This is a genomic window from Shewanella mangrovi (genome assembly GCF_000753795.1).
GTDB classification, from domain to species: Bacteria; Pseudomonadota; Gammaproteobacteria; order Enterobacterales; family Shewanellaceae; genus Shewanella; species Shewanella mangrovi.
Map to the genome: position 1 here is coordinate 403,699 of NZ_JPEO01000002.1, position 57,671 is coordinate 461,369.

The following is a 57,671-nucleotide window of genomic DNA, read 5'->3' on the forward strand; positions in this document are numbered from 1 at the left end:
AAAGATAGCCTCGCAAAGCTGTTAGAACGCGCTGATGCACAACTTTACGAGGCTAAACGTTTGGGTCGCAATCGCGTGATGCCGATTAGTGGATAGCGGCAGCTTCGGTTAACTGCAGCTGATCGTCAACATCGTCGGTGGCGCTGTCGTTGTTCAATAGCTCATGGCGTTGATTAGCGACCGGCCGTGCATACATCTGTAACAGCAAAGCGGCTTCTTGCGCGCTTAGGTGTTGCATACGTGTATTCAACATCTGTTGCGCCTGCTGCTCGTCAGCGGTTGCAGGTTTAGCGTTATCGTCTTGCAGTTTTTTGTACGCAAACTGATTGCTGGCTTGCACGCGATACAACTGCCAAATCTGTTCATTAATCGCATTTGCGACCGCTTCGGCAGATTCATATTCGCCTTGCAGCGGCTGCCCGAAGGCCAAATGAATATGCCCTTTTTGGCCAGTAAAACCTGCAACAATGCTATCAATATCTTCGCTGTGTTGCTTTTCGTAACAACCTGATTCGGCGATGCAGTGCAACTCTTTGGCTTTCGCCACGTCACATGGATCCCATTCATAAGAAATAGCGACAGGCACGATATTGAGTGATTTCACATAGTCGGCGAACGGCTCTGCTTTCGGGCGGTTCAGTCCCAACATAGAGATCACCGCCGGATTAGTACGATCGTCGCCATTTTTGGCACGTCCTTCCCGCTGCGCAATCCAAATATGTTCATTATCGACCGTCAACGATTGGTGGATAAACGCAGATAGCTGTTTGGAAGCTTTAAGCTTTTCTCGCGGGCTTTTTGCGGAGCGTTTCACCACAAAACTTTTATTTACCCGGATTAAGTCTTCAACGTACTTCTGCGTCATCAAGTTATCGCCCACGGCGATACGAATAGTGCGTTGGCCGTTTTCGTGCAACGCATAGTTGACGAGGGCTGGATCTAACACAATATCGCGATGATTACTGATAAACAGACAAGCACGATCCTGCGGCAGATACTCAACACCGGAAACCGTCATATCGGAGACCGTACGCGCCTTCATCTGCTGCAGATACTGCAACACCATCAATTGCACGTCATGCACAGTGTTAAGCTTGGCCGCTTTTTTGGTTAAGCCCCAGCGCACCAGCGGATAGGCAATCCAAGGCACAATCCGCGCCAAGGTGGGAAAACGTAAATGCGCCATCGCGCGAATAAAATCTGGCGTTGCTAAAACCCGCGCCAGCACTTCATTGACTTCAGAGTCAAAATAGGGACGAATATCGTCAAAATTACTGTTATTCATTCTGTCCGTTTGTGATTACTGCCAACAGCAGCAACTGATTAATTAGGCATACAAAAAAACACAGGCAATATTACCACTGCCTATGTTTATCGCACAACGCGGACAAGTAAACCTGTTATCAGTCAATCTGTTATCTCATGCAGAATGTTGCATTAACGGCATAACTTGTTCATCTGCCTGCACTAAAAAGCGTAATTCAGCGCCACCAGTCAACGCATTGAACGGATAGCAGGTCAACAAGGTGAGCATCGGTGCCCCTTGGTCTTGTAGCCACTGCGTTTGTGATTGATGCACTATCATGGTCGAGCGAATACGATAGTAATGCTGCTCACCATCCATGGCTTGCAAACGTATTTGTTGGCCCTTTTTCGCATGCGCCAAGATGGCAAAATGGGTATCACGGTGCCCAGCAATCACAGTGTTCCCAGCCTCACCTGCCGGTGAACTCGACAACAACTGCGCTGGGCCAAATGCCAAATTGCGGCCACTGGCACCGGCCAGTACGTAAAGAGGTGGATTGTCGCCAATCCACAACTTACCAATAGGATGGGTATCCGCCCAAAACCAAGGTTTATGGGGCGCTCCGTCATTCAGGGTTTTATCCCAGGCTTCTTCAATCAGATATTGAGCAAACATCGCCTTGGCTTGCATATAACCTCCTTTTACCAATGCGGCGGCACCGACTAACAACAGCAGTAGCGCGAGCCAACGTACACTGATATGCCCCGTCATAACGGCAATTCGCTTTTACGCGGACGATTAACGACCACAAGCACTGAACCTAAAGCGGCGCACAGCAACCCTAACAGCAGCCAGAGACGGCTATTGGTCCCCGTTTGCGGCATAGTACCCACGGGACGCTGCCAACCAGCAGGTATTCTATTGGCGATGTCTGTCTCGATATTCTGATCTGCCGCCGGATTAACTGGCGTCACGTCCACTGCCACTAAGCTGGTATAAGCGCTCACTAGGTGATACTTCATGGCTAACGCGGTGACTTGGCGCTCAGTGCGGTCGCGATTACTGCTATCTTGCGCGAGTTCCAAGGCTCCAATCTGGGCCCGCGCCCATAACAGATCCAGGCCAGTTGCTTGCTGACGCGGTGCCAGCGTTAATTGCTGCTGCCAAAATTGGCCATCGACATAACCGGAGACAATCAATGCTTGATGGCGCCCTTGCGCTTGCTTCAAGCTCACAACCACGGGCTCGCCTAAATAAAGATCGGGTATTTGAGCGGGCCAATAATCAGGGACAGTGCCATCTTCATTACGTAACTGAACATCCGTTACCACTGGCGCGGATATCTTGTTAAGTAACGCGACGGTTTTGCTGGCAACCTCTTGGGAACTTCCGATATAGGTAAAAGTCCCCCGCCCAGCCTGCGCGGCACGCTGCATAAAATAGCTATTGGGGGCACTTCCTATGCCGACAGTAAATAGCCGACTATCCCCCAAACGCTGGCGAATAAAGTCAAACAACTGTCGTTCATTACCCACAGCGCCATCGGTCATAAAGATCACCTGTCGCAACACGCCAGGCGCAAGCTGCTGGTCTAATGGCAGCGCTTGCGCTAATGCGGGGGCCATGTCGGTGCCGCCATCCGCCTGCAGCGAGAGCACAAATTGCTGCGCGCGGCCGATATTCGTCGCGGTTGCCGCTAAGCTTTGCGGCGCGAGCGCAACCACGTCAGAGCTAAACGCTAAAATATTAAAGCTGTCCTGAGGACGTAAACTGGTGAGCGCATAACGCACCGCATCTTTGGCTTGTTGCATCGAGGCGCCACTCATCGAGCCCGACTTATCCACCACGAGCACTAACTCACGGCGAACCTCCCCTGCCGGCTTTGCTTGTGGCGGCATCAACATCAGTAGACTGTAATCTTGTGGCGTAGCAGCGCGCTGCGGCGAGGTCGCGCCTTGGTTGTCTGGAGCACTGACGTTATGCGTTTGCCCCTGTTGACTGAATAACACCGCTTGCGGCGCAGTACCATTGGCGGGTTGCCACTCAAACACAAAGTCACGTTCAGCCACGGCAGGTTGTGCTAAAGCGAGTTGCTCGCGATTACCATCACTGGTGACTAACTTCATATGATGAGTCGATGAACCCGCACTTTGCAGCGTAAGCCCCGCATCGAGTAACACTTGAATGTCGACCTTGCCAGCGGTTCGCGCCTCATCCTCAATAGTATGCTGCGTGCCGTTAATTGCCGGCATTAATATCGGCCCCATGATGTCAGCCGCTGCTGCACTATCTTGAACCTCAATTGCGGCGGGTAAATAACGTGGGGTGTAAGTCATCGGAAAACGTACCGATAGTGCGCCCTCGCGATAGTCCACCTGTTGTTGATAGCTAAAGCGCACCACAATTGTTTGTCCTGGCCCCAGATTGGCGACTTCCGCGGTAAACAGATTTGGCCGCTGCTGGCTTAATAAGGATGCCTGCTTACCCTGCTTTTTCGCTTGTTCAAAGATCTGTTTGGCTTGCTGCTTTGGCTGAATTTGTCCTTCAATCACCCGCTCGCCAATTTGCATGTGCAGTGAGTCGACCGCTGCATTTTGCGGTAGCGGAAACAGATATCGACCGTTTAACCAATCTTCACCATGGTTAGTGTAGGTCTGGGTTACCGTCACGCGGTTAGTCCAACCGGTAATGCGCATATCCACCTTAGTGGTTAACTCAGGTGGCAGCACTTCACCATTAGCGCTATACAGCTGCAAGCTGCCGCTACCGGGCCAATCGGGATTAATCTGGCGCTGAACTGTCGATTCTGACGCCATAGCGCTGACCGAGTTGAGTAGGTTAAACAGCATCAGTGCCAGCAGCATTAATCCTGCGCTAAGAAAGCCATTGATAAACCACTGTGGTGCTTGTTCAACCTCTGCCAGCGCGCTGTCGCGCTGGCGGTTGGCGTGTTCCATCTGCATTGCATTATCCATGGATAAGCTTCTCCATTCGCCTAGTGGTTGCGATTTGCGGCCATAGCGGCTTCTGGGCTTTGTAGACGCAGTGATACGCGACGGTCAAAGAAATTCGACTCAGCCGATTGCTCTGCCATCAACGGCGCAGTATCACCAAAGGCTTTGGTATTTAGACGTGCGGCTGCAACACCATGCTGCACCAGATAGTCTTTTACCGCTGCCACACGCTGTTCCGACAAGGCTTGGTTCTTGTCTGAATCGCCGCGACGGTCTGCATAGCCAGCTAAATCAAGCGTTAGCTCAGGTGCCATGCTCATGGCGAAGGCAATATCATCCAGTTGCTTAGCAAAATGCGGTTCAATTTCATAAGTACCGGTACGGAATTGCACATCCATACCAATCGTCAGTTCTTCTAACTTGGCAGCGCGAGCGGTTTGAATCGATTTTAACTGGCGCTGCGCATCAGCATATTGTGCTTGCAGGTTTTCCAGTGACAGCTGACGCTCATTCAATGCCACAATCTGTTGTTCCTGCTCCGCCACGGTTTGTGCCTGTTGTTTGATGTAGTCGTCATCACCAACAGACTTACCCATCAAGGCGCCGGCGAAGCCACCGATGACCGCACCGATAGGACCACCAACCAAAGCGCCTGCAGCTAGGCCGCTACCTAAACCTATTGCGGTCTCTTTTTCTGCGTGCGGCGCGCCCTGTTCGGCCGCCATGGCGGGCGCAGTTGCTGATAACATCAGAGTTGAAACGATCAATGTGGCGACGATGTGCTTTTTCATAATCAAATTCCTTGTTGTTTAATGTTCATGTTCCGCAGCGGCGGCGTTGTTTCGATGGAGTCATTAAACAGCAGGCAAATGGCAATAGCGGGGAGCAAAAGTGGCACTTCGCCGATGAATTGTGGCAACAAAATGGCAATGCATTGTCAGCACTTTTTTCAGCGTCAAATTGTTGTATAGTCAGCCCTAATTGAAAATTAGGGATTTGACGCAGCAATGAAACGTATCGCCATCGTCGAGGATGAAGCGGCTATTCGCGAAAACTATAAAGACGTATTACAAAATCAGGGCTACAGCGTGCAGGCCTATGCGAATCGTCAGCAAGCCATGCAAGCGTTTAGTACGCGGCTGCCCGATTTGGCCATTATTGATATTGGTCTTGAAGATGAAATCGACGGCGGTTTTACCTTGTGCCAAGCGTTGCGCGCCATGTCCAATAGTTTGCCGATTATCTTCCTCACCGCGCGTGACAGCGACTTTGATACTGTGTGTGGTCTGCGTCTTGGAGCCGATGACTATCTCAGCAAAGATGTCAGCTTTCCGCATCTGTTAGCACGTTTAGCCGCGCTGTTCCGTCGCAGTGAGCTCGCTGCCGAGGCGGAGCAATCAGCCGAGCAATTGATGGAGCGCGGGCCACTAACCATAGATGCTAATCGCATGCAGGTGAGTTGGGATCAGCACCCTATCGAATTGACGGTGACAGAATTTTGGATGGTGCATGCCATGGCCAAACATCCCGGCCATGTGCGCAGCCGCGGCGATTTAATGCAAGAAGCCAAAATCTATGTCGACGACAGTACAATTACCTCGCACATCAAACGGATTCGGAAAAAATTCATCGCGATAGATGCTAATTTTGATTGCATCGACACTGTGTATGGCATGGGCTATCGCTGGGATAGCCACGGGTGAAATTCATTATGTATCATCCGCCGATTGGCCTGCGCACTAAAACCTTAGTGTTATCGTTGTTTCTGCTAGGACTGCCGTGGCTTGGCTATAAGTACGTGTGGGAGATGGAGAAATACCTGCGCTACGGTCAAGAAAAAACCCTGGAAGGCACAACGCAGGCGGTCGCTACTGCGCTGCACGAACGGCCAAAACTGTTTGATAAGCAAGCCAGCTTTCTCAAGCAGGTCGAGAAAGGCCGCGATCTTTATGCCTATCCACTTAATGGCCCGATCCAGCTCGATGGCAAACTGAGCGACTGGGATGAGTACCGTCATAAAGCCATGGATTACGGCAGTGACAATCGACTTTTCCTCGCCGAAAACAGCGATTCCACACTGCATTTTCGCCATATGGTAGGCAAATATGCCGGCTATCTGTACGGCTTTTTTGAAGTGACCGATGCGCATGTGGTGTATCGCGGCCGCAATAGTTTAGCGGTTGATCGCAACGACATGTTGGCGATTGCCACCTTAGCGCCCGATGGAAAATTCCGCCGCTATGTCGTGGCCAATATGCAAGATGGCTGGCTCAGTGCTTTTGAACTGCCGGAAGACCCGAGCCTTGATGTGCCAGTATCGCCGGAAAATCGGATTCAGGGACAATGGCGAAAAACCGCCACTGGCTACAACATCGAATTACGAATGCCACTGGAAATGGTCGGTTCCAAGCTTGGTTTTGCCATCCATGATGTTAACAACCCCAGAACGCGAGATATCGCCGCAATTGTCGGCACTTCGGCCACTGACAGCGCCGATAAGCTGGGTACTGTGCTGGTGCCATCACCCGAAATTGAAAGCATTATCAAAGGGATGGGTCATAACAACTCACGTATTTGGGTCGTGGATATTCACGGTCGAGTGCTGGCAAAATCGGGCAACCTGCACGATGGTGGCGGCGTTTGGGCGGAAGCTGAAAATGAACCACAAACCTTCTGGACTCAGTTCCAGCAGAAATATCTCAACCCCCTCTATTACAAGATATTGACCCGTCCGCCGGACGATTTTGTCGATACGTTAAAAGACTCCACCGAGCTTAAAGGCAGCCATATTCAACAAGCACTTGCTGGCAAGATGGCATCCACATGGCGCTTAACACAAGATAACAAAGCGGTGGTTTTGGCCGCAGCCAGTCCGATTTGGATTGACGACAAAGTCATGGGCGCGGTGATCGCCGAAGAAACCACTCATGGCATTCGCACCCTGCGTAACCGCGCGTTGGAGAAACTGTTTAATATCATCCTGATTGTAATGAGCATCGGCACTCTGAGTCTGTTCTTCTTCGCCTCAAGTATTTCTGCGCGGGTGCGCAAGCTACGCGATCAGGCTGAAAAATCTATCGACAGCCAAGGGCGTATCCGCAATGCGATTGTGCCATCACCGGTGCGCGACGAAATTGGCGATCTCTCACGAAGTTTTGCCAATGTGGTTGGCCGCTTAAGTCAATACACGCACTATCTGGAAAATATGTCATCAAGACTGTCACACGAGCTGCGTACGCCGGTGGCCGTGGTGCGCAGCTCGCTAGAACACTTAAGTTTGCAGCCCATCGATAGTGACGCGATGAAATATGTTGACCGGGCACAGGAAGGCGTAAAACGCTTGTCGCTGATCCTCTCCAACATGAGTGAAGCCACACGTTTGGAAGAATCGCTGTCGAATGCCGAAGCAGATCAATTCCCGCTCAATAAAGTGATCAGTGGTTGCGTGGCGGGTTATCAGATGACCTACCCTAATGAGCAATTTGCGTTTACTGCCACCAGCGAACCTATGATGATGCTTGGCGTACCGGAATATATCGCGCAATTGATGGATAAGCTGATCAGCAACGCCATTGAGTTCCACACTCCGGGCACAATTGTGCAAGTTAAGCTAATGCAGCAGGCTAAACATGCCATTCTGACCGTGGAAAACTTGGGCCCATTATTACCAGAAAATATGGCGGAAGAGATTTTCGAGTCGATGGTGTCAGTGCGCAGCCAAAGCGCTCAGCAAAAGCCCCATTTAGGCTTAGGCTTGTACATCGCAAGACTGATTGCCGCTTTCCACGGCGGGAGTATTCGTGCCACCAACTTAGCGGACGGCACTGGTGTTGTATTCACGGTGACCTTACCGTTGCAACCCAGTTAATGGTTCAGCGGACAGCATGAAACATACTAAAAAGGCGCTCAGTAAGCGCCTTTTTAGTTGTGAATGCCACAATTAACCGAGTGTCGTATCGAGGATCATCATTAACGCAAAGCCCACCATCAATCCTTGCGTTGCCAACATTTGGTGACCGTTTCGATGGGTTTCAGGAATCACTTCATGGGACACAACAAACAGCATGGCTCCGCCCGCCAATCCGAGTCCGATAGGATATGCCAACATAAAGCCGCCAGCTAAGCCCACCCCTAACAATGCGCCTAATGGCTCCAGTAGACCCGTTGCACACGCGACCAGTACCGAAAATAGCGGCGCAAAACCTACCGCCCGCAGCGTTAACGCTACCGCGAGGCCCTCGGGAATATCTTGCAGCGCAATGGCCGTGGTGAGCGGTAAGCCAATCGACACATCCCCCTGAGCAAACCCTACGCCTACCGCCATACCTTCAGGCAGATTATGCAGTGCGATAGCAAACACAAATAACCACGCACGGCCGCAGCGTTCATTACCCGGTCCACAAGGCCCGGTTTGTACGTGCTCGTGAGGCGTAAAATGATCTAACCCCATCATCAAGGCGACACCAATCGCCATGCCAAAGATCACCAATCCACCACCGGCAATATTACTGCCAGTGATCTCAGTCCCCGCTTCAATGCCTGGCAATAGCAACGAAAAAGCAGCGGCAGCTAACATCATGCCCGCGGCAAACCCGAGCATTGAATCTTCCAGCTTTTGCGGAATTGATTTCAGTAACAATGCAGGAATGGCCCCGGCACTCGTTCCCAAGAAACACGCCAAGCCACCTAATAAGGCGTACTGCACAAACTGATGCTGCTCGGGTGACTCGAGCAATACACTGCTCTGCAGCAACAAGGCAACAATCAATAACAGCGACCCGAGCAGTCCACTCGCCATTAATGGATGTGTCCGCGCGTGCGCTTTTAGTACCGACCACCATGACGCATTTTTTTGAACACCAACTTCCATACTTTTCCTCGCATCACATGCGTTAAATTTATTTGGGGATACGACACAGGAGCTTCACACAACGGCATGCATTCGACTAACGAGATTACGTTATAACATCGCGGATTTTTTATTGTTTGATACAACTAAACGAACGGCATGGCCTCATTCCACTCTAGCGGTGACGGCGCACGCTGTCATATTGAATCGTTCGATTAGTGCAAACGATCATAACTATACAACGGGCGTAATGTCAGCGTTTGCATTAACTGTTAAGGCGTGCTTGAGAATTTTTCATTAGCGAATTTCACTATTCCCCGCCGACAAACCAATAAATAAGGTGTTAAGATGCCAATCCTTAAATGATTTCATCGTGTTTTGCCCCAATTGCTGACAAAACATCATTAGCACTACGCAGTTAGAGTCCTACATGAAAAAAGCCACAAAGATCGTCTCGCTCGGACGCGATAAAAAATGGAGTAAAGGTGTTGTTAACCCGCCGGTAGTACGCGCATCTACGGTGATTTTTGACAGTCTGGAACAGATGAGCAAAGCAGCGGCTGGCAGAGGCAAAGGCGAACTATTTTATGGTCGTCGTGGCACCGATACCCATTTTGCCCTGCAAGCGGCCATTGCCGAACTAGAAGGTGGCGCAGGTACTGCGTTATATCCATCTGGCGCCGCCGCCATCAGCGGCACATTATTGTCGTTTCTCAAAAGTGGCGACCATCTGCTGATGGTCGATAGCGTCTACGAACCCACTCGCGATTTGTGCGACAAAGTACTGAAAGGTTTTGGTATTGAAACCACCTATTATGATCCGATGATTGGTGCGGGTATCGCCGAGTTGATTAAGCCCAACACCAAGGTGCTGTTTCTGGAATCTCCCGGTTCTATCACGATGGAAGTGCAGGATGTACCCACCTTGTGCCGCATCGCTCACGAACACGGTTTGATGACCATGCTGGATAACACTTGGTCATCACCGATCAACTGCCGTCCATTTGAACTGGGTATCGATATCTCAATCCAAGCCGCCACCAAATATATTGTCGGTCACTCAGATGTGATGATGGGGACTGCCACGGCGACCGAGCAATATTGGGAGCAGCTGCGAGAAAATAGCTATCTGCTGGGCCAATGTGTTTCTGCCGATGATGCATATCTGGCGCTGCGCGGTCTGCGCACCCTCGGCGTGCGTATGGCGCAACAGGAAAAAAATGCACTGGAAATCGCCCACTGGCTCGATGCCCGAGATGATGTGGACCATATCCGTCATCCGGCATTTGCCAGTTGCCCCGGCCACGAGTTTTTCAAGCGTGATTATCAAGGCAGTAACGGTCTGTTCTCGTTTGTACTGAAACAAGGCGGCAATAAAAAGGCGATGCAAGCCTTTGTTGAAGGGATGGAACATTTCAAAATGGGCTTCTCTTGGGGCGGCTATGAAAGCTTGATTCTGGCGGAGTTTGGCATCGAGAAAATCCGTACCGCTACCCAATGGGACAGCACTAAGCCTATGTTCCGTGTTCACATTGGCCTTGAAGATACCGAAGATCTGATTGCTGATTTAGAGGCTGCCTTTGCGCGCTATCACGCCGCGCTAGCCAACTAAATCCTGCGTCAACGCTGCACAGTGTTAATAGTGCGCTATTGTCACCGTGCAGCGTTTTTAATATCACAAAACCTCTCTCTGCTTTTTCCCTATCGCTCGCAATTTCGTCCTTTTCTGCGCACAAATTAAGCCAAAGTCTTTGCAGCACTAGTCGCGACTGATACTCTAAAATCAATTGCTTATCAGGAGATCGCGCCATGAACTGCCACCGCATTAATGAACTACTGGAAATGCTCAATCCCGCTTGGCAAAAAGACCCCAACCTTAATCTGGTACAGTTTTTACAAAAGCTGGCTGATGAAGCAGGTTTTAAAGGTGAGTTAAGTGAGTTGTCAGATGACGTGTTGATCTACCAACTCAAAATGCGGGATACCGCCAGCGACGCCCCTATTCCCGGCATCCAGAAAGATTACGTCGAGGATTTCAAAACTGAAATCCTCCGCGCGCGCGGTATGTTGGATGAATAATCACAAATTCAACCAAGAGCAATATCATCAACCAATTAAGACTGATGTCTAACATACTCTAGATACGAAAAAGGCGCTTGTAACATGCATATTAACGCAACACTCTTAGGTCAGGTCATTATTGTACTGGCGATTATTATGGCAGTTCTTGGCTACTACTTGGGTAAACGCAAAACTCAAATGCCGGTGCTGACCTCTGTAATCGGCTTCTTCAGTGCTTTGTTACCTCCGCTTGCACTCATTTTTTTAATTGTGCTGTTAGTTAAAAATGATGTCCAAGCCAGTGCCGACAGTTAATGTGGTTGCCACCAATATTTCTGCTGTAAGCCACTTACGCTGGCAGTGAAGGTTTATTGTTAAACTTACCAAGAGCTAATTAAATGAAGGGAATTTGTAACTGTGGTGCAGTGGCATTTAAGGTAGAAACAAAGGTAACCGGCTTATATCAATGCCATTGTCAGTTGTGTCAAAAGCAATCGGGCTCAACCTCTAATACTGCCGTTATTGTCCCAGCATCGAGTTTTAGGTGGGTACATGGTCTGCAATCCATTACTCACTGGAAAAAAGATACCGGTTTCACTTCTGATTTTTGCAAAATATGCGGCAGCCCGGTGCCAAACAAATTAAGAGATACTGATTTTTACTGGATTCCTATGGGATTAGTCAGTGACTGTGATGTAGCCATTATTTCGCATATCTGCTGCAGTTCAAAAGCGAGCTGGGATGTGATTGCTCAGGACGGATTACACTTTGATGATATGCCAGAAGATTTAGACAGGTTTATCAGTCGCCACACCCAAACAGAACCATCAGGGACATAACAATCGAGTTGACGCCTCACGGCATCAACAGTAATAAACTATGGAAAGGAAAAGTGACATGGGGAATAAGGACAATCAATCAGTCATCAATACATCACGTAAATTTATTGGTTGGTCATTAGCGACGATTGGCGCTTTAGCTGTCATCACCATATGTGCTGTAACGGCTTATCAAGCTTTTTGGATGCCATCTGAATTCAGCATCTCTGGCGCTGGTGACATCACTACAACAACACATGGCCAAGGCATACAGACGTTATTTTCAGCCCAGCTTCCACTTGCCGTCTTTCTTATCATTTCTGCAATTGGGCTAAGGTTCGTTTCTCAGTCAAAGAAGCCTCATTAGCTATTTGATGTTGAAGACAATGGTGCAGTACGCGCCCTGAATGAGCTAAGCACTGCGATACTTTACCCTGTTCAATGGCAAGGATAGCGTTATGCAAAAATTCTATCTGTTGGCGACAATTCTCGGCGCACTAGTTCCCTATGCAGCCTTTGTTCCCTGGTTGACGACACATGGCGCAGACCTTCCATTATTCCTCGCGGACGCTATCGCCAACCCGATTAGTATCTTTGCGTGGCTTGATGTGTTGTTTGCCGCATTGACTCTGCTGGCGTTTATCGTGTCGAACGCCATAAGCGAGAAGATTACGCATTGGTACTGGGCGCTATTTGCAACGCTGCTGATCGGTGTATCTTGCGGATTACCTTTATATCTGTATTTGAAAGAACGACACAGAGCAAGCTTGTGTAGCTAAATCACATACTGAATAGATTGAACAACTGAGGTGCTATGCCAATTAAAAAATGGATGATTCAATACAGCGTGGCATTACCTGTTATCGCTATATTGCTAGCGACCATACAGTACCTTAAAGGCCGAGATCTGGGATATTCAATCATCTTTGGAGTGCTTTGGTCATGTATCACGGTTGCTATATTTGCCGCCAGACGCGCTTATAACTACCGTAAGAATATCGACTGCATTGTGTGCAATGATTTATCCCATAAAACTCATAAAAATAATGACAAAAATTAACAATGCCGATATTTGTAACGCCAAAAAGCCACAGTAAAAAGAATAGCTATTTTCTTGTTCAGCCGGGTAACACGCTTTTGGGACAATTTCGTGTTAGAACTTTTACACTAATGAAAGCATTTCAGATTACCAAAAGTATGGAAAAGCTTTAAACCTGTGGCCAGTTTTACTTGACCACTACACTACAATGCAATCTCTCATATGAGAGATTATATTGGAGACAAGATTAGCTGCGAGCGAGAGGAAAACCAGCACCAGCCCATTCATTGAGGCCATTTCGATACATTTTTACGCCGTATTTCTTTCTCACCAAAAGCTTCATCGCATCAATGGCTTCAATGCAATAATGCCCTTCGCAGTAGACGATAATCTGCCGATTTTTCTCACTAAAGGTTTCACTCCAACTGTAGAGCGCTGAAACCGGAATAGAAATCGCTGCGGGAATATGCGCCAAGCGATATTCATCTTCGGCTCTAACATCTATCAGTAGGGTGTTGTCATTCTCGAGTGCTTCTAATAAGCCTTTTAAGGTAATACAGACACTTGCATCGGTGAGGGGAGATATTTCACGTTCAATTCGCGAAACATCCATAATATTTTGGGCGAGCTTCAATACCTCGTTATTACTTAAGCGATAGAAAATCCGCTTTCCTTCTCGACGCGTTGTCACTAGTCCTTGAGTTCTCATGACTCGCAAGTGTGCAGAAACAGACTTCAAGCCAATGTTCAAAGCATTTGTCAGATCTTCAACACAGCGCTCTTGATTGGTTAATAAATCAATCAATTGAAGTCGACTTTCATGGCTCATCGCCTTGATAAATTCGGCTGCATCTTGGTAACTGCTTTGATTAAACACTGAGATTTCCGATTACATTGGAGGTCAATATCTCGCTAGTTTAACAGCTACGTACCTTTGTGTGTATAAGCGCCCCATGCCACGTATATTCACGGGGCGCGCAATATCACCAGCGATTAGTGGTTATACATCTTGTAGATTGCATTGCCAAAGACGTCTTCAGCAGCTTCCAATATACCTTCCGCAATGGTGGGATGACCGTGGATGGTATCCACAATGTCATCGATTGTGGCATTTAAGTTCAACGCTAGCGCGGCCTCATGGATCATGTCGCTCGCTCTTGGGCCCAAGATGTGCAGCCCAAGTACTCGATTGGTTGTCGTATCAACAACAAATTTAACCGTGCCGCGCTGCTGAACAATCATCGTTTTCGCATTAACAGCCAAATCGGCTTTACCAATTTTGATATGAGAGAAACGCTTACTGGCAGCGCTTTCAGTCAGTCCGACTGTAGCGAATTCTGGGCTCGTATAAACACAGGCAGGGACAGCTAAATCGTTAAAGGGCTCTAGTATGTCGCCCGTAATGTTTTTAGCGGCAATCATGGCATGTTTAAAGGCAACATGTGCCAGCATATAACCGCCGGTGCAGTCACCAATGGCATAAATATGAGGCACATTGGTTTGCATATAGCGGTTAACCGCAATCGCACCATTTTCGATTTGCACGCGAGTATGCTCTAAGCCAAATCCGTGGACTAATGGTTTTCGCCCGACGGCCATCAATACCTTTTCGGCCTTGATTGACTTAAGTTCACCTGCAATATCAAAGCCTACGTTTAATTGCCCAGAGCTTTGTTCAATTTGAGCAACACGTGCAGAGGTGTAGATATCAATCCCTTCTTCAACAAGCTCTGCAGCAAGTTGACTCGAAAGCTCTGCATCCATATGCGGTAAAATATTATCGCAAGCTTCAATGATCGAAACTTTTGCACCTAAGCGACTCATTAACTGACCAAATTCGACACCGATAACACCACCACCAATAACAACAAGAGCCTCTGGCACCTGGGAGAGTGATAGCGCATCGTCACTGGTGATCACATTCGGAAGATTGGCGCCAGTGATAGGAATCGATGAAGGAATAGAACCTGTAGCAAGAATCAGCTTATCAAAATCGATAAGTATCGTTTCACCGTTGTTCAATACTACAGAGGCTTGTTTTTCTGAGACTAACTCAGCAGTTCCATAAACAACCTCAACCCCTTTACTACTGACAATGGCATTAACACCTTCAGTAATGGTGTTGATGATCTCATTTTTGCGTCGCTGCAATGCTTCGATGTCGACTGAAGCGTTATCGACTTTCAATCCTATTGCCGCGGCATGTTGCAACTCATAATAAACATCCGTGGTATGCAATAGTGTTTTTGTGGGAATGCAGCCTTGATGCAAACAGGTTCCACCCAATTTGTACTTCTCGACCACAATTGCGCTCGCACCATATTCTACAGCCTTGATTGCTGCGACATGCCCTCCGGGACCACCACCAATAACAAGAACGTCAGTTTTCATAATGACTCCTAAGTTACAATACAATATTCTATAAATCTGTAGATTATTAGAGCATTGGAAATACAACTTAGTAAGTCGTTTTATGCAGATTAGCGTAAGGGGTCACAATCAATGTGCTGAATGGTACGTATATCTACATGATTTATTTGAACTTAATCAATTAAGTCAGCTTGAATTAAAACATCATCAGCAATGATGTCATTCAACATCGGTTAGCAGCGAGCACGGTTAGCTAAACTCAAATATTTAAAATATAAATCATAAAGTTAGAAGGTTTACACATGGAAAATATCATACTGTTTTGTTTGTTAGTGGGGATTGGTTCAACAGTGATCCTCGATATTTGGGTCACTGTCGTTGAAAAAGTGCTAGGGATCCCACCGACCAATTGGGGCATTGTGGGTCGTTGGCTATTGGGAATTCCGAAGGGCAAATTAGTCGTCGATGCAAGCGATACTTCCGCCCCAACATTTATCGAAAAAGCATTAGGCTGGATTTTCCATTACGCTATCGGTATCGGATATGCGGTGCTGATCATTTTGTTTTTTGGAGCGGGCTTTATTGATAATCCAACCGTTCTACCAATTTTCGTGGTTGGCTTAGTACTGAGTACCTTAGCCGGGCTGGCGATTTTAATGCCGGGATTAGGTGCCGGATTTATGGGGCGCTTGCTGCCGGAATGGACCCCAATGTTTATCTATCTAGTCGTCGCGCATACCGTATTTAGCATTGGGCAATATGGCTTCGCCATGCTGTTTGTCTATCTTAATTAAGAGCTTAATGAGAGTGTGGTAGACATTCATTACCACACTCTCAACACACGTTACTTGGACACAAACTTCCTGATAGTGACAATAATAACGGTGAGCACAATCGACGTCACAATCAGCCCGATGGCTAATGACACACTTTGTAAGGCGGTTGGGTTAAAGGCCAGCATCCCCCCTAATCCCAGCATCATAATCCCAGACATAAGCTTCAGCGCCTGCCCTTCTTTTTCGGTCAATTTACGTTTACCCAGCGTCATACTAAATGCAATCACGATGGCCAATAACGGAATAACATAGACCACGTTATAGAACACCAGATACATGATCCGCTCAAGCGATGGCAGGTTATGCATCGATAAAACGCTGGTGTAGATCATCGGGAAACCAGCGGTACATAACAGCTCATAGGCATTGGCCAATATCGCAAGGATAGTGGTACTTGCAATCATGGTCGCAAGGCTGGACGCACTCGATAGCTTGCCCATCCGCTTAATGAGACTGGTGCGATGCTCCGCCGTCATCGACAAGCTCACATCGCCCTTGGTGAGGAAGTACTCTTTAACGTTTATCACACCCGCGACTAATGCCAAGATACCGGCAACTAAAATGATAGTGCCGCCGTCACTATCCGCACCCAATAATTGGAATATATTCAGCCACGCCGTCATGAATAAGAAATAGATAAACCCGGAAAAGAACACAAAAATCCCCCCGACCAGCAGCATGCGACGTTTACTTTTGGCATTCACCATTATCGAGAGTAAGAAGAGTAATACGAAGAAAGCACAAGGATTAAAAGCATCGACCCCTGCGAGTACCAGCGTCAAAAGCGGTAACGACACTTCATCAGGTGATATAACCCCAACCATCGGCAAGTCAACAGGTTGTACGTCATTGCTGCTCGAATCTGCATTATTGGTGTCAGTGCTACCACAATCACTTTCGCTATCAGCTGAACATGTCGCGAAGATATTGTCGCCATCATCTAACGCTGCTGAAGCTACTGCTGATGAAGTATCAGCATCATTTAACGTACCACCATAGTTTTCGTAGCAGCTTTTGAGTTTATCAGTCAGGTACTTACCTGTTACTTCATCACTGGAATAACCAATAATAGCCTTGCCGCATAAAGCGATAAACGGCACCGCGTTATTGGGGGAGTGCGTCATTTGCGCTAACTGGCGCCATGTATCTTCAGTACCTGGGTCGCCAATCTTGAAAGTATGCAATTCAATCCACGGATACTGTTTTACTAATCCATCTAAAAAAGGATGCGCTTCTTTGCAGTGAGGACATTTTTGCGACCACACAAAATAGACCGGAATTTTAATGCTGCCATCCACATCTACTTTTTTCCACTCGATCGTATTCGCACCAAAAGCGTTAAATACAAAACAGTTCACAAGCACAAAGCCTGTTACCAACCACTTAAGCATCCATGACCTCACAATTGTGTTAACCAAATGAAATTTATATAAAACAGAGGGAGTAACTCCGCCCGACTAGTGCTTTTGCATCAAAATAAAATGCCCATGTAAACACTGCCCAAGGGCTCGTTTACACCATAAGCGATAGACCGGATAAGAGATGACCGAGCCGATAACTGAAAATAGAAACCCAATAAATCCATACATCATCGAGTAGAACCAAAACATTGCGACACCAGAATCGTCATTGCTCCCGACGTGACTGATAACCAGATGAAGACCAATAGCAAATGCAACACCGACACCAAGGGATATCCAAATCGCTACTGTCATGAATGAAAGAAAAGACAACTGTACCTTCGCTATATCACTGTATCTTTCTCGTATATCCATACTGATGCACTTCCAACAGAATCGTTAATAAAATCTGAGTAAAATTTCTCTCTTTTTCGCAATACATTCTATTTATTATTAGAATGTATAAAGGGGGATTCTGGGTGAGATAAGTCCAATTTTCCGTGAGATTCGTCGAGAAGTTTCATATTAACCAATGCTAATATCGGAGTGACTGGAGAGGAGAACGAGCAACTTGAGCACTAAGATAGATCTTGGTGTTTACGCAACAACGTCAACCTTCATACTGAACAACACACCTTACTGGTATTGTGTTCATCAACACTTATTAGGGAGCGTAAATGAGTAGAAGCTACTCAACCCAAGATGTGCGAGCACAAGAAAGTTTCGACTATTGGCAAGACTTAGTCGAAAACACCTACGTGTCATCAACCAACAATAAGAACCTTACCGAGGGCAAGTTCTCAGGGGAGTTAAAGGTCAAAAGCTTGGGTGCTAGAGCTTTGATTACTCGTATAAAATCCACGCCGATGGAATACCGTGAAACTCTTGAAGGTAAAAGAACAGACGATTATTTCATATGCTTATCACTGTGCCCTAAAGCACACCTTTCACAAAATGACCAAACTTCGACGCAGCTAGCGGGGGACATAGTACTCTATGATAATCGCTTGCCTTTTTGCTACTCATTTCCTGAGGGCGATAACCAGATTGTGATTTCGTTACCACACGCTGTATTAACTGAACAGTTACCAGACGTAGAGTTATATCTGAATAAAACCCTGAGCAGTTGTTCGCCGTTAGGGAGATTTGTTGGCACCATGATTCAGCAAGCGTGGGAAAATGACGAGCTAGAAGAGATATTTGGTGACCAAATATTGAATGCGATCTTGGCACTATTGAAAGCGGCCTACCACGCTGCTACACCATCGACGTTAGGGGAAGTGCAACAATATCGTCGTGACACCCTTACACTCGCAAAGCAGTACATCCAAAACCACTTAGGTGAGACTTCATTATCTGTTGAGACAATTTCTCTTCAGTTACATATGTCCGCTAGAACGCTGAGTCGTTTGTTTTCTCGTGATAATACCTCTGTGATGCGTTGGGTATGGCAGCAAAGACTACAGGCATGCCATCGCGTTCTATTGAGTCAGCAAGATACGCCGATTAGTGATATCGCTTACCAGTTTGGATTTTCGAATCTTTCACACTTCAACAAGCTATTTAAGGACAAATACGGCATAACGCCAACAGAATTACGCCAACAATAGCGTGTTACAGTCAATCTGTCCTTTTTAGCAAAGAATTTGACCACCACAGAATAACGGTGCAAGCAACGCTCACTGCATTATGTATTGCATGACATTGCCATAATTGGCAATACGTTAGCTCTAAATCAACAGCGGTGGATAGATACAATGCAAGCACTAGTCGTAACACAATTTGGCGAAACGCCTGCCATGCAGATTGAAACTCGTGTAATCCCGCAAGCTAAACCGGGGTACTCCTTGCTCAAAATGCATGCAGCCACGGTAAACCCATTATCCAATCAAATTCGTTTAGGTGCTGTTCCTACTGCCCAAGCCCCTCTCGTACTCAGTAATGATGGCTCAGGTACAGTTGTCAGCAGCGAAAAATTTACAGATGGTCAGCAGGTCGCGGTCTATGGTGGCGGCTCATTAGGCATCACTGAAGATGGCTTGCAGCAAGAATATGCCTTGGTTGCAAACAAATGGATTGTACCGTTGCCAGAGGGAGTCAGCCTAGATGATGCCGCAGCACTCCCCATTAACTATGTTTCGGCTTATCAAGCCATCCATCGCGTTGGACAGTTACAACCGGGTCAAGTTGCTCTCGTATCTGGGGCAACAGGCTCTCTAGGGCATGCGCTTATTCAACTTATCAATGTGATGGGCGCCGTGCCAATTGCTATTGTTTCGACTTCAGCCAAAGTTGCAAATGCTGCTCGCTCGGGAGCTCATGCCGTTATTGATTTGTCGGCCCATAACCTAATTGAACAGGCACATGAATTGACTAATGGTAAAGGTGCCGACTTTGCGTTTGATACGGTAGCTGGGGAACTACTTGGCCCCATGCTGAAGTCGCTAAAAACGAGAGGTACATTGGTAGCGATAGGTTTTGCAGGAGGTGTAACCCCTGCCATCGACATCGTTGATGTTGTTGTTCACGAGAAAAAACTACTAGGATTTGATGCGCACCTCGAAACTGATGCAGATGTCGCTACCACATTTGATGAACTTAATCGTTTATTAGTCCTTAACAAAATTAAGCCGCGTATAGACAGCAAATTTCCATTGGCAGAATACCATCAAGCATACAGCCATCTGATGTCACGTAAGGCTCAAGGCACCATTCTTCTCACATTCAATAGTTCGCAGGAGTAGCAATATGAGCAGTTCAAATACCTTAAGACTCGTTTTCCCTCAATGGCAGGGAGGTAACAATGCTCCCTATTATTTTGGTGCGCAACTCCTAAACTGGCTAGCGCCAGCTCCTCAAGGCGTTGTTGAACACGTTGACGTCGAACAGCCTACCGAACAGCCATTGAAAAATGAAAATGGACTAATGGGACGTCAAGCGTTGCTCAATCAACTCAAGGATGCTCGTGCGAAAATTGATAAGCATGCACCTGACAGTATTGTAATTCTTGGTGGTGATTGCCTTGTTGATTTGGCACCGTTTGCGTACCTCAATGAAAAATACGATGGTGAACTTGCCGTACTCTGGGTTGATGCACATCCAGACATTCTGACTCCAGAGCAATTTGAGCATGCTCATGCGCAAGTCTTGGGTAACTTATTAGGTCACGGTGACAGTGATTTTACCGCACATGTTAAGCAACCGCTCAAGCCTGAGAACGTATGCTATTTAGGTGTCAATGATGCGACAGAGTGGGAACAACAACGGATGCAGACGCTTGGTCTGAAAAACATTAGTCCAACACAGCTTGCTGAAGAAGGTAGTGAGCCTCTATTAGCTTGGTTTAAAGCCACAGGTGCTAAACATTTGGCCATTCACTTGGATCTAGATGTATTAGACCCAAATCTATTTCGTGGGTTGCTATTTGCCAATACTGATTACGCTGAAGGTGCTTTAGACGGCATAGCACAAGGTAAGTTGAGCATACGTCAGGTTGTTGATGCATTGGCTGATGTTAGCAAAGTGAGCCAAGTCGTTGGTCTAGGTATTACAGAGCATTTACCATGGGATGCATTAGCCCTGAAACAGATGATGGAGCAGTTGCCATTAATTGGTGTGACCCATTAATCATAATTGACAGTTATTCATCTGGTAACCGGTGGGTTGGCAGGATCTTCATTGAATGTCCTGCCAATCAATTTGCTTAGATATAAGCGTTAAGATCAAAGCCTAATCCAGCAGCCCATGTCCTTACAATATGCCTTTAAGAAGTGTGTAACTGAATGGTCTTTCACTGTGGGTGATCTGATCCAGTTATAGTGGACACTTTGTATCATTACTAAAAGTTGGTCAATGTCTTAGAGATCAAGAGCGTGGCAGGACATGGTGCCAACTCTGAATGGGGCAAAACGATGTCATACACACCCAGGCCATAAATCCCTGCCCTATCAGTTTTTCTCTAGCAAACCTATAACGGTGCACATTCTCTGTTAGAGAGTAGATGCTCACATAAATGGCAATAAGCCACATATCACAGTGATTTTTGCTGAAATATCAGTAACACTTGTCCCGTTAGCACTCATTGTTTTGCATTAAATTCACACTAGGAAAAAAGATGGACGTTGTTGATATAGACACATGGAAACGCAAAGAGCACTTTATGTTCTTTAAAGATATGGACTCGCCATTTTTTAATCTTTGTTTTGATCTCGACATTACCCCGCTGTATCAACACATCAAACAGCATAAGTTGCCGTTTTATCACGCCTTAATTTATTACGTGATGGATTGCGTCAATCGCGTTGAAGCGTTCAAATATCGCTACGACAGTGAAAATGTGGTCAAGCATGATGTCCTCCATCCCTCTTTCACCGTGTTGAATAGTGAAGATGAGCTATTCAAAATCATCACTGTCCTTAACACTAACAACTTCCAGCAATTTCTATGTGACTGTCGCGAGCGAACCACCTCACAAAACTCGATGATTGACACTGAACTGCAAAAGCGCAGTGACCTTATCTATATCACCTCGATTCCTTGGATCAGTTTTACCAGTATTTCGCATCCCATTAAGCTAGAGAAGTTTGATGCCGTACCTAGGATCGCCTGGGGAAAATACAAAAAAGAGCAGAACAAGGTGCTGCTACCCTTTTCGGTTCAAGCCCATCACGCGTTTATTGATGGCATTCACATTAGCAAGCTAAAAGATGTCATAGAGCAAAACATGGATAATCTCGATCACATTTTTGGCTAAACGACCGAGCTAAGCAGAGGAGTCTTCACTGTGATTTCACACCTAGATCATTTGGTACTCACCGTGGCCAATATCGACACAACCATTAATTTCTATACCGACGTGTTGGGGATGAAACTGGAGCGCTTTGGTGACGCAAGGGTGGCACTTAAGTTTGGCTCGCAAAAGATAAACCTGCACCAGCGCGGCAAGGAGTTTGAGCCCAAAGCCCACGTCGCCACTCCAGGTTCAGCTGATTTATGCTTTATCAGCAGCGTACCGATTGCTGATGCGTTAAAACAGGTCACAGACAAAGGCGTTAGCATTATCGAAGGCATTGTGCCGCGCACCGGCGCTAATGGGCCAATTCAGTCGTTTTATTTTAGAGATCCTGACAACAATCTTATTGAGCTTTCAAGTTACTCGTAATGCATTTGGCAACGTCAACGCCAGATAAAAGCGCAGCCCCGGCTGCAATGAGCATCCTACTCAAGCTCAGCTGACCACTAACCGCTACGGGCGTATGGCTTGAACTTAGGCTGAGCTTTGGTACATTAGCCAACATTAATTTTGCTGCAATTTACGGCGATAACAAATCTTTTAACAGTCTTATATCTCGCCGATTGTATGCTCGTCTAACACAGGAGTTATTGTGTCTACCTTGACTATTCGCCCAGCCACGATCGCCGATGCCGCCACCATTCACCACTTTATTGTCGAACTGGCAACCTACGAAAAAGCCGCACATGAAGTGTTGGCTTCAGTGTCCGATATCGAATCTTCACTGTTTGGCGAGCACTCTAGCACGCAGGCAGTGATTGCCAGTCTCAATGATGAGCCAGTTGGTTTTGCCGTGTTCTTTTACAATTACTCCACTTGGTTAGGCAAACACGGCCTCTACTTGGAAGACTTATATGTGTCTCCCGAGTATCGTGGTATTGGTGCAGGCAAAACCTTAATTCGCCATCTTGCAAAACTGGCAGTCGAAAAAGGCTGTGGCCGCTTTGAGTGGAATGTGCTGGACTGGAATGAACCCGCGATCAAATTTTATCAGTCTATCGGCGCCAAAGCGTTAGATGAATGGGTGGGTTACCGTCTGACAGGTGACGCATTAAAAGAGTTTGCCATGGGATAATGCCCACGTTACTTAGCTAACAGCAAGGAACCGAAACGATGACAGCAAAGCAATTATGGTACCGCCGGATAGTGCTGATATTACTACTGCTACTAACGCTTGTTGTTTTGGGTTTCTTGGCCAATGAGGCACATAACGAGGTCTATTACCTTTGCGGTAACTTTACCCCGGGTGTGCCTTATGCAAGCGTGATCGAACAGTTGGACACCAGCAATCTATCTGACTATACCATTGAACAACTCGACCATGGGAAACGCATTACGCATAGCAGTGCGCTCAATTTGCACCTGTTCCAATGTAAGATTGAGATTGCAGATAACGGTTTAGTCACATCAGCAACCTACCAATAGTTATTTCGGCTCGAATGACGGATACGCTGGGCATGTAGACAGAACTGAGTATGGTTCGAGAGTAAAACCCGATTAACAGCTGACTGAAAACCACTAACGGTTACCAACACCAGACTTTAAAAGGAGTTAAAGTATGTTTTGGCAAATGTGTTTTTGGCTACTCGCCGCCCTTATCATCCTGCCGCTGCCATTTAAGCTATATGAGTACGCCACAGGCAAAGATGACAGTCCCCGTATTGTCAAAATTGAGGAGATGACCAACGCCCTATTTTTAGGCATTGGCCTCATCGCTTTTTACGGTTTTATCCACCAGCAGTTATTTCTGAGTAAAACCTTCTGGCAAGCTTGGCTTGTTATCGCGGTCGTTTGGTCTATTCTGTCGCTGTTTTGGTCGCCCAAGCTAAACTACGCGACTCAGGTGCTAGGTAAAAAAGGGATGTATATTGGTGCGATCATCGGCGTCATCATCACCTTACCGCTTTTAATCGCGGTCTATCTGTATGCGTTTTAATTCAGACGTTCTGGTGTTGCGCACGCTTTTTCAAACGTCATAATGCGATCGTTTACGCGCTAAGTTAGGACGACTTAGCCATTGATGCGAAGGAAACAACGATGGAACAACCACATCAAGGTTCATGTTTGTGTGGCAGCGTCAGCTACGAACTCAACGGCGAATTTAAGGCGTTCTATTTATGCCACTGTCGCCGCTGCCAAAAAGATACCGGGTCAGCTCATGCTGCCAACCTGTTCGCTCAAAACGCCAGTCTTAATTGGACCCAAGGCGCCCAGTTTGTACAAACCTTTCAGTTGCCCAATAGCCTACATGTGAAAAGTTTTTGCCGACAATGTGGCGCAGCACTGCCAACAGCGACTGGCGATATTGTGGTAGTGCCAGCCAGTAGCCTTGATAGTCCCCTCCCCATGATGCCGACCGCCAAAATTTTCGTTGGCGACGGCGCGGAATGGGCAAAGAACCTGGCGCAGCTACCATGCTTTGACACATTGCCAACGGCGGTAAGTTAGCCTCGCGGATAACACTATATTGAGGGTAAAACGTAATTTTGGCAGCCATATGTAAAGTGGAACAACTCGCTGTTTTAGTTGTGTATAATTACGTTACAGCAAGGAAAATGCTTTCTGTTACCGCGCTTCAGCACACGAGCTCCAGCGCATCAATTTGAGTACGCTACAGTTAGATTTGCGAAAGGGAAATACTATGTCCGAGAATATTCTTCAGTCTTCAAAAGCGACGCTGCAACGAGGTGCTATCCATGCCGATGGTCAACTCACTGTCACTGCGACAGACGTGACGTTTGTGCCTTTTAATCAGCAGTTCGGCCTTGGTCCGTACTCTTTTTCCCGTGGCTCAATTGCAAATGCGTGTGCATCAACTGCCAAAGCCGGTGGCCTGTTACCAATCTCGACTGATGCCATCAAAATCAGCCTCGACGATGGAGAAGTCTACGAGTTTATTCTGGCCAATACGGCGCAGTGGCTGCAGACACTAAATAGTTAATCATCACAACGCACTACGGGAGCTGTTCATGTCAAAGCTCACTCAAGAACTACTGTCGACTGAAATGGCCCCGTGGCGGAAGAAGGCTCTATTTGCACTGATATTACTGCTGAGTGTGCTGCCCTTCGTTATTCTCTACAACACAGTCAAACCCGAGGCTGATTTTGGTTGGTGGCAATTACGCAATTTTATCGGCCTCGCTCTGTTTCAAGCACTCGCTCAAATCGCGCTTGGCTGGTACCTCTTGCGTAATAAAATACCGAACTACGTAATGTTGGCCGTGATATTAATGGCGATGTCATTTCAAATATGTTTTGGCATCAGCGTAGTGCTGCTTGCTAATGCATAAAACGGCATTCACGGTAACGAAAATGATCAAGATACAAAGGTACAGCGCTCACCAAGCCGATGAAATAGCAAGGTTGTTTCACTTGGCTGTGCATGCAATTGATTCATCAATCTACAACCAAGCACAAAAGAACGCATGGGCGCCAACACCGATTGACTATCAACGTTGGCGCGCCAGACTTGCGCAAAAACAGCCACTTGTGGCCATGATTGAAGACCGCATCACGGGATTTATTGAATTGGATGGCGATGGCCATATTGATTGCACTTATACCCATCCCGACTTTCAAAGGCGTGGTGTGGCTGCGGCATTATTTGAGCAGCTCTTGCAGGAAGCCAAACAACGCCAACTCAAGCGTCTCTATGTGGAAGCCTCATTGCTAGCAAAGCCCTTTTTCGAACAGCGTGGGTTTAGCCTGATTAAGCAAAATCAGGTACAACGAAATGGCGTTAGTCTGGTGAATTTCTCTATGGAAAAACAGCTCTAATAGCGTATAGCTTAGCGGTGATTGCTAACCCTCATTTTTATGTTAAACCCCATTTTTACAGGATCTCACTTTGGATAAGGTTGTCATTATCACCGGTGCCAGTCGTGGCATTGGCGCGGCAAGCGCAAAACTACTAGCCCAACAAGACTACAAAGTCTGTATCAACTACTTAAAAAATGACGAGATAGCGCATTGTTTGTGTGACGAAATCAATCAAACTGGCGGCCGAGCTATGGTTTTCAAAGCCGATGTATCGCAAGAAGCTGAAGTCAAAGCGATGTTCAGCGCCGTTAAGGCTGAATTTGGCTCCATCACTCACTTAGTCAACAATGTCGGCGTGTTGTTTACCAAGACGAGTTGCACAGAGATCAGCGCAGAACGCTTTATGCGGGTGATGCAGGCAAATGTGCTGAGCGCTTTTCTTTGCAGCAAAGCCTTTATTGAACAACATCAGGGTTACGGCGCCATCGTCAATGTGTCGTCTGCGGCCGCTAGAACTGGAGCGCCTTTTGAATATGTCGACTATGCGGCATCCAAAGGCGCCATGGATTCGTTAACAAAAGGCTTATCGCTGGAACTTGCGCCGCACAATATTCGCGTCAATGCAGTACGACCTGGTTTTATCGAAACCGATATTCATGCAGATGGTGGTGAGCCCGGCCGGGTCCAACGTCTGAGTTCGCAGATCCCATTACAACGAGGCGGGACAGCCGAAGAAGTGGCACAATCCATTAGCTGGTTGCTGTCGGATGCCGCATCATATGTTACTGGCAGTTTTATTGATGTGGCAGGCGGCAAATAGTGCTTCATTTCAACGCCAAGCATTAGCCATTGCGCCAATCATCAACCTTATTCCGATAGCGTACTTGTTCAATATTTAGTCGCTAATATAGTGATTTTTCCGTATAACAATAGCGTTGCAGCTGAGCAATTGCGGCATCGAACACATTCAGGACAGCGGCGTTTAATCCGCTGACACATTGGCAGGAGCGAAACGATGGAACGAGTCACTGGCATTGGCGGCGTGTTTATCAAGGCGAATAACCCTGAGCTGCTTAGAAAATGGTATCAACAGCATCTCGGTATCAACGTAGAGACATGGGGCGGAACGTCATTTCGCTGGGTTGATAGTAGTGGACAACCCATGGCGGGCAGTACTGTTTGGATGGTGGGTGATGGCGAGTATTTTAAACCCAGTACTGCGCCCTTTATGATTAATTATCGGGTAGCCGATCTTGACGCCCTGCTCGCGGCGCTAAAAGCCGAAGGCTGCAATGTGATGGATCAAACGGAAACGTCAGAATTTGGCAAATTTGGCTGGGTTATCGACCCGGAGGGCAATAAAGTCGAACTGTGGCAACCTCCTGCTGGTCAATAAAATAATCCCCATCGCTTAACATGCAAAAAGGAACGCGCTACGTTCCTTTTTCATTATGCATATCAGCTACCCAGGTTAAGGCTTGCTGGCGAACACTGTAAACGACAATAACTGCTTAGCAAGAAACTCGCGGGTATCGTCATCAACGAGCTTACCCTCTTGCACTTTGTTATGAACCTGACCAATCATGGCTTCCGGCTTATTCAGCACCCGCGCATCGAAAAACACTAAAATCTGCCGCAAGTGATATTGCATACGAGCGCCACCGACGTTGCCGGGAGAGGCACTGGCAATCATCACAGGTTTGCCCGCAATCGGCTGAGGACTGCAACGTGATATCCAATCCAAGGCGTTTTTCAATACGCCCGGCACTGAGTAGTTATATTCGGGAGACACAATAATAAGGCCGTCTGACTTTGCAATGGCGTCCGCCATTTCTGTCACCACTACGGGCATGCCCTGCTCTTGCACATCGGCATTATAGAGAGGAAAGTCACCTATAGAGCCAAGTGCAATGATGTTGGCATTGGCGGGTGCCAACTCAGGTAAGGTCTTGGCGATGGCGGCATTATAAGAGGCTTGTCGCAAACTGCCGGTCAGCACCACAAAATTCAATTTCTGTTCGCTCATGATTATTCCCTATCACTGATTACCTATTGGCTAACATCCAACATGTCGCCTGTGCATGCAAGTTAAATTCCCCTTCACTAAGATGGCTTGCTCGGCCTTAACCACGCAAAACGCCGACATTATTGGCCATTTGGTTAACAAAAATACAATTTCGTGATTGCTGGCGCGTAGATTTAAGTTGTGAGCGCTTATGGCCGCCTGAACAAATACGATACACTGACATTTCAATTTGTTAGCACATTGGAGCTGACGTATTACTTGGTTACCGGCATGACCCGACAACGAATTATTCCTCACCTATTGCCATCACTTGTTTTGCTTACGTTAGCAACAGTCGCCACACTGTTTAACCAGCAACTTCAGCCGCAATGGATAACCCCACTGATCTGGTCGCCCTATATTTTGGTCATTATTGGGGCGGCGCTGGCGCTGCAATTTGCTAAGCGGCAACTGCTCATCAGTGTGTCACTGACGTTGGTGAATTACTGGCTTATTCGCCATTTTCTGCAAGCCCCGATTGATGAGCCACAAGTGCGCTATGTGTATACGCTGTTGGTGATAGGACTGCCAGTATTGATGCTGCTTAACCAAAGCGTTACTGAGCGCGGACTCACCCACCCCAATAGCGTGGTGATTGCTGGGCTGGCATCTATGACAATCGGTATTGCCTCTGCCAGCTACATTCTTAACGGTGCCGCTTTGCTGCAATGGCTCGACCAATACTTTCTGCCTCGCAGCTACGATGGGCTGCTGATCAGCAGCAATGGGTTACTGCTGTCAGTACTGCTACTTACGCTTAGTCTCGCGCTGCTGCTCTGGCATAAAACAACGATTCACGCGGGTTTGTTTTGCGTCATGTTAGCCAATTTGATCCCGCTTTATTGCTTAGATATCGCCTACATCTCCAGTATTTTCTGCACGACGGCAGTGCTTATCGCCTTAGCAACAGGCATCAAAACCTCCCATGATTTAGCCTATCGCGATCCACTTACTGGCCTTAATGGCCGCCGCAAACTGTTTGAACGTTTGGCCAGTCTGTCGCGTCGTTATTCCTTAGCGATGTTGGATATCGACCATTTTAAGAAGTTTAACGATACCTACGGCCACGATGTTGGTGATGATGTACTGGCGATGGTCGCCAGTAAGATCGCTGAAGTACGTGGTGGTGGCGAAGTTTTTCGTTATGGCGGTGAAGAGTTCACCCTGATTTTCAGTTCTAGGAATAAAGAGGACGCCAAAGCTTATCTGGACGAAGTACGAGAATTGATTGCCAATACGCCATTTGTTGTGCGCGACCGTAGCAAGCGTAAAACAGCGTCAGCAGAACAACGTAACAAAGGCAGCCAACGGCATAAGAAAGTACAAATCACCGTAAGTATTGGCGTATCAGAATACAGTGCCGAACAAACTAAGCCGGAACAGATTATTAAGGCTGCGGACAAGGCGCTCTATCGCGCCAAAGAACAGGGCAGAAACTGCGTTATCGTTGGCTAACTTGATGTTAAGCTACTGTCTCTGTAACGATTTCTCACGTTAGCTGTGCTCCACAGCGTAATAGCTAGCGGCTTTAGGTTTCGCCTGCGGCGATGGAGGTGGTTGTGTATTCCGAGCAATTAATGATGCTGCTCGCCGTGCTTGAACGCGCAGCATTAATGCTAATGGCGCTGTTCTTTCTTACCCGCACCAGTCATTTTCAACGCATTTTTCAAAATCAGAACCGCCATCCACTTGAGCTCGCCTTCATTTCGCTACTGTTCGTATTGTTTGCCGTATTCAGTACCTATACCGGCATCAAGGTGGAAGGTTCGCTGGTCAACGTGCGCATTATTGCCATCGTGTCTGGCGGCTTACTGTTTGGGCCAGCAGTCGGCATTCCTGCCGGCATTATCTCTGGCGTGCATCGTTATCTGATTGATATTGATGGCCCCACCTCTATCCCCTGTTTAATTTCCAGCATCACCGCCGGATTGCTGTCGACATGGCTTTTTTATCGTTGTCGTCGTGAACGGCTTTGGAGCTGGGGTATTGCCTGCGGTATGTTGTGCGAAATCCTCACCATGTCGTTGATTGTATTGCTCGCCAATAATCGCCAGCTAGGGTGGGATATTGTGTCCGCAATCGCCTTTCCGATGATTATCGGCACTATCAGCATCGGTTTGATCATCTTGTTGGTGCAGACACTGGATAACGAAAATGAGCGCATCGCGGGTCAGCAAGCCAAGCTCGCGCTCGATATTGCCAATAAGACCCTGCCCTATTTTCGCGAGAATAACCGGAGTTCACTGCGCAGTATATGTCAGATTATTCGTGAACATATCCATGCTGATGCGGTGGCCTTCACCGATACCCAAAACGTGCTGGCGTATGTCGGCCACGCCGAGGAGGACTATTGGCAGCATTATCGCGGTATGAGCAACGTTACACGGCAAGTGGTGGAAACTGGCGATATCATTATCAATAACGGCATTGATTACGCTGACTTCCACTCGCTGCTGATTATTCCACTGCGGGAAAACGATAAGGTCACAGGCACACTCAAAATCTATTACATTCACCAAAACCGCATTACCGACTCCCTGAAAGAGATGGCGATTGGCTTATCACACGTGATTTCTACGCAAATCGAAGTGTCGCGTATGGATAACTTGCGACAGATGGCGGCCAAAGCTGAGTTTTCCGCGCTGCAAAACAAGATTAATCCGCACTTTTTGTTTAATAGCCTCAACGCCATTTCCTCGTTAATTCGTTTACGCCCGGATGAAGCGCGGCAACTTATTTCCAACTTAGCCGACTTTTTGCGGTTTAACTTAAAACGCAACGAAGAGCTGATTGATATTCAAGAAGAATTAACGCAAGTGAGTGACTATGTTGCCATTGAAAAGGCGCGTTTTGGGCGCAAATTAACGGTGAGCTTTGATGTCGATGATGTGCATCCCAAAATCCCCGCGTTGCTATTACAGCCACTGGTAGAAAACGCCATTTTGCATGGCATTCAACCTCTCAAAGGCGCTGGCGAAGTGCATATTGCCATTAAACAGCAAGCTAGCGGTGATATTCAGGTGAGCGTGCTAGATACTGGCAAAGGTATTGATGAAGAAGTGATTGACGGACTTTATAACGACCAAGTGCCGAGTGATCATATCGGCCTAATGAACGTTCACGAGCGCGTTAAGCTAATGTATGGTCATGGCCTCATCGTCACACGTCTTAAGCCCGGCACCTCCGTCTCGTTTGTCATTCCGCAGGATAAGGTATAAGCATGAAAGCGATTATTGTTGAAGATGAACCGCTGGCGCTGGAAGAACTGCAGTACATCATTCAAAAGCATAGCCATATCGATGTGGTGGAGACCTTTGAAGATGGGCTCGACGCCTTTAAATATCTGCAAACCCAGCAGGTCGATGTGGTGTTTCTCGATATCAATGTGCCGTCAATTGACGGCATGTTACTGGCGCGCAATATCCATCAATTTGCCGTAAAGCCGTTTATTGTGTTTACCACAGCACATAAAGATTTTGCCGCAGAGGCGTTTGAAATAGAGGCGTTTGATTACATTCTCAAACCCTTCAATGAACGTCGTATTGAAGGGGTACTCAACAAGCTAGAAAGTACATCAAATACAGGCGCTACTGCGCCTGCTGCGGTAGCAACTGCAACGGCCAGCACTGTGTCTGTCGCGAATACCAAAGTGAACCTTAACAAAGGCGATCGCATCTTTGTAACCGATACAGACGCCATCTACTACATCGAAGCCGATGAGAAGCTCACTCATGTGTTCACCAAAGATGAAGAGTTTGTGCTGACTATGACCATCAGCGAATTTATCGACAAACTCCCCGCGGAGCAGTTCTTTCGTAGCCACCGTTCCTACTGCATAAACCTCAGCAAGGTGCAGGAGATTATCCCGTGGTACAACAGCACCTACATGGTGAAACTGTTTGATATTGAGCCGCAGATCCCGGTCAGTCGTAGCCGTATTAAGGCGTTTCGCGAATTAATGCATCTGTAAAAAAGCCCCGCAGTGGGGTGCGGGGCAAAGGTTGCGGCTTACAAAAAACTTATGCAGCTTGAGTGTGCAGTTGCGGAGTTTTCACGGTGAGCGACATCAGCAAGGACAACACCAACAGCCCTAAAATCACATAGAAGGTCGCGGCAAAGCCACCAAATGCGGCGGCAATCAATGATCCGAGTAAACTGCCAATACCGAAACCGAGATAGATAGCACCATAGTTTTTGGTGAGATTATTAAGTCCGAAGAAATCACTCACCAACGATGGATAGACGGTGATGGTGCCGCCAAAGCTAAAGGCGATACAGCCCAAGGCGATATAGAAATTGGTCATCGTCATCTCAGTAAACAGCAGCAATCCGATACCGGCGATACTGGCTAACAAGGCGATGGAAACAACGCGGATGCGCGCGATTTTATCAGACAGCACGCCTAGCATTAAACGCCCGCCGAGATTCGCCATTGCAATCACCGCCACGGCATTGGCCGCAATGGCAAATGACAGATTGGCATATTGTTCACCGATGTCTTTTGCGACACCAATGACGTACAAACCGCTCATACATACGGTCAGGAAAATGACAGCTAACATCCAAAATTGGGGGCGGCTCATCGCCTGACGTAAGCTGAAATCATTATCACTATTTGTTTGCGTTGAGTTACTGCTTTGCATCGGAGCATCGGTCATCAGCAAGCCGCCGACGATGACTAATGCAGCAGCTATGACACCCCAAAACACGAAGGTTTGGCTTAAGCCAGAGTGCTCAAGCAGCGCTAAGTTAATGTATTTAAAGCCAAGACTGCCTAAACCGTAAGCGCCAATCGCTAACGCTGAAATGGTGCCTTTACGCTCAGGAAACCAACGCACACAGTTAGACATCGTCATCAGATAGCCGGTACCATCAGCAAACCCCAGCAGGAATCCTGCACAGAGGTATAACATCGCGGTATTACTGGTATGCGATGTCAGTAGCAACGCTGCCCCCATCATCACCCCAGCGGCAATGGTCACCCGCGTAACGCCAAAGCGCTCCTGCAGCTTGCCTGAGATAGAAGACGCCACCGCCAACGATAAACTCAAAATACCGAAAGAGAACGCCACGTTGTCGACCGGAATATTCAGCTTGTCTGCTAAACCGGCATTGAACAGGCTCCAGGTATATACAGAGCCCAAGGCAAACTGCGCAATAATGGTCCCCACCAGCGTAAGAATTCTAATACGGTTAACCGAGCTGACTCGCGCAGTTTGGCGGCCATATTGTTCAAGTGAAATAGTTTGATTAACGCTCATGATTTACACCCCCAGACGATAATTCATCAGCCACATTTCTGTGTTCACGAGTCCAATAAACGCCCTTTCAACTTGTCATACAATAGCTGGGCAGGAAGATAAAATGAGTTGCATTGAGAGCGGTATGAAATGCATTTGCCGAGCATGAACAGCACCAGCAAATTTTGCATTGTTGCCGAACGAGAACGCGATCACAGCGGCCTTTGCGCGCAAACGACGAGCGAAAATTACTGCGCTAGGTTGCGCTGCATGGTCGACAAATCAGTGGCAACAACCATGGCGTACTGAGCAAAAGGGATGTTTAAAAATCAAGCAGCTGATGAATGAGTATGGCGCTTTCCCTGTCAATTCCTCACGCAGTAGGTTAACGTGCGGCGACGCTTATTTAGCAGGATAGCAACGACGTTAGGAAGGGAAGCCGATGCAATATAAGCCTTACGCCATTTTATTGTGCAGTATCGCCATCAACAGCAGCTGTTGGGCAACGAACACTAGTCATGACTTAAATGGGCCTTCACATTCCGCCACTCAGCAAGTGCCGGCCACGACTTTGCGCAGTATTCAGCACGATATTCGCAACTGGAAGCTCCAACCTGCGGGCGAAAAGCTGCAACAAGCACTAACCCAATACCCACAGTCAGCCCAACTGGCATTGCTGCAGGGCAAATTCTGTTACCTGAGTGAACCGCGCCAGTTCGCTGCGGCTATTAACGCGCTTAATCGTGCCGAAGAATTGGGACTTAAGGATCCAGAACTCTATTTTTATCGAGCGTCTGCAAAGTCGCAGCCCACAGAGCCATATCTTATGCGAAAACAGCCAGACTACCGCGGGGCAGTGGCGGATTTTCGACGCGCAGCGCAGTTAAACAGTGAACGTGATTTACGCTTTAACATCGTGCAAGCCCTGTTTGAAGCGGGCGAGTATGCGCAAGCACTCGACGCGGCAAATGCGTTTCTCAAGCATAAGCCTAGCATTGCGTTAATCGCGGATATGCGGATGCTGAAAGGCAACATCCTCGCCGAACTAGAACGCCACGAAGAGGCGCTGGTGAGCTATAAAAAAGCCAAACGCCAATATGGCTATCTCGATAAGCTGTATTACTTTCAAGCGGTCAGCCTTTTGGCGCTGAATAAGCTACAACAGGCACTCGAGATAGTGGACACAGGTATCGAAAAAGGACGTCACCATCTGCGAGAGCTGCACTATATCCGTGGCGTTATTCTCTACCAGCAAGCTAAATACCACGCGGCATTTGACGAGTTTTCTCAAGCATGGCAATACCAAACGAAATGGGCGTTGCCGCTGCTGGGTTGTTACAACAGCTTGATTCAGGCTGAGCAAAAGCTCGACCCAACCAGATTCCTCGACCAGGCATTAGCGCTGGATCCCATGGTAGTGATCCACTTCCATCAACAGGATTTACTCAAGCTCTAACGCGCGCATGAGAAAATATTAACCCCCAGTGATGTCGCTGGGCGTTAATGTCAGGTGATGACGTACAACGCTCACCTAGCCGTTAGCTGTTCCTTCAAGAAGCTTGCGGTTGAATCCCTTCCGACAGTTGATCAAACGATACCGGCACTGGCGCCTCTACATACAAAGAGCGCGTTGGGTAGGCAAACACTATGTCATGTTCGGCAAACTGTCGTACCAAGGCTAAATTTATGCTCTGTTGCGTGTCCATGTAGATATTGTAATCTGCGCTTTTGACGTAGTAGACCACTTCAAAATCCAATGACGAATCGCCGAATTTAAAGAAATGGGCCCGATCAAACGTCGTACCTTCAAGACCTTCAATAATGCGACGCACTATTTTCGGGATCATCTCAAGCTGATTGGCTGTGGTTTGATACAGCACGCCAAAACTAAAGACCACTCGCCGTTGTTGCATACGCTTATAATTGCGTACTCTGGCAGACAATAAGTCACTGTTGGAAAACACTATCTGTTCACCACCTAAGCTACTGATACGGGTGGTTTTTAATCCAATATTGGCGACCACGCCCATATAGTCACCGACGACGATGAAATCACCGATTTCAAATGGCTTATCAATAATGATCGACAGGCTAGCGAACAGATCTCCCAGAATATTCTGGATAGCGAGTGCAACCGCCACACCACCGACACCTAACCCCGCAACCAATGCCGTCACGTCGATGCCGATATTGTCCAAGGTGAGTAACAAAATGATGGTCCAAATCACCAACCGACTCAGAAACGACACCGCAGCGAGACTCGTTGCGGCAGCGGCATTGGTTTCTAATGCATGCTCGCGAGAATGCTGCACCAGCGTCGAGGCAGCGGCGGATAGCCAAATACCCACCTGTAGAAAAAATGCGATGGTGGCGATTACATTCAGCCCTTTTGATGCCGCAGCTGGCAGATCGAGCCAACCAGAAGCAAATAGCAATAAGGGGAAAAATAGAATGATGATGTAGGTTTTATGTAGCGCGGCATCAAGCGCGTTGACGAAGGTTAGCTTCACTCGCTTCGCCAGCGCATCCAGCCGATTGACGACGATCCATTTCGCCAACATGGTCACCACAATGCTGACTAACAACACGCCAATCGCCACTAACCATTCACTTAAATCATTGCCAAGAATTGGAAATCCTAGCTGGTTGGCAAACTTATCGATGAATTCAGTATCCATAAACCAGAGCTCCTTTCCAAACGCGATAACAGCGTTTTATGCTGGCATAGATCCACCCGAAAAATCAAAAATGCGCAATATCTAAACAATTAAGCATAAGCAACTAACACTCTCTGCAGGAAAAAATCTTTTTTATTTTGGTAAGTTAGCGGCGTGAGTTTAATGGTCATTCGCCATTGAGGCTTATCAGCAGACGGTGTAGACAACTCACCATCGCCAACTCAGTTGGCTACAAATAGCAGGGCAGCAATAGGCGCTTTCAGTCATGCAATATCGTGAAGAACAAAATAATGAGGTTAATCTGATCGTTAAACTTCACTTCAGATTTAATTAATTAGCAACTGAGATACTTTGTCTCGGTTAGTTACCAGCCTCTGTTTTATTTTCTTTTTCACAGTCGCTTCGTTTGAGCCTGCTTGCAGGCTCTTTTTTTTTACGCAGACGCTGATGTTCTGCCGCGCTCGACTATGCTTAAAGGATACTCTGCCAAGGAGGTGATCATGGATAAGCTATCGCAGTTACCACCTGAAATATTGCTCGGTATCGTCAATGAAAAACTGCGGTTATTTTGTGGCGACAGAAACGAACTCTACTACGAACTGGATATCACACCGCAACTGTTAGAGCGTAAATTAGCCCAGTTTGGTTATCAGTATGATATGTTAACCAACCAATACCGACGCCACTAATCGTATCATCGACCACTCTGACGTCCTTTCTAGCTGTGGCATTACACCGCTGCGGTATTATTTTTGCCTTTGCGACGATAACCTTTCCCCGTTGTAGTTTTATCTTTGCTCGCTTTTATCGCTGGCGATCTGCTGGAACTGGCCTTTCTCGTTGTCGAGCGGCGTTTTTTAAACGCAGGCTTAGTCGTCTTTACTCCTGCCAGTGCGGTAGGCAGTTGCTGACAAGCCTCTGTCAGCAGCTGTTCTAGGTTTTGCAGTAGCGGTGCCATAAAATTCTGGTAGTTGATTTCGCGCTGGCAAATAGCGTCGAGACGATTCTCCCACTGGGCCGTCATATCCGGCAATGTCGCAGACAAAGGTAAACTGTTGATCAGTCCTTTACCGGCATCGGTCGCTAAAATCGTTTTACCTTGTCGCTGCAAAAAGCCACGTTTGAACAGTAATTCTATAATCCCGGCTCTCGTCGCTTCGGTCCCCAAACCATCGGTTTCTTTCAAAATCTTGCGTATTTCACTGTCTGTTACATAGCGACTGATGCCCGTCATCGCCGCCAACAGGGTTGCATCGGTAAAATGCTTGGGCGCTTGCGTTATCTTTTCGATGACCTCGCCACGAGTACAGTGCAGTATCTGTCCGGGTGTTAGCTTCGGCAGTTGACCATTGTCTTCATCGTCGCCTTCCTGTTCCTCACGGCTGCTGGAACGAAACAGCTGTTTCCAACCTGCTTGCTGTTCTCGTTTGCTGCTGGCTGTAAAACTGCCGCCCGCAATCTCAATCAACACTTGCGTATCCCAATACAGATATACCGGATAAAACTGTGCTAAATACTGCCGTGCTACCTGTAAATAAACCTGGCGTTCACGGCTGGACAGCGTGTTCAAATTAGCCACTTTCTCGGTCGGAATGATGGCATGATGCGCATCCACTTTCGCATCATCCCACGCTTTGGATTTCAACTTAGGATTTGGCGCATCGGCCCCATCTAATAACTCGGCGGCGCCTTGGCTGATTGCAGCAATGACCTTGGAAGCATCACTATGTTGGGCTTTAGGTAAATAGCGACTGTCAGAACGAGGATAAGTCAACAGCTTGTGCCGCTCATACAGTGACTGCGCCGTATCGAGCACGTCTTTGGCACTCATGCCAAAGCGCTTATTACAATCGATTTGCAGTGATGACAGGTTATAAGGCAATGGCGCGGCCTGCCGTTTTTGCTTCTCATCGACGCTGATGACCTTGGCAGGCTGATTGGTAATACGTCCAGCAACGTTCTCTGCCAGCCCTTTAGCTAACACCCGTCCATCTGCATCTTGCCATTTTTGGCATGCTTCGCTTGGCTGCCATTTGGCACAGAACGGTGAACTTGCTGACGCCTTATCTTCGACTAAGTGTGCAAATACCTCGTAAAACGGCTTTGGCTGAAATGCAGCAATCTCCTCATCACGGCGTACCACCAATCCTAAGACTGGCGTTTGCACGCGACCAACGGAAAGTACGCCTTGGTAACCTACTTTTCGACCCTGTAAGGTAAAAGCCCGGGTCATATTCATGCCATAGAGCCAGTCGGCACGGCTGCGCGCTAAAGCGGATGTGGACAGAGGTATAAAGTCGCGGTTACTGCGTAGTTGGGTTAAGGCTTTGCTGACTGCACTTGGATTTAAGTCATTGATAAGTAAACGTTGCGCATTGGCAATTTTACCTTGGCTAACCTTAAGGTAGGACAAAACTTCATCTACCAACAATTGCCCTTCCCGGTCAGGATCGCCAGCGTGCACCAATTGTTGCGCTTGTCCGACTAATTTTCGCAGCACCGACAATTGACTACGGGTATTGCTTTTGGGCTTGAGTTGCCACTGCTCAGGCACAATTGGCAAATGTTCCAGCTTCCATGATTTATATTGCGCGTCATAGGCGTCGGGCTCGGCCTGCTCCAACAAGTGGCCAACACACCAAGAGACACAATCACCGTTCGCCGCCTCAAGATAACCATCATGTTTTTTTAATGGCTTTGACAGCACATCAGCGATAGCTCGCCCGAGACTTGGCTTTTCTGCAATATAAAGAATCATATGAAGAGATACTGTATGAAATTACAGTAACGTTAGCGAAACATCATAAAAAATTCAAATTCTCTGTTGGCATAATCGCGCCATAATTGCGCTACACGCGCAAAAATCAATCCAGCGAATTGTAAATTTACAACGACATTTAGGCTTGTACTGCAATTGTTAAGAAATTTGTCGCTATACTGCATTTAGTCAGAATTTTCGCATCTGCTTATAGAGCCGGTTAAAAGGGACTTTAAGGAAGGTAAATCTTATGCCACTCAAACTAAAAAAATCGTTAGTTTCTGCAGCGTTATTCTCTATTGCCTGCACCTCAACAGCCTATGCCAATGTGCCAGCACTAACCGTTGAAAATGGCCAAATTCTCAGTGGCGGTGAGCTAAGAAGCTTTGCTGGTAACAGCTTCTTTTGGAGCAATACCGGCTGGGGACAGGAGAAGATGTACAATGCAGATGTTGTTGCTTGGCTAAAAAATGACTGGAAAACATCAATTGTTCGGGTTGCCTTAGGTGCAGATGAGGGCGGTTCATATCTTGATGATCCCGCCGGCAATCTGGCGCGAATCAAGACCGTAGTAGACGCAGCCATTGCCAACGATATGTACGTCATCATCGACTTTCATTCACACCACGCTGAAGACAAAAAAGCAGCTGCTATTCAGTTTTTTACGCAGATGGCGCAGCTCTATGGAACGCATAACAACGTCATTTACGAAATCTACAACGAACCGCTGCAAATCAGTTGGTCAAATGTGATTAAACCTTATGCTATCGATGTGATTAACGCTATCCGAGCCATCGACCCAGATAATTTAATTGTGGTGGGTACCCCTACGTGGTCACAAGATGTAGACGTGGCGTCGCAAGATCCTATCGTCGGTACTAACATTGCCTATGCCCTGCACTTTTACGCTGGTACTCACGGTCAGTCACTGCGTAATAAAGCGCTGACCGCAATGAATAATGGTATTGCCCTTATGGTCACTGAGTGGGGCGCAGTCAACGCCGACGGCAACGGTGCCGTCGCCCAAGCCAGCATCAACGATTGGCTCAACTTTCTTGCAACCAATAACCTTACCCATCTCAATTGGGCGGTGAGTGATAAAAATGAAGGCGCGTCCATTATTAAACCGGGGGTTAATCCACATGGAAACTGGAGCGCGAGTGACCTGACAGCTTCTGGAACGGTAGTAAAAGATATCATCGCCAACTGGGGCACCAGTGTGGATAGTTCAGACGACGGTGACGACTCATCATCTGGCGGTTCAGAGCCAAATCCGCCTGGCGACAATAGCGGTAACGATGCGGCTGCAGCGGCAAATTGTGAGCATGTCATTACCAATAGTTGGAGCGGCGGTTTTCAAGGCGCCATTCGTATTACTAACAACAGCGATAACCAACTTAATGGCTGGCAAGTGCATTGGACCTATAGTGATGGCACTGTGATTACCCAAAGCTGGGGCGCGAACCTCAGCGGCGCTTATACCGCTAGCGATGTCGACTGGAATGCCACTATCGCGCCACACAGCACGGTTGAGATGGGATTCATTGCTAATGGTGCAGGAAACGCCTCAACCGTTAGCGGTGATGTATGTCAGCTGACGTCAGATAGCAATGATAACGGCTCAGATGAGGGTGCTGGCGATACCGATTCTGGCACAGGCACAGATGATGGCGATGCAAAGGACCCAGGTTCAGGTGACGACACTGGTAGTGGCGGTGACACTGGTGACAATGGAGGAACAGGTTCTGATACCGGCTCTGGCGGCGCTGAAGACGGCAGCACTGGTGGAGATGATAGCAACACAGGAGGCGGAACGCCTGATGATGGTTCAGACAATCCAGACCCCGAAACACCTGCAGCTATCGCCATGTGTGAATATCAAGTGACCAATCGTTGGCAAGGCGGGTTTCAGGCAGCGATAAAAATCACCAATGTTTCCGACTCAATGATAAATGGCTGGCGCGTTAATTGGAGCTACAGCGATGGCTCTCAAGTCGGCAATTTATGGAATGCTGCACTCAGCGATAACTACGCTGCCAGCAATTTGAGCTGGAACGCAAATATCGCACCGAATCAAACGGTAGAGTTTGGCTTCACTGGTACCGGTAGCGGTGATAGTCAGAATCTTAGCGGTGATATTTGTCAGTAACGCGGGTTACCCGATAACAGAAAAGGCGCCGCAATTGGCGCCTTTTTAATGACTGAATCCGCTATGGGTGAAACTTACGCTGCTCAGCGGCCATCGACTCTAGTAAGGCAGCTGGCGCAAAACGTTCTCCATAACGCTGTTGGTAACCTTTCAGTATCGTCACCAGATTGGCTGCCCCTAAACTGTCGATGTAGCGGAATGGCCCACCAAGAAACGGCGGAAATCCTATGCCGAAAATGGCGCCAATATCGCCATCACGGGCACATTCGATAATCCCCTCTTCCAGACAACGCACGGCTTCGTTAAGCATCTGCACCACACAACGCTCGGCCAAATTAGCATGTTCTGTACTCGTGCCGGGTGTAATTCCCAATACCTTATACACTGAACTATCGACCTGCTTTTTGTTGCCTTGACGCTTGATGCGCTCCATCAGCGATGGCTTACCATAACGGTAGAAACCTTTGCCATTTTTACGGCCTTTACGATCATCCACGAGCAGTTTTTCAAACGCCGCTGGCGCCTGAAAACGTGATCCCAGTTCCGACTCTAAGATCGGCCCAATCTTAGCGCCAACATCAATGCCAACTTCATCAAGCAGCGTGATAGGACCAACGGGGAAACCAAATTTCACCAACGCTCTATCGAGCTCCTCGATCGTATTGCCCTCAAGCAGTAACTGCGCCGCTTCATTCATGTACAGCGCCAAAATACGGTTCACATAAAAACCGGCGCCATCCTTGACCACAATCGGCGTTTTGCCCTGTTTACGCGCAAATGCGACCGTCGTAGCGATGGTTTCTGGCGAGGTTTTCTCGTGGGCAATAACCTCTACCAGCGGCATTTTTTCTACCGGTGAGAAGTAATGTAAACCAATGACGTTTTCTGGTCGCATCGCCACCGAGGCAATTTGCCCGATTGGGAGCGATGAAGTATTTGATGCAAATACGGTATGTTCACTGCATTCGCGTTCGATATCCTGCACCATTTGATGTTTTAGGCTAAGGTCTTCAAACACTGCCTCCACAACAATATCGGCATCTTTTACGCCCACATAATCAACCGTGGTACTCATCAGTGACATCTGTTTATCACGCTGCTGCGGCGTCATATGACGGCGCTGTACACCTTTACTCATTAGCTTATAGGCATAGGCCAGCGCATTTGATAACCCTTGTTGACTAATATCTTTGACGCGCACCGGAATTTTAGCTTTTGAGACGGTGACCGAGGCAATGCCACCGCCCATCAAACCACCGCCTAAGACCACGGCTTTGCTGACCTTGCGCGGCGTGGCATCCGCAGCACCCGTTTCCTTCTTCATCTCAGTGGTGGCAAAAAAGATCGAGCGCAGTGCCGCAGACTCTGGCGTCATCACCAACTCACCAAAATAACGCGCTTCGGTAGACAAGCCGGCCGCCATGCCTTCATCGGCACCAATTCGTACCGCCTCAATAATTCTTAATGGGGCCGGATAATTGCCTTTGGTTTTGCCCTCAACCTGTTTGCGCGCTTGTTCAAACAATATATTACGGCCAAAGTGGCTGGTTTCCAGCGCCAGCTCCAGCGCAGATTGCTTACGCTTTGCGCGACGTTTACCTGACTGTACCAACTGAATTGCAGCCTCTAACAGAATGGTGTTCGGCACCACATCATCAACGAGACCGAGCTTTAATGCTTGTTTCGCTCTGAGTTGCTTGCCAGTCAGCATCAGATCTAACGCTTTGGCAATCCCAATTAGCTTTGGCAAACGCTGAGTACCGCCGCTACCAGGCAAGAGGCCTAACTGCACTTCCGGCAAACCGAGCATGGTTTTCGCATCATCACTACAAACCCGCTTGTGGCAAGCCAGCGCCAGTTCTAAACCGCCGCCGAGACAAGCCCCGTGAATAGCAGCCACGACGGGCATCGCCAGATTTTCAAGCTCAGCAAACAGTTTATGCCCAGCTGCAGAGAGTTCACTGGCCTTATCACTGGTATCGCAAGCGTCGAGCATGGAGATATCTGCACCAGCAACAAAAGAATCCTTTTTACCGGAAATAACCACCAGCCCTTTAATGCTACTGTCGTTGCGGATCTCGGCTAACAACGCCGTCATCTCAGGCACAAATTCAGCTTTCAGGGTATTCATGCTGTCGCCAATCACATCCATGGTCAACAGTGCAATACCGTCGTCGCGACGCGTCAGCGTAAAGGTGTTATTTGAGGTTGTCATATTACTCCACCTCCAAAATCATCGCCGTTCCCAAGCCGCCTGCCGCACAAGCGGTCGTCAATGCCGTGCCGCCTCCGCGACGTTTAAGTTCATTGCACACTTGAGTAATGAGTCGCGTACCTGTGGCAGCAAATGGATGGCCGTAAGCCAATGAACCACCAAGTACATTAAATTTATCCATATCAATTTCGCCTATCGCACGGCTTTGACCGAGTTGCTCTTGAGCAAACTTCTTCGAGGCAAACATCTTAATATTGGCGAGGGTTTGTGCGGCAAATGCTTCGTGCATTTCAATCAAATCCAGATCTTCCAACTGCATGCCCGCACGTTGGAGTGCCAGCGGCGTCGCATAGGATGGCCCCATGAGCATATCCTGCCATACATCAATGGCAGTAAAAGCGTAACTTTTGATATACCCCATCGGCTGATAACCAAGTGCTTTGGCCTTGCCTTCACTCATCAGCAATACCGCCGATGCGCCATCGGTTAATGGAGTACTGGTGGCGGCGGTAACAGTGCCGTGCTTGTGGTCAAATACTGGTTTGAGTTTGGCGTATGATTCAATTGACGAGTTGTCGCGAATATTGTTGTCACGTTCGATAAAGCCCTTGTATGGAGGTACATGCGCCACCATTACTTCTTGGGCGAGCTTACCTTCACTCCAACTTTTGCTTGCCAGCGTATGAGAGCGATGTGCCAAAGCATCCTGATCGGCGCGGCTGATATTATGCGTTTTCGCCATCTGCTCGGCGGTCTGTCCCATTGACAAACCAGTGGAATATTCAGCGACTGCCGGTGGAACGGGCAACAAATCTTTCGGGCGAATGCTGCCAATGATTTTCAGACGTTGCGATAAACTGCGCGCTTTACTGAGATCCAGCAGCGCAATTGCCAGCTTTTTGCTGACGCCGACTGGCAATAAAGAAGACGAATCCGCGCCGCCGGCAATACCAATCTCGATATTGCCACACATAATCGCTTCGGCAACGTTAACCGTAGATTGAAAACTGGTCGCGCAGGCCCGTGTCACGCTGTAGGCATCAGTGCTGACTTGCATACCGGTGCCGAGCACAATTTCGCGGGCAATATTGGGAGCGGCGGGCATTTGTACCACTTGACCATAAACCAGTTGCTCCACCAATTTAGCGTCTAATTCGCAACGCTGCAGTAACTCAGACACCACCATTTTGCCCAAGTCCAGCGCCGACATACCGTGAAAAGCAGTTGCTTGGCGCGCAAACGGCGTACGTAACCCGGCTACAATGGCGATGCGTTCGCCGCGAGCATTGGTTAACTGTTGTTTATCACTCATTCGTCGTCCTTCTCCACAGATCGTTCCCGGTCACAGGGAAAAGCTAATCTCTCGATTTTTACCTAGCACCGCCATAGCGCCGCAACAGGTCTGACCATCAAAATGTGATCTGATTCTAGCTTTTTATTCTCAGGTTTTAAACAGTCGTTTAGATTTTTTGCTGGGGAATTTCTGTGCGAATAACTTAAGTCGATGAAATTAAAACTCACTTAAGCTGTCGAAGACTAGACTACAAGCCTTGTTAAGATAAGAGTGTGGTAAGGTTAGGACAGCTTCTGTGTTCGCTTTCAGCGCAGTGTTGTGTCCAAGCTAACGCGCTCATCTTAATGAATTATGCGATACCACACGTTTGTGAATTTATTGCCGCTGCGGCTGCCATCACGCATTGCTCCGTACTGATAGCTCATGCATGACCATTACTGGGGCAAAGCGCCGCGATATACAATTGTGATAACGCGCCTTTGTAACCTGAAAAAAGTTTAACTTTTAATTTAAGGTGATTTGTACTTCAATCGGCGTAAGCCAAGGCAAAGTAACGTAATTTTGGGCGCTTACGCTCAACCTTTAGTAAGAGAATAATTGATATGCCACTCAGCAATTTTCATGCGTTAAGACGCTATCTCGACAAGATTATTTTGGGGCAACCCACGCTCACCGAAAACCTGTTAATTGCATTAATTGCCGATGGTCATTTATTGGTAGAAGGCCCTCCAGGGCTGGCAAAAACTCGTGCGGTTAAGGCCTTGTGCGACGGCATTGAAGGCGACTTTCACCGAATTCAGTTTACCCCTGATTTGTTACCTGCCGATTTAACCGGTACCGATATCTACCGCGCACAAACTGGCACCTTTGAGTTTGAAGCGGGACCCGTCTTTCATAACTTAATTCTGGCCGATGAGATCAACCGCGCTCCCGCGAAGGTGCAGTCAGCGTTGTTAGAAGCGATGGCAGAGGGCCAAGTCACCGTTGGCAAGCATTCATATAAATTGCCCGAGCTGTTTTTAGTAATGGCGACACAAAACCCGCTGGAAAACGAAGGCACCTATCCACTGCCAGAAGCCCAGTTAGACCGCTTTTTGATGCACTTAAACCTCGACTATCCGTCGGCAGAGACCGAACTGGAAATCATGCGGCTGTCACGCAACGAAGCCAAAACCCAGCAGATCGAACGTATTACACCAATTGCGCAGGCTGAAGTGTTTACCGCACGTAAACAGGCGTTGGAAATCTACTTAGCGGAGCCGCTGGAGCGCTATATCGTCGATATTATTAGTGCCACCCGCCAGCCGCAACGCTTCAGCGACCAGTTAGCCAAATGGCTCGAATACGGCGTTAGCCCACGGGCAACCCAATCGATAGAACGTTGTGCTCGTGCGCGCGCTTGGTTGAAAGAACGCGACTTCGTAGCGCCAGAAGATATTCAGGCGGTTGTGCCCAACGTACTGCGTCACCGGTTGCTGCTAAGTTATCAGGCGCAAGCTGAAGGCGTTAGCCGTGATGAAGTGATCAACCATATTTTGAGTCAGGTAGCGGTTCCCTAATGAGTGCAGCAATCAATGAACTACTGCCGCAGTTTGCTGATGGAGTTCATCTGCATGAGGCTGAACTGTTAGCCTGCCGTAATCTGGCGCGCGCGCTGCCTGACCGTCAGGCGCGTGCCCGTGCAGCCATGTCTGGCCATCGTAGTAGCCTTATCAAAGGGCGAGGCATGGAGTTCGCCGAAGTCCGCCATTATCAACAAGGCGATGATATTCGTACGATTGACTGGCGCGTAACGGCGCGCACCGGGAAAGCGCACACTAAGCTTTTTGTTGAAGAGCGCGAGCGACCTGTGCTGTTGTTGGTCGACATGAAACACAGTCTCTATTTCGGCTCTACGCTGTTGCTGCAAGCGGTACAAGCGGCTCATCTGGCCGCCACGCTAGGCTGGAATGCGATACAACAAGGAGACCGAATCGGGGCCTTGATTGTGTCAGATAATCAGCCGCGAGAGTTAAAGCCACGAGCGCGTGAACAAGGCATTCTGGCGTTGATTTCAGCGCTGACGCAAGTGCATCAAACACAACTTAATCGCGCAGAGTCACAATCTCCCGAACAGCTAATGGCGCATAGTTGCCGGCAGCTTGCGCGAATTGTCAAACCCGGTTCTATGGTGTGGATTATCACCGATGGCACTGGCTTTAACGACGATTGCTTGCAGGCATTGACCAATGTCAAACGTCACAGTGAGATTGCCGCGTTTGTGGTGTCTGATCCGCTGCGCAGCGGTGCTTTACCCTTACCAAAACGTTTTACGCTGCCTGTCAAAGATAACGGTAAATCAATGCTACTTGACCGTCACAGTTACGATGCATGGCTATTACGTCAGCAACAACAGATGCAGCAATTTGAACACATGATGCAATCCTTGCGCGCCAGCGTGCGCCGCATTGATGCTGGTACCAACCTTAATCAACAACTGAATTTGTTACGATGAGTGTGAGTTCTTCCTCCCCAAACCCAGCGCTTGCCAACATGCAGGATATTCAACTGCCTGCAGACATCGGTTGGTGGCCGCTGGCCCCCGGTATTTGGGCGGTTGCGATTATCAGCTTGCTCCTGATACTGTTCGCCAGCATTTGGCTGATAAAAGTGTTGCGTCAACGTCGCCAACAACGAGCCGCAGCCAAAGAGGCACTGGTCTTACTCGACCAATTAGACAGTGACGATCCGCAATTGCCGGTTATCCTCAGTGCGCTATTAAAGCGTACCGCAATTAGCTATGGGCAACGCCAAGATGTCGCGGGGCTGACTGACGACAACTGGTATCACTATTTAGATCAAGTGCTGCCAGAGGCGGAACGCGGACAATTCGCCAACTTACTACAGCATCGCTATCGTCGTCCAGGGGCGACGATTGACGGCCGTCAACTCCTGCAGTTAACACGCAGCTGGCTGCAGCATGCCCCGCAGCACTTTGGCAAAAAAGCGCAAACTCGCAACGATATTAAGGAGGCAGCATGTTAACTCTGGCATGGCCTTGGTTGCTGATTTTGCTGCCGCTGCCGTTAATTATTCGCCGCAAACCGACAGTGTTGACCGGCGGACAACTGAATCTGCCAGGCGTCGCGGGCTATGCCAATAGCGCCGCAACGGTAACTACTGGCAAACGTCCATGGTTGCTTTGGTGTCTGTGGTGTTTATTGGTGTTAGCCATTGCCAGACCGCAGTGGTTGGGTGAACCAATAGAGCTCCCTACTAAAGGTAGAGACTTGATGGTTGCAGTCGACCTATCCGGCAGTATGCAGATTGAAGACATGGTACTTGATGGCAAAACCGTCGACCGTTTTAGTGTGATTCAAAAAGTGGTCAGCGACTTTATCGAACGCCGCAAGGGAGACCGTATCGGACTAATTTTGTTTGGTGATAACGCCTATCTGCAAGCACCTTTGACCCAAGACCGCCGTTCGGTCGCTCAATATCTGCAAGAAGCCCAAATCGGCTTGGTGGGAAAGCAAACCGATATTGGTGATGCCATTGCGTTAGCCGTAAAGCGCTTTGATCGCATGGAAAAAAGTAACCGTGTGCTTATTCTGCTCACCGACGGTTCGAATAACACTGGCACCATCATGCCAGATCAGGCGACTGAGATTGCCGCCAAGCGCGGTGTGACTATCTATACCATTGGCTTAGGTGCTGATGTGATGGAACGCCGAACCCTGTTTGGCATCGAGCGAGTTAATCCATCGGCCGATCTCGATGAAGCACAATTGAAACGCATTGCCGATAAAACCCACGGCCGTTACTTCCGCGCCCGTAATCCTAAGGATTTAGACGCGATTTACCAAGAAATCGATAAGCTCGAACCAATAAGCCGCGATGCGCTGAGTTATCGTCCACAGTCAGAGCTATTTTACTGGCCACTTGGTCTTGCACTGCTGTTAGTGTTGTTGCAAGCCATTGTCAGTATGTTGCCTGCAAGCCGTGAATACGGGAGGAATGCATGAGTCTACATTTCATTCGTCCCGAGTGGTTTGCCGCACTTGTCCCTCTGGCGGTAATGCTGTGGTGGCTAGCGAAGAAAAACCCAGCACAATCGAGTTGGAACCGCTATATTGCACCGCACTTGGCAACCACGTTAATCAGCAGCGGTGCTGTTGAAAAGAAATCGCAACTACCTTGGTTGGCCTTTAGCTGCATCATCGCCATTTTGGCGTTAACCGGACCAGCCTTGTACCAAAAACCTATGCCCGTTTTTGCCAGTAGCGAAGGCCGAGTGGTGGTGATGGATATGTCACTGTCGATGTATGCCACCGATATAACACCGAATCGTCTTACTCAAAGTCGTTTTCGTGCCACTGATTTACTGAATGGCATCAAAGATGGCGAAACCGGACTTATTGCCTACGCGGGAGATGCGTTTGTCATAAGTCCGCTCACCCGTGACAGCAACACGCTACTTAATCTGTTACCCACATTAAGCCCGGACATTATGCCAGTGCTCGGTTCTAACCTACCAAAAGCACTAGCCAAGGCAAAAGAGTTGCTGACTCAGGGCGGACATATTCGTGGTGATATTGTGCTGGTCACCGATGGCGTCCATAGCGACCAGCTCAATGCTGCTAAAGCGGAGCTGCGCGGTAGCCAATATCGTCTGGATATTCTTGCCATCGGCACTCAACAGGGAGCGCCCATCAAACTGCCAAACGGGCAGCTGATGCGAGATAGCAAAAACGACTTAGTCGTGCCAAGCACCGACTTTAACCAACTCAATGAATTAGCACAGGCAACGGGCGGTAAACTGTTCCCTTACGCCAACGACGGCAGTGATCTCACCAAGCTACGCGATTGGTTACAAGCAGATGATGAAGCGGCAGGCGCAGCCGCCACCCAACTTACAGGGGATACTTGGTTTGATTTAGGGCCGTATATTGCTGTGTTATTGTTGTTGCCACTGCTATTAGCATTCCGTGTTGGACTGCCATTAATGGCGCTGTTACTGGTACCGCTTACGCTAAGCCTTACGCCTACGCCAGCCAGTGCCAGCACATGGGATAATTTGTGGCAGACACAAGATCAACAAGGTATGGCCGCCTATCGTCAAGGCGACTTTAAAAACGCGGCTGACAAATTCACCTCCCCCGCTTGGCAAGGTGCGGCCAAGTACAAGGCGGGCGATTATCAAGGCGCATTAGACGCATTTGAGCACGATAGCTCTGCACAAGGTCATTACAACCAAGGCAATGCTCTGATGCAGCTTGGCCAATACGCTGAAGCAGAGAAACGCTACAACAAAGCCTTGGAGCAAAATCCCAACATGGCCGAAGCCAAGCGCAATAAGGCCTTAGCGGAAAAACTGGATAAGCAACAGCAACAGCAAAAGCAGCAAGGCAACCAAGACCAGAAGGACCAGAAGGACCAGAAGGACCAGAAGGACCAGAAGGACCAGAAGGACCAGAAGGACCAGAAGGACCAGAAGGACCAGAAGGACCAGAAGGACCAGAAGGACCAGAAGGACCAGAAGGACCAGAAGGACCAGAAGGACCAGAAGGACCAGAAGGACCAGAAGGACCAGAAGGACCAGAAGGACCAGAAGGACCAGAAGGACCAGAAGGACCAGAAGGACCAGAAGGACCAGAAGGACCAGAAGGACCAGAAGGACCAGAAGGACCAGAAGGACCAGAAGGACCAGAAGGACCAGAAGGACCAGAAGGACCAGAAGGACCAGAAGGACCAGAAGGACCAGAAGGACCAGAAGGACCAGAAGGACCAGAAGGACCAGAAGGACCAGAAGGACCAGAAGGACCAGAAGGACGATAAGCCACAGCAAGACCAAGGCAAACAGAACTCTCAAGGCGATTCGCAACAGGGTTCCGATCAGTCACAGTCTGGTGATAAGCAACAAAGCCAAGATGGTCAGCAAGGTCAGCAAGGTCAGCAAGGTCAGCAAGGTCAGCAAGGTCAGCAAGGTCATGATAAAGCAGCCAAAGACCAAACTGCAGCGTCGCAACAAAACTCTGCCGAGCAAAATAACCAGCAAAAGGGTAAATCCGAAACGCCGTCAGCCGCCAATGAGCAACAAGAGCAGGCGCAGCAAGCTCCTGCAATGCAAGCTCAAGCAGGCAGTGATAACAAGACTCAAGATGCCGATGCCGCAGCGACTGCGGCGCAACCACAAGCTGGCAATAGCGAAGAGGACAAGCAAAACGAGCAACATCCCAATAGTGGTACCATCAAAGCCAAGCAGGCTAACCCTGATGAGTTACCCCCAGATATGAGCCGAGCGCTGAAAGCCGTGGTCGACGATCCGGCAGCGCTGTTACGCAACAAAATGCAATTGGAATATCAAAAACGCCGTCAACGCGGTGAGTTACCCAAGGAACAACAAAAGTGGTAAAAGTCAGACTCACTCTTTTCCTCATGGCAGCAATATTTCTGCCACTCAAGGCCTTTGCCTTAACGCAGCTGCAAGCGTCAGTTGACCGCAATCCTGTCATGGAAAATGAATATCTGGCGTTAACCGTGACAGCTGATGATGAGTTGGCCAGCAATGCGTTGGATACATCAGCGCTGCTGAAAGACTTCGTCGTCGGCCGCACCAGCGTTAGCCGCAGCACTCAGATCGTCAATTTTGATACGCACAAAGAAACCAACTGGCAGATATTACTTAAGCCAAAACACCAGGGGGTTGTTACAGTACCTGCGCTCGAAGTACAAGGCGTAAAATCTCAGCCGATTGCCCTGCAAGTTGTTGATGCCCAAAGCCAACCGCAACAAGCGAAAAATCTCTTCTTAAAAGCGACCGTCTCAGATAAAGAGGCCTATGTTGGCCAAATGCTCAGCTACAAAGTGAAACTCTATCTGGCAGTAGATCTACAACGCGGCGTGCTATCGGCGCCCAATACTGGTGGTGCACAAGTCAAACAAGTAGGCGATGATAAAGACAGCAGCGAGATAGTCAATGGCCGTCGCTACCGCGTGATTGAACGTACGTACAGCATTGTGGCTGATACGCCCGGAAAACTGGTGATTAGTGGCCCAACGTTCTCAGGTGATGTGTTGGTCGACTCGCCATCTCGCAGCATGTTCTCATTCCAAGAGAGCCGTCCGGTTGAAGCCCAAGGCGACAGTGTTGTCGTTAACATCAATGCTAAACCTGAAAGTTATCAAGGCGATTGGTTAGTTGCCGACTTAGTCAATCTCAGTGAAGACTGGCAGGACAAGCAAAGCTTTGAAGTGGGACAGCCGATAACCCGCAACATCACCTTGCTTGCTTCTAATGCCGACGACACCAGTTTGCCAGATGTCAAAGTGCCATTGCCGCAAGGCATGAAAAGCTACCCCGAGAAACCGCAGCGCAAAACTATGGCCCGTAACGGCCAAACAGTAGCTCAGTTAACTCAGACGGTCGCGATTGTGCCTTCCAAGGCAGGTGACTATACCCTGCCTGAGGTTAAAGTCGCTTGGTGGAATCCGCACCTGAACAAACAGCAGTTTGCCACCCTGCCCGCGCGTCATATTAGCGTAAAACCCGCAGCTAATACGCCAGCGCCACAAATTGATACACCACAGCCTCAAACGGTCACCGATAGCGGTATTTGGCCATGGACTACCGCCATTTTCGCACTGCTGTGGCTCGCCACACTGTATTTGTGGTGGCGTGCGCGCCAGCGACCTAACGCCGTGAACAATAACGATGTTAAACCTGCTCCTGCAACAAAAAACACCACGCTTGATGCCGCGATTGCGGCCCAGAATAGCGGAGAAGTTCTCAACGCACTGTTGCGTGAACTCTCAAGCTTGAGCAAGCGTTCGGTGACACTGCAAAACTTGGCAGAAATCGCACCAGAACTGGCGCAAACAGTCAGCCAAATCCAAACCGCACATTACAGCCGTGAACAAACCGACACCAAAGCCTTGTATCAACAGCTGATGACGCAACTTGAGAGTATTAAAAGAAGTAAGGGACAACGGCAGGCAAAAACCGCTTTGCAGTCACTAAATCCTTGACCAACCTCGCTAATCTAATAGTGCTATTAATAAAAAAGCTTCGAGCAATTCGAAGCTTTTTTGCATTTTCGCGAATTAGTAAATGCGATAAATACTTGTGGTACCGCTGACTTCATTGCCTACAACCAACATAGGCACACCAAACGGACTATGTTCTGCAGCAACAAATTTCATGCCTTCCGGCCCTAAATCTCCCGCCAGTTGCATATTGCCTTCATATTCACCTGTATCAGTATCTACGGCAAAATCGGTTGCAAAATCGCGGTTGACGATGTAATTGACAAAGTGCACATCAAATGGATTTGTGACGTCATATACCATAATGCCGCCAGTACGCTCCAAGCCGACGAACGCATATGTGCTGTCACCCACTTTACCAACCGCTAATGCTTCTGGCTCTGGCCCTTTATCATCACTGCGGCTATCGCCTTTATTTTCATCGTTATTGTTGTTGAAGTTTAGCCCTAATAACGATGCGGTAATGCGTTCAAAATCGCTACCGGAGTCAAATACCATGCGGCCATCGCTATCCAAAATTGAGAATGAACGACCACCATAGGCGTAAATCTTTTCGTATTCACCATCGCCGTCTTCATCCCCCATAGACGTGGTCACTTTCAGACGACCGAGCAACGTATCATCCTGAGCTGCGGAGACTTGCGGATGATTAGGCGCTAACACGAGATCATGGGCGCGTGCTTCTTCTGAGAAGCCATCATAATCACGTGAATCACCCTCATTGGCGGTGACCACAAAATCACTGCCATGCCATTGATAACTTGCAACGGTATCAGGCATATAAAGGCCATAAACGCCTTCATAAGGGCGAATGTTGACCATGTCGTCTTTATCGCTGGCATCAATTGCATTTTGCGCCAGACCAAAGTCTTTGGCCCCAAGCGCAATGAGTGACGCTACGCTCGCGTCTGCAATATTGATTTTTGCGATGGCATTGTTCTCCTGCAGGCTCACCCACGCAGTCGCAGAATCAGCACTGACGGCGATATATTCAGGTTCCAAATCCTGTGCGACTGAAGCACCTGGACCATTGATCTTAATCATCTGGCTAACTTCATCTGCGCGACTGCCGCCGATGTTAAAATCGGTAAAGCGGACTAAATTAGCACTGTCAGCTGGCTCGCCGTCTGTAACAGATATAATAGCGACCGAGCCTTCAGGATCTACATCATAAGCATTGTTAGGCTCGCCCTCGTTAGCGACCAACACCGATTTCCCGTCTGGCGTGAAGATAACATTGTCGGGCAAAGCGCCAACTTCTACCGCTTTCAGGTAGCTGTATGCCCCATCTACGCGGCGATAAAACGCCACATAGCCATTGCCCTGTTTGCTGTTGCCAGCCTCGTCGGCGCGCTCAATAGCCACGGCGAGCAAGTCATCGTGTAATGCTAAGCTGTTGACCCCACCCAAGCGCTCAAGGCCTACATCAGCAGCGACATCTAATTCATTCAGCAAAGGCAGATTATTAAGGGCTAACTCGGCACTACCGCTAACGGCTTCAGCGCTCGCAAGACCACTGGCATCCAACACATCAACACGGCCACTTACCGCATTTACGACTAATACTTTCTGCGCCACAATGTCGAAATCAACAATCTCGGCAGCGCTTAAGCCATAGACACCGCTTTCATGACGTGCCATCAACTCCATGTTGAAACCACTTGCACTGTCGTAACACAGGTTTTGCGTGTGTTGAACTTCAGTGTCCTCTAGCGTGCCGTTACCATTGCTATCCAGACCAGACTCAATCAGCTGTCCGCCATAAGTACAACTGCTGCCAACCGCTAACGCAGTAACACTCACCAAACTGTTTACACCGTTACTACCGTCCACACCATCGTTACCGTCATCGCCACACGCTGCTAACAGCAAGGCACTACTGATCAGTAGTGCGAGTTGATTGGTTTTCATTCTTCAGTCCCTAGTTTGCTACAAATTTATAACAAGCTAATGGCTGTAGGTGACAAAAATTAGACAATGCCATGACAGAATGATGGCAATCGCTTACTGAAATATGGCGTGACATTTATCACAGTTGGCAGCGTCGTAAACTCAAGCTACTATGCAATTATCCGTGCTATTTACCAATATTTTTCACCTTGTTTTTCATGGGGTTATTTTGACTGACAGCTATCAAGGCGCTTCTGCTTCCTTTTCTTTGCCACTTTATCTTTTACTGCCGATGTTATCTGCCATCATGGCGATTACGCCGCTGACCATTGATATGTACCTGCCAGCAATGTCCGCGATTGCACAAAGCTTTAACGCGAGTGTGATTGAAGTGCAGCAATCGCTCAGCGTCTATCTCGCTGGTTATGCTCTTGGCATGTTGACCTTCGGGCCGATGGCAGATCGCGTTGGTCGCAGGCCGCTGGTGCTCATTGGATTAAGCGGATTTATGTTAGCGACCCTAGGACTGGCACTCGCGAATGATTTATCAACATTTATGGTGCTGCGCTTTGTACAGGCGGTGTTGGGGTCAGCCGCTACTGTCGTTATCCCCGGTTATGTAAAAGAGATATACGGCGACAATACCGCTAAGGGTATGTCCTATGTGGGACTTATTATGATGATTGCGCCCCTTGCGGCCCCAACTATCGGTAGTTTAATTTTGGGGTTAGGTCGCTGGCAGCTCATTTTCTATGTACTGACCGTATACGCCTTGATACTGCTATTGCTCGTGGCGCTCAAGTTACATATGCCGTCGGATGCAGCCAAGGGCGAACGCAGTCAACAATCTATGCTGCGTAATTATGCAGTGGTATTTTCCCGTCCTGGCGTTAAACCCTATCTCTGTAGTGGCCTACTCTGCTCGCTCGCATTTTTCAGCTATCTGACCGCATCGCCGTTTGTCTATATGGAAGTGTTTGGCTTAAGTGAACATACGTTTGCGCTGCTATTTGCACTTAACGTTGCCGCATTAGCCATGGCGAACCTCGTCAATTCTCGTATTGTGGTCAAACACGGTTCACGCAAGATGTTGGCATTAGCCACTGCCTCGGGCACGGTCGCCGCGTTCGCGCTGGTGCTAATCAATTTTCTATCGCTGCCTTATTGGTGCACTGTCGCCGTGCTAATGCCTTTGCTGGGCTCAATGGGGATTATGTCGGTCAACAGTGATGCCATTGTGCTGATGAAATTCAAACAGGAAACTGGCACTGCAACAGCCGTTATCGGCACGCTGCGTTTTGGTGTGGGTGCACTTGCGGGCCCAATTTTAGCGCTGTTTTACACTGGCACCGCCATGCCATTTTGTACATTAATGGCGGTCGCTGTGGTGTTAGTTGGCGTCTGCCAACTGTTTACATTTCCTGGCACGCTATCCCCCAAAGCCAGTCACTAAACTCCTGTCAAAACTGGCATTTGCACTGAATGCCAGTTTGCTTCAGATCATACTTTAGTTGAAAAAAGCAGCATTTAACTCGAATGTACCTTGCTAACTGCTTGCAAAACAGCCGAATTTTCATAAGATGGCCTTCTGTTCATTTGTAACAGAGGACTCACAGCCTTACAGGGCTGCTAACCATCAGGGTTTGAGTTCAGGGTGGTGAAACATACCCGTTTCACTATTGATTATTAGCGATTACCGTCGCTGTAAAAGTTACTGTTTACCGTAACGGTATCTATTGAGGAATGACAAATGGAGATGCTTTCTGGCGCCAGCATGATCGTCCGCTCGTTGATCGACGAAGGCGTTAAACATATTTTCGGCTACCCCGGTGGCTCTGTTCTCGATATCTACGACGCACTACACGAAAAATCCCAGATAGAACATATTCTCGTACGCCACGAACAGGCAGCGGTGCACATGGCTGACGGTTATGCCCGTGCAACTGGCCAAGTGGGTGTGGTGTTGGTGACCTCAGGTCCTGGTGCAACTAACGCCATTACAGGCATTGCAACCGCCTACATGGATTCCGTCCCGATGGTGGTGCTTTCTGGCCAGGTTGCCAGTAACTTGATTGGTAATGATGCCTTCCAAGAGTGCGACATGATTGGTATTTCACGCCCTGTGGTCAAACACAGTTTCTTGGTAACCGATCCACGTGAAATTCCTAACATTATCAAGAAAGCATTCTATATCGCCTCTACCGGTCGTCCTGGTCCTGTGGTTGTCGATTTGCCAAAAGATTGCTTAAATCCCGCGCTTGAGTACGAATACCAATATCCGAAAAAGATAAAAATGCGTTCGTACAACCCAACCGTTTCTGGCCATAAAGGACAAATTCGCCGTGGCTTACAAGCACTGTTAGAAGCGAAAAAACCGGTACTTTATGTGGGCGGTGGCGCCATTATTTCAGAATGTAGCGATAAGCTGACTCAATTGGCGGAAAAGCTGAACTTACCGGTTGTCAGCACGCTGATGGGCTTGGGTGCTTTTCCCGGCAGCCACAGTAACAGCCTAGGCATGCTGGGGATGCACGGTCTGTATGAAGCCAACATGGCAATGCACAACTGCGATGTCATTTTTGGTATTGGTGTTCGCTTTGACGACCGCACTACCAATAATCTGGCCAAATACTGCCCGAATGCCAGCGTTATCCATATCGATATCGATCCAGCCTCAATCTCAAAGACGGTACATGCTGATATCCCAATTGTCGGCTCAGCCGAAGCGGTGCTGGCTGATATGCTGGAACTGTTGGATGAAGGTGTAGAAAGCGGCCAAGATACGAATGCTATTGAGCAGTGGTGGCACCAAATTAACCATTGGCGCGATCGCCAATGCCTCAACTATGAGAAATCTGCTGAGCGCATTAAGCCACAACAAGTCATTGAGACTCTGTATAAAATCACTAAAGGCGACGCTTATGTTGCGTCTGACGTTGGTCAGCACCAGATGTTTGCAGCGCTCTACTATCCGTTTGATAAACCACGTCGTTGGATTAACTCAGGTGGTCTCGGTACCATGGGCTTTGGCCTACCGGCAGCCATGGGCGTTAAGATGGCACTGCCTGATGAAACCGTCGTTTGTGTTACCGGCGATGGCTCAATTCAGATGAATATTCAGGAGCTATCAACCGCACTGCAATATGGTGTGCCGGTGAAAATCATCAACTTGAATAACCGTTTCCTTGGAATGGTGAAACAGTGGCAGGACATTATCTATGCTGGTCGCCACT

The 57,671-nt window shown here is 48.2% G+C and carries 53 protein-coding genes (2 of these 53 only partly in view); 38 read left to right on the forward strand and 15 right to left on the reverse strand.

All coding sequences use genetic code 11. The features are described from left to right. On the forward strand, positions 1-96 hold the 3' portion of the coding sequence (locus HR45_RS04345; protein WP_037440033.1) for a GGDEF domain-containing protein. The gene continues 930 nt to the left of window position 1, outside the view; the window shows 96 of its 1,026 coding nt (coding positions 931-1,026); its start codon lies off the left edge, out of view; its stop codon occupies positions 94-96. On the opposite strand, the gene HR45_RS04350 is transcribed toward HR45_RS04345, so the two are convergent. From HR45_RS04350 to pdsO, 4 genes are all read right to left on the reverse strand, one after another. Continuing rightward, entirely contained in the window at positions 86-1,285 is a 1,200-nt protein-coding gene (locus tag HR45_RS04350; protein WP_052074485.1) for a 1-acyl-sn-glycerol-3-phosphate acyltransferase, read from the reverse strand. The two genes, HR45_RS04345 and HR45_RS04350, sit on opposite strands and share 11 nt — an antisense overlap. Positions 1,286-1,420: 135 nt before the next feature. Next, complete coding sequence (locus HR45_RS04355; protein ID WP_037440034.1) at positions 1,421-2,017, reverse strand: class GN sortase; 597 nt, start codon at positions 2,015-2,017, stop codon at positions 1,421-1,423. Next, on the reverse strand, positions 2,014-4,221 hold the full coding sequence (locus tag HR45_RS04360; RefSeq protein ID WP_052074488.1) for a marine proteobacterial sortase target protein: 2,208 nt from the start codon (positions 4,219-4,221) through the stop codon (positions 2,014-2,016). Before HR45_RS04360 ends, HR45_RS04355 begins: the two co-directional genes overlap by 4 nt. Positions 4,222-4,241: 20 nt before the next feature. After that, positions 4,242-4,991, reverse strand: coding sequence for a sortase-associated OmpA-like protein PdsO (gene pdsO / locus HR45_RS04365; protein ID WP_037440035.1), 750 nt, complete (start codon positions 4,989-4,991; stop codon positions 4,242-4,244). A gap of 216 nt (positions 4,992-5,207) precedes the next feature. Here pdsO and pdsR point away from each other — a divergent pair, with 216 nt between their 5' ends. Together pdsR and pdsS are read left to right on the forward strand one after the other, a co-directional pair. Further along, entirely contained in the window at positions 5,208-5,903 is a 696-nt protein-coding gene (gene pdsR / locus HR45_RS04370) for a proteobacterial dedicated sortase system response regulator (protein ID WP_037440036.1), read from the forward strand. Between the two features lie 8 nt (positions 5,904-5,911). After that, positions 5,912-8,068: a proteobacterial dedicated sortase system histidine kinase gene (pdsS, locus tag HR45_RS04375; protein ID WP_037440379.1), complete on the forward strand. Its 2,157-nt coding sequence runs from the start codon at positions 5,912-5,914 to the stop codon at positions 8,066-8,068. A gap of 72 nt (positions 8,069-8,140) precedes the next feature. Here pdsS and HR45_RS04380 read toward each other — a convergent pair whose 3' ends face one another. Then, positions 8,141-9,070 (reverse strand): ZIP family metal transporter, encoded by a 930-nt coding sequence (locus tag HR45_RS04380; RefSeq protein ID WP_037440037.1) that lies wholly within the window; start codon positions 9,068-9,070, stop codon positions 8,141-8,143. 409 nt (positions 9,071-9,479) lie between these two features. On the opposite strand from HR45_RS04380, the gene HR45_RS04385 reads away from it, so the two are divergent. The 6 genes from HR45_RS04385 to HR45_RS04405 all read left to right on the forward strand — a co-directional run bounded on the left by HR45_RS04385 (position 9,480) and on the right by HR45_RS04405 (position 12,707). Beyond that, entirely contained in the window at positions 9,480-10,661 is a 1,182-nt protein-coding gene (locus tag HR45_RS04385; RefSeq protein ID WP_037440038.1) for a cystathionine beta-lyase, read from the forward strand. Between the two features lie 197 nt (positions 10,662-10,858). Continuing rightward, positions 10,859-11,128, forward strand: a complete 270-nt coding sequence (locus HR45_RS04390; RefSeq protein WP_037440039.1) for a YihD family protein — start codon at positions 10,859-10,861, stop codon at positions 11,126-11,128. Between the two features lie 84 nt (positions 11,129-11,212). Beyond that, complete coding sequence (locus HR45_RS04395) at positions 11,213-11,425, forward strand: hypothetical protein (RefSeq protein WP_037440040.1); 213 nt, start codon at positions 11,213-11,215, stop codon at positions 11,423-11,425. Positions 11,426-11,508: 83 nt separating this feature from the next. Continuing rightward, entirely contained in the window at positions 11,509-11,949 is a 441-nt protein-coding gene (locus HR45_RS19220; protein ID WP_081933375.1) for a GFA family protein, read from the forward strand. A gap of 58 nt (positions 11,950-12,007) precedes the next feature. After that, the gene (locus tag HR45_RS04400) at positions 12,008-12,295 is read left to right on the forward strand and encodes a hypothetical protein (protein ID WP_037440041.1); all 288 of its coding nucleotides are present in this window, start codon (positions 12,008-12,010) and stop codon (positions 12,293-12,295) included. A gap of 91 nt (positions 12,296-12,386) precedes the next feature. Then, positions 12,387-12,707: a DUF2834 domain-containing protein gene (locus HR45_RS04405; RefSeq protein ID WP_037440044.1), complete on the forward strand. Its 321-nt coding sequence runs from the start codon at positions 12,387-12,389 to the stop codon at positions 12,705-12,707. 507 nt (positions 12,708-13,214) lie between these two features. Here HR45_RS04405 and HR45_RS04415 read toward each other — a convergent pair. Both HR45_RS04415 and lpdA read right to left on the reverse strand, forming a co-directional pair. Further along, positions 13,215-13,844 (reverse strand): ArsR/SmtB family transcription factor, encoded by a 630-nt coding sequence (locus HR45_RS04415; RefSeq protein ID WP_206537882.1) that lies wholly within the window; start codon positions 13,842-13,844, stop codon positions 13,215-13,217. 116 nt (positions 13,845-13,960) lie between these two features. Further along, positions 13,961-15,358 (reverse strand): dihydrolipoyl dehydrogenase, encoded by a 1,398-nt coding sequence (gene lpdA, locus HR45_RS04420; protein ID WP_037440047.1) that lies wholly within the window; start codon positions 15,356-15,358, stop codon positions 13,961-13,963. A 281-nt stretch (positions 15,359-15,639) separates the two neighbouring features. Between lpdA and HR45_RS04425 the strand changes: the two genes are divergently transcribed. After that, positions 15,640-16,131: a DUF2938 family protein gene (locus HR45_RS04425; RefSeq protein WP_037440049.1), complete on the forward strand. Its 492-nt coding sequence runs from the start codon at positions 15,640-15,642 to the stop codon at positions 16,129-16,131. A gap of 50 nt (positions 16,132-16,181) precedes the next feature. Here HR45_RS04425 and HR45_RS04430 read toward each other — a convergent pair whose 3' ends face one another. Further along, positions 16,182-17,531, reverse strand: a complete 1,350-nt coding sequence (locus HR45_RS04430) for a cytochrome C biosynthesis protein (protein WP_430742017.1) — start codon at positions 17,529-17,531, stop codon at positions 16,182-16,184. Positions 17,532-18,250: 719 nt separating this feature from the next. Between HR45_RS04430 and HR45_RS04440 the strand changes: the two genes are divergently transcribed. From HR45_RS04440 to HR45_RS04505, 14 genes are all read left to right on the forward strand, one after another. Beyond that, positions 18,251-19,183: a helix-turn-helix domain-containing protein gene (locus HR45_RS04440; RefSeq protein ID WP_037440055.1), complete on the forward strand. Its 933-nt coding sequence runs from the start codon at positions 18,251-18,253 to the stop codon at positions 19,181-19,183. 147 nt (positions 19,184-19,330) lie between these two features. Continuing rightward, positions 19,331-20,317 (forward strand): quinone oxidoreductase family protein, encoded by a 987-nt coding sequence (locus HR45_RS04445; protein ID WP_037440057.1) that lies wholly within the window; start codon positions 19,331-19,333, stop codon positions 20,315-20,317. Positions 20,318-20,321: 4 nt separating this feature from the next. Continuing rightward, positions 20,322-21,200 (forward strand): arginase family protein, encoded by an 879-nt coding sequence (locus tag HR45_RS04450; protein WP_037440059.1) that lies wholly within the window; start codon positions 20,322-20,324, stop codon positions 21,198-21,200. A gap of 487 nt (positions 21,201-21,687) precedes the next feature. Beyond that, positions 21,688-22,326, forward strand: a complete 639-nt coding sequence (locus HR45_RS04455; RefSeq protein WP_037440061.1) for a chloramphenicol acetyltransferase — start codon at positions 21,688-21,690, stop codon at positions 22,324-22,326. Positions 22,327-22,356: 30 nt separating this feature from the next. Continuing rightward, positions 22,357-22,734, forward strand: coding sequence for a VOC family protein (locus HR45_RS04460; RefSeq protein ID WP_037440063.1), 378 nt, complete (start codon positions 22,357-22,359; stop codon positions 22,732-22,734). Positions 22,735-22,954: 220 nt separating this feature from the next. After that, the gene (locus HR45_RS04465) at positions 22,955-23,440 is read left to right on the forward strand and encodes a GNAT family N-acetyltransferase (protein WP_241461062.1); all 486 of its coding nucleotides are present in this window, start codon (positions 22,955-22,957) and stop codon (positions 23,438-23,440) included. A 38-nt stretch (positions 23,441-23,478) separates the two neighbouring features. Continuing rightward, a complete protein-coding gene (locus HR45_RS04470; RefSeq protein WP_052074490.1) occupies positions 23,479-23,790 on the forward strand; it encodes a hypothetical protein in 312 nt (103 codons plus the stop codon). 133 nt (positions 23,791-23,923) lie between these two features. Further along, on the forward strand, positions 23,924-24,301 hold the full coding sequence (locus HR45_RS04475; RefSeq protein WP_037440066.1) for a hypothetical protein: 378 nt from the start codon (positions 23,924-23,926) through the stop codon (positions 24,299-24,301). Positions 24,302-24,402: 101 nt separating this feature from the next. After that, a complete protein-coding gene (locus HR45_RS04480; RefSeq protein WP_037440068.1) occupies positions 24,403-24,813 on the forward strand; it encodes a GFA family protein in 411 nt (136 codons plus the stop codon). Positions 24,814-25,006: 193 nt separating this feature from the next. After that, positions 25,007-25,306, forward strand: a complete 300-nt coding sequence (locus tag HR45_RS04485; RefSeq protein WP_037440069.1) for a hypothetical protein — start codon at positions 25,007-25,009, stop codon at positions 25,304-25,306. Positions 25,307-25,334: 28 nt separating this feature from the next. Next, positions 25,335-25,655: a hypothetical protein gene (locus HR45_RS04490; protein WP_037440072.1), complete on the forward strand. Its 321-nt coding sequence runs from the start codon at positions 25,335-25,337 to the stop codon at positions 25,653-25,655. Positions 25,656-25,677: 22 nt separating this feature from the next. Continuing rightward, positions 25,678-26,142: a GNAT family N-acetyltransferase gene (locus HR45_RS04495; protein ID WP_187327367.1), complete on the forward strand. Its 465-nt coding sequence runs from the start codon at positions 25,678-25,680 to the stop codon at positions 26,140-26,142. Positions 26,143-26,212: 70 nt separating this feature from the next. Next, on the forward strand, positions 26,213-26,944 hold the full coding sequence (locus HR45_RS04500; RefSeq protein ID WP_037440074.1) for an SDR family oxidoreductase: 732 nt from the start codon (positions 26,213-26,215) through the stop codon (positions 26,942-26,944). A 195-nt stretch (positions 26,945-27,139) separates the two neighbouring features. Then, positions 27,140-27,520 (forward strand): VOC family protein, encoded by a 381-nt coding sequence (locus HR45_RS04505; protein ID WP_037440076.1) that lies wholly within the window; start codon positions 27,140-27,142, stop codon positions 27,518-27,520. Positions 27,521-27,595: 75 nt separating this feature from the next. On the opposite strand, the gene HR45_RS04510 is transcribed toward HR45_RS04505, so the two are convergent. Beyond that, complete coding sequence (locus tag HR45_RS04510; protein ID WP_037440078.1) at positions 27,596-28,150, reverse strand: NADPH-dependent FMN reductase; 555 nt, start codon at positions 28,148-28,150, stop codon at positions 27,596-27,598. A gap of 270 nt (positions 28,151-28,420) precedes the next feature. Between HR45_RS04510 and HR45_RS18980 the strand changes: the two genes are divergently transcribed. The 3 genes from HR45_RS18980 (at position 28,421) to HR45_RS04525 (ending at position 32,159) form a co-directional block, all read left to right on the forward strand. After that, positions 28,421-29,644, forward strand: coding sequence for a GGDEF domain-containing protein (locus tag HR45_RS18980; protein ID WP_156104005.1), 1,224 nt, complete (start codon positions 28,421-28,423; stop codon positions 29,642-29,644). Between the two features lie 104 nt (positions 29,645-29,748). After that, a complete protein-coding gene (locus HR45_RS04520; protein ID WP_277619567.1) occupies positions 29,749-31,407 on the forward strand; it encodes a LytS/YhcK type 5TM receptor domain-containing protein in 1,659 nt (552 codons plus the stop codon). A gap of 2 nt (positions 31,408-31,409) precedes the next feature. Next, positions 31,410-32,159: a LytR/AlgR family response regulator transcription factor gene (locus HR45_RS04525; RefSeq protein WP_037440080.1), complete on the forward strand. Its 750-nt coding sequence runs from the start codon at positions 31,410-31,412 to the stop codon at positions 32,157-32,159. Positions 32,160-32,208: 49 nt separating this feature from the next. On the opposite strand, the gene HR45_RS04530 is transcribed toward HR45_RS04525, so the two are convergent. Further along, positions 32,209-33,450 carry an MFS transporter gene (locus HR45_RS04530; protein WP_081933376.1) on the reverse strand — a complete coding sequence of 414 codons (1,242 nt, stop codon included), beginning with the start codon at positions 33,448-33,450 and terminating at the stop codon, positions 32,209-32,211. A 421-nt stretch (positions 33,451-33,871) separates the two neighbouring features. Between HR45_RS04530 and HR45_RS04535 the strand changes: the two genes are divergently transcribed. Beyond that, positions 33,872-34,885: a tetratricopeptide repeat protein gene (locus HR45_RS04535; RefSeq protein WP_037440082.1), complete on the forward strand. Its 1,014-nt coding sequence runs from the start codon at positions 33,872-33,874 to the stop codon at positions 34,883-34,885. A gap of 94 nt (positions 34,886-34,979) precedes the next feature. On the opposite strand, the gene HR45_RS04540 is transcribed toward HR45_RS04535, so the two are convergent. Beyond that, positions 34,980-36,107, reverse strand: coding sequence for a mechanosensitive ion channel family protein (locus tag HR45_RS04540; RefSeq protein WP_052074494.1), 1,128 nt, complete (start codon positions 36,105-36,107; stop codon positions 34,980-34,982). A 500-nt stretch (positions 36,108-36,607) separates the two neighbouring features. Between HR45_RS04540 and HR45_RS04545 the strand changes: the two genes are divergently transcribed. Next, on the forward strand, positions 36,608-36,796 hold the full coding sequence (locus HR45_RS04545; RefSeq protein WP_052074497.1) for a DUF4250 domain-containing protein: 189 nt from the start codon (positions 36,608-36,610) through the stop codon (positions 36,794-36,796). Between the two features lie 41 nt (positions 36,797-36,837). Here HR45_RS04545 and HR45_RS04550 read toward each other — a convergent pair whose 3' ends face one another. Beyond that, on the reverse strand, positions 36,838-38,865 hold the full coding sequence (locus HR45_RS04550; RefSeq protein ID WP_052074499.1) for a DNA topoisomerase III: 2,028 nt from the start codon (positions 38,863-38,865) through the stop codon (positions 36,838-36,840). A gap of 250 nt (positions 38,866-39,115) precedes the next feature. On the opposite strand from HR45_RS04550, the gene HR45_RS18985 reads away from it, so the two are divergent. Continuing rightward, a complete protein-coding gene (locus HR45_RS18985) occupies positions 39,116-41,014 on the forward strand; it encodes a cellulase family glycosylhydrolase (protein ID WP_052074501.1) in 1,899 nt (632 codons plus the stop codon). 61 nt (positions 41,015-41,075) lie between these two features. On the opposite strand, the gene fadJ is transcribed toward HR45_RS18985, so the two are convergent. After that, the gene (gene fadJ, locus HR45_RS04560; RefSeq protein WP_037440083.1) at positions 41,076-43,229 is read right to left on the reverse strand and encodes a fatty acid oxidation complex subunit alpha FadJ; all 2,154 of its coding nucleotides are present in this window, start codon (positions 43,227-43,229) and stop codon (positions 41,076-41,078) included. 1 nt (position 43,230) lies between these two features. After that, positions 43,231-44,541: an acetyl-CoA C-acyltransferase FadI gene (gene fadI / locus HR45_RS04565; protein WP_037440085.1), complete on the reverse strand. Its 1,311-nt coding sequence runs from the start codon at positions 44,539-44,541 to the stop codon at positions 43,231-43,233. Positions 44,542-45,125: 584 nt separating this feature from the next. On the opposite strand from fadI, the gene HR45_RS04570 reads away from it, so the two are divergent. The 6 genes from HR45_RS04570 to HR45_RS04595 are packed head-to-tail and all read left to right on the forward strand — an operon-like array spanning position 45,126 to position 52,530. Beyond that, positions 45,126-46,082, forward strand: a complete 957-nt coding sequence (locus HR45_RS04570; protein ID WP_037440087.1) for an AAA family ATPase — start codon at positions 45,126-45,128, stop codon at positions 46,080-46,082. After that, positions 46,082-47,017 (forward strand): DUF58 domain-containing protein, encoded by a 936-nt coding sequence (locus tag HR45_RS04575; RefSeq protein WP_037440089.1) that lies wholly within the window; start codon positions 46,082-46,084, stop codon positions 47,015-47,017. Before HR45_RS04570 ends, HR45_RS04575 begins: the two co-directional genes overlap by 1 nt. 2 nt (positions 47,018-47,019) lie before the next feature. After that, positions 47,020-47,547: a DUF4381 domain-containing protein gene (locus tag HR45_RS04580; protein WP_162180641.1), complete on the forward strand. Its 528-nt coding sequence runs from the start codon at positions 47,020-47,022 to the stop codon at positions 47,545-47,547. Then, entirely contained in the window at positions 47,541-48,527 is a 987-nt protein-coding gene (locus tag HR45_RS04585) for a vWA domain-containing protein (RefSeq protein WP_037440091.1), read from the forward strand. The genes HR45_RS04580 and HR45_RS04585 overlap by 7 nt, the downstream gene beginning before the upstream one ends. Continuing rightward, the gene (locus tag HR45_RS04590; protein WP_052074503.1) at positions 48,524-50,917 is read left to right on the forward strand and encodes a vWA domain-containing protein; all 2,394 of its coding nucleotides are present in this window, start codon (positions 48,524-48,526) and stop codon (positions 50,915-50,917) included. The genes HR45_RS04585 and HR45_RS04590 overlap by 4 nt, the downstream gene beginning before the upstream one ends. Beyond that, complete coding sequence (locus HR45_RS04595) at positions 50,911-52,530, forward strand: BatD family protein (RefSeq protein ID WP_241461051.1); 1,620 nt, start codon at positions 50,911-50,913, stop codon at positions 52,528-52,530. Before HR45_RS04590 ends, HR45_RS04595 begins: the two co-directional genes overlap by 7 nt. A gap of 75 nt (positions 52,531-52,605) precedes the next feature. On the opposite strand, the gene HR45_RS04600 is transcribed toward HR45_RS04595, so the two are convergent. Then, on the reverse strand, positions 52,606-54,459 hold the full coding sequence (locus HR45_RS04600; RefSeq protein ID WP_037440093.1) for a choice-of-anchor I family protein: 1,854 nt from the start codon (positions 54,457-54,459) through the stop codon (positions 52,606-52,608). Between the two features lie 208 nt (positions 54,460-54,667). On the opposite strand from HR45_RS04600, the gene HR45_RS04605 reads away from it, so the two are divergent. Both HR45_RS04605 and HR45_RS04610 read left to right on the forward strand, forming a co-directional pair. After that, positions 54,668-55,891 carry a multidrug effflux MFS transporter gene (locus HR45_RS04605; protein ID WP_241461052.1) on the forward strand — a complete coding sequence of 408 codons (1,224 nt, stop codon included), beginning with the start codon at positions 54,668-54,670 and terminating at the stop codon, positions 55,889-55,891. 297 nt (positions 55,892-56,188) lie between these two features. Next, positions 56,189-57,671, forward strand: partial view of an acetolactate synthase 3 large subunit gene (locus HR45_RS04610; RefSeq protein WP_037440095.1) — the 5' portion only. Its footprint extends 239 nt past the window's final position; only the first 1,483 of its 1,722 coding nucleotides appear in the window; it begins with the start codon at positions 56,189-56,191; its stop codon lies beyond the right edge, outside the window.

Bases quoted from the DNA above. Each gene is read 5' to 3' on its own strand.
- HR45_RS04350 (WP_052074485.1), bottom strand. From the start codon at position 1,285: ATGAATAACAGTAATTTTGACGATATTCGTCCCTATTTTGACTCTGAA.
- HR45_RS04355 (WP_037440034.1), bottom strand. From the start codon at position 2,017: ATGACGGGGCATATCAGTGTACGTTGGCTCGCGCTACTGCTGTTGTTA.
- HR45_RS04360 (WP_052074488.1), bottom strand. From the start codon at position 4,221: ATGGATAATGCAATGCAGATGGAACACGCCAACCGCCAGCGCGACAGC.
- pdsO (WP_037440035.1), bottom strand. From the start codon at position 4,991: ATGAAAAAGCACATCGTCGCCACATTGATCGTTTCAACTCTGATGTTA.
- pdsR (WP_037440036.1), top strand. From the start codon at position 5,208: ATGAAACGTATCGCCATCGTCGAGGATGAAGCGGCTATTCGCGAAAAC.
- pdsS (WP_037440379.1), top strand. From the start codon at position 5,912: ATGTATCATCCGCCGATTGGCCTGCGCACTAAAACCTTAGTGTTATCG.
- HR45_RS04380 (WP_037440037.1), bottom strand. From the start codon at position 9,070: ATGGAAGTTGGTGTTCAAAAAAATGCGTCATGGTGGTCGGTACTAAAA.
- HR45_RS04385 (WP_037440038.1), top strand. From the start codon at position 9,480: ATGAAAAAAGCCACAAAGATCGTCTCGCTCGGACGCGATAAAAAATGG.
- HR45_RS04390 (WP_037440039.1), top strand. From the start codon at position 10,859: ATGAACTGCCACCGCATTAATGAACTACTGGAAATGCTCAATCCCGCT.
- HR45_RS04395 (WP_037440040.1), top strand. From the start codon at position 11,213: ATGCATATTAACGCAACACTCTTAGGTCAGGTCATTATTGTACTGGCG.
- HR45_RS19220 (WP_081933375.1), top strand. From the start codon at position 11,509: ATGAAGGGAATTTGTAACTGTGGTGCAGTGGCATTTAAGGTAGAAACA.
- HR45_RS04400 (WP_037440041.1), top strand. From the start codon at position 12,008: ATGGGGAATAAGGACAATCAATCAGTCATCAATACATCACGTAAATTT.
- HR45_RS04405 (WP_037440044.1), top strand. From the start codon at position 12,387: ATGCAAAAATTCTATCTGTTGGCGACAATTCTCGGCGCACTAGTTCCC.
- lpdA (WP_037440047.1), bottom strand. From the start codon at position 15,358: ATGAAAACTGACGTTCTTGTTATTGGTGGTGGTCCCGGAGGGCATGTC.
- HR45_RS04425 (WP_037440049.1), top strand. From the start codon at position 15,640: ATGGAAAATATCATACTGTTTTGTTTGTTAGTGGGGATTGGTTCAACA.
- HR45_RS04440 (WP_037440055.1), top strand. From the start codon at position 18,251: ATGAGTAGAAGCTACTCAACCCAAGATGTGCGAGCACAAGAAAGTTTC.
- HR45_RS04445 (WP_037440057.1), top strand. From the start codon at position 19,331: ATGCAAGCACTAGTCGTAACACAATTTGGCGAAACGCCTGCCATGCAG.
- HR45_RS04450 (WP_037440059.1), top strand. From the start codon at position 20,322: ATGAGCAGTTCAAATACCTTAAGACTCGTTTTCCCTCAATGGCAGGGA.
- HR45_RS04455 (WP_037440061.1), top strand. From the start codon at position 21,688: ATGGACGTTGTTGATATAGACACATGGAAACGCAAAGAGCACTTTATG.
- HR45_RS04470 (WP_052074490.1), top strand. From the start codon at position 23,479: ATGACAGCAAAGCAATTATGGTACCGCCGGATAGTGCTGATATTACTA.
- HR45_RS04475 (WP_037440066.1), top strand. From the start codon at position 23,924: ATGTTTTGGCAAATGTGTTTTTGGCTACTCGCCGCCCTTATCATCCTG.
- HR45_RS04480 (WP_037440068.1), top strand. From the start codon at position 24,403: ATGGAACAACCACATCAAGGTTCATGTTTGTGTGGCAGCGTCAGCTAC.
- HR45_RS04485 (WP_037440069.1), top strand. From the start codon at position 25,007: ATGTCCGAGAATATTCTTCAGTCTTCAAAAGCGACGCTGCAACGAGGT.
- HR45_RS04490 (WP_037440072.1), top strand. From the start codon at position 25,335: ATGTCAAAGCTCACTCAAGAACTACTGTCGACTGAAATGGCCCCGTGG.
- HR45_RS04495 (WP_187327367.1), top strand. From the start codon at position 25,678: ATGATCAAGATACAAAGGTACAGCGCTCACCAAGCCGATGAAATAGCA.
- HR45_RS04505 (WP_037440076.1), top strand. From the start codon at position 27,140: ATGGAACGAGTCACTGGCATTGGCGGCGTGTTTATCAAGGCGAATAAC.
- HR45_RS04510 (WP_037440078.1), bottom strand. From the start codon at position 28,150: ATGAGCGAACAGAAATTGAATTTTGTGGTGCTGACCGGCAGTTTGCGA.
- HR45_RS18980 (WP_156104005.1), top strand. From the start codon at position 28,421: ATGACCCGACAACGAATTATTCCTCACCTATTGCCATCACTTGTTTTG.
- HR45_RS04525 (WP_037440080.1), top strand. From the start codon at position 31,410: ATGAAAGCGATTATTGTTGAAGATGAACCGCTGGCGCTGGAAGAACTG.
- HR45_RS04530 (WP_081933376.1), bottom strand. From the start codon at position 33,450: ATGAGCGTTAATCAAACTATTTCACTTGAACAATATGGCCGCCAAACT.
- HR45_RS04535 (WP_037440082.1), top strand. From the start codon at position 33,872: ATGCAATATAAGCCTTACGCCATTTTATTGTGCAGTATCGCCATCAAC.
- HR45_RS04540 (WP_052074494.1), bottom strand. From the start codon at position 36,107: ATGGATACTGAATTCATCGATAAGTTTGCCAACCAGCTAGGATTTCCA.
- HR45_RS04545 (WP_052074497.1), top strand. From the start codon at position 36,608: ATGGATAAGCTATCGCAGTTACCACCTGAAATATTGCTCGGTATCGTC.
- HR45_RS04550 (WP_052074499.1), bottom strand. From the start codon at position 38,865: ATGATTCTTTATATTGCAGAAAAGCCAAGTCTCGGGCGAGCTATCGCT.
- HR45_RS18985 (WP_052074501.1), top strand. From the start codon at position 39,116: ATGCCACTCAAACTAAAAAAATCGTTAGTTTCTGCAGCGTTATTCTCT.
- fadJ (WP_037440083.1), bottom strand. From the start codon at position 43,229: ATGACAACCTCAAATAACACCTTTACGCTGACGCGTCGCGACGACGGT.
- fadI (WP_037440085.1), bottom strand. From the start codon at position 44,541: ATGAGTGATAAACAACAGTTAACCAATGCTCGCGGCGAACGCATCGCC.
- HR45_RS04570 (WP_037440087.1), top strand. From the start codon at position 45,126: ATGCCACTCAGCAATTTTCATGCGTTAAGACGCTATCTCGACAAGATT.
- HR45_RS04575 (WP_037440089.1), top strand. From the start codon at position 46,082: ATGAGTGCAGCAATCAATGAACTACTGCCGCAGTTTGCTGATGGAGTT.
- HR45_RS04585 (WP_037440091.1), top strand. From the start codon at position 47,541: ATGTTAACTCTGGCATGGCCTTGGTTGCTGATTTTGCTGCCGCTGCCG.
- HR45_RS04590 (WP_052074503.1), top strand. From the start codon at position 48,524: ATGAGTCTACATTTCATTCGTCCCGAGTGGTTTGCCGCACTTGTCCCT.
- HR45_RS04600 (WP_037440093.1), bottom strand. From the start codon at position 54,459: ATGAAAACCAATCAACTCGCACTACTGATCAGTAGTGCCTTGCTGTTA.